The sequence below is a fragment of the Mucilaginibacter humi genome (assembly GCF_013087555.1).
Genome location: NZ_JABFCR010000012.1, coordinates 1 through 43513, shown reverse-complemented (window position 1 = coordinate 43513; position 43513 = coordinate 1). Strand labels below are relative to the sequence as shown.

Annotated in this window: 53 protein-coding genes and 8 pseudogenes; 35 read left to right on the top strand and 26 right to left on the bottom strand. The window is 43.8% G+C overall.

The genetic code is table 11. The features are described from left to right. Window positions 1-1047, top strand: a pseudogene (locus HK413_RS04010) (hypothetical protein); the annotation flags it as partial. Between the two features lie 23 nt (window positions 1048-1070). Continuing rightward, on the top strand, window positions 1071-1421 hold the full coding sequence (locus HK413_RS04005) for a hypothetical protein (protein ID WP_175269218.1): 351 nt from the start codon (window positions 1071-1073) through the stop codon (window positions 1419-1421). Between the two features lie 243 nt (window positions 1422-1664). On the opposite strand, the gene HK413_RS04000 is transcribed toward HK413_RS04005, so the two are convergent. Beyond that, window positions 1665-2045 (bottom strand): hypothetical protein, encoded by a 381-nt coding sequence (locus tag HK413_RS04000; protein WP_175269217.1) that lies wholly within the window; start codon window positions 2043-2045, stop codon window positions 1665-1667. 196 nt (window positions 2046-2241) lie between these two features. Here HK413_RS04000 and HK413_RS03995 point away from each other — a divergent pair, with 196 nt between their 5' ends. After that, complete coding sequence (locus HK413_RS03995; protein ID WP_175269216.1) at window positions 2242-2721, top strand: hypothetical protein; 480 nt, start codon at window positions 2242-2244, stop codon at window positions 2719-2721. A gap of 54 nt (window positions 2722-2775) precedes the next feature. Then, window positions 2776-3384, top strand: a pseudogene (locus tag HK413_RS03990) (glycoside hydrolase family 76 protein); the annotation flags it as partial. 34 nt (window positions 3385-3418) lie between these two features. Here the strand turns inward: HK413_RS03990 and HK413_RS03985 are convergent. Further along, window positions 3419-4168 (bottom strand): substrate-binding domain-containing protein, encoded by a 750-nt coding sequence (locus HK413_RS03985; protein WP_317169272.1) that lies wholly within the window; start codon window positions 4166-4168, stop codon window positions 3419-3421. A gap of 14 nt (window positions 4169-4182) precedes the next feature. Continuing rightward, window positions 4183-4425: a LacI family DNA-binding transcriptional regulator gene (locus HK413_RS20670; RefSeq protein ID WP_317169265.1), complete on the bottom strand. Its 243-nt coding sequence runs from the start codon at window positions 4423-4425 to the stop codon at window positions 4183-4185. 373 nt (window positions 4426-4798) lie between these two features. Here HK413_RS20670 and HK413_RS20665 point away from each other — a divergent pair, with 373 nt between their 5' ends. The 21 genes and pseudogenes from HK413_RS20665 (at window position 4799) to HK413_RS03920 (ending at window position 20523) form a co-directional block, all read left to right on the top strand. Continuing rightward, window positions 4799-5005, top strand: a complete 207-nt coding sequence (locus tag HK413_RS20665) for a hypothetical protein (protein WP_317169271.1) — start codon at window positions 4799-4801, stop codon at window positions 5003-5005. Next, window positions 4975-5958, top strand: coding sequence for a glucose/galactose MFS transporter (gene gluP / locus HK413_RS03980; RefSeq protein WP_317169270.1), 984 nt, complete (start codon window positions 4975-4977; stop codon window positions 5956-5958). Before HK413_RS20665 ends, gluP begins: the two co-directional genes overlap by 31 nt. Next, a pseudogene (locus tag HK413_RS03975) lies at window positions 5924-6255 on the top strand (L-rhamnose mutarotase). Before gluP ends, HK413_RS03975 begins: the two are co-directional and overlap by 35 nt. A 5-nt stretch (window positions 6256-6260) precedes the next feature. Then, complete coding sequence (locus HK413_RS03970; RefSeq protein WP_175269215.1) at window positions 6261-7025, top strand: SDR family NAD(P)-dependent oxidoreductase; 765 nt, start codon at window positions 6261-6263, stop codon at window positions 7023-7025. A gap of 233 nt (window positions 7026-7258) precedes the next feature. After that, window positions 7259-8115 (top strand): annotated as a pseudogene (locus tag HK413_RS03965) (fumarylacetoacetate hydrolase family protein). After that, on the top strand, window positions 8102-8932 hold the full coding sequence (locus HK413_RS03960; protein WP_175269214.1) for an amidohydrolase family protein: 831 nt from the start codon (window positions 8102-8104) through the stop codon (window positions 8930-8932). The pseudogene HK413_RS03965 and the gene HK413_RS03960 overlap by 14 nt, the downstream one beginning before the upstream one ends. A 146-nt stretch (window positions 8933-9078) precedes the next feature. Next, window positions 9079-9861: pseudogene (locus tag HK413_RS03955) on the top strand (SDR family oxidoreductase). 57 nt (window positions 9862-9918) lie between these two features. Next, window positions 9919-11409: pseudogene (locus HK413_RS21940) on the top strand (FAD-dependent oxidoreductase); the annotation flags it as partial. Window positions 11410-11430: 21 nt separating this feature from the next. Continuing rightward, window positions 11431-11919, top strand: a complete 489-nt coding sequence (locus HK413_RS22585; RefSeq protein WP_449406787.1) for a golvesin C-terminal-like domain-containing protein — start codon at window positions 11431-11433, stop codon at window positions 11917-11919. 77 nt (window positions 11920-11996) lie between these two features. Then, on the top strand, window positions 11997-12893 hold the full coding sequence (locus HK413_RS03945) for an AraC family transcriptional regulator (protein ID WP_175269213.1): 897 nt from the start codon (window positions 11997-11999) through the stop codon (window positions 12891-12893). Between the two features lie 178 nt (window positions 12894-13071). After that, a complete protein-coding gene (locus HK413_RS14785) occupies window positions 13072-13263 on the top strand; it encodes a hypothetical protein (protein ID WP_217452051.1) in 192 nt (63 codons plus the stop codon). Then, the gene (locus tag HK413_RS03940; RefSeq protein WP_217452050.1) at window positions 13248-14186 is read left to right on the top strand and encodes a glycoside hydrolase family 172 protein; all 939 of its coding nucleotides are present in this window, start codon (window positions 13248-13250) and stop codon (window positions 14184-14186) included. Before HK413_RS14785 ends, HK413_RS03940 begins: the two co-directional genes overlap by 16 nt. Before the next feature lie 82 nt (window positions 14187-14268). Then, the gene (locus HK413_RS14780) at window positions 14269-14619 is read left to right on the top strand and encodes a hypothetical protein (RefSeq protein WP_217452049.1); all 351 of its coding nucleotides are present in this window, start codon (window positions 14269-14271) and stop codon (window positions 14617-14619) included. A gap of 8 nt (window positions 14620-14627) precedes the next feature. Next, window positions 14628-15053 carry a GH116 family glycosyl-hydrolase gene (locus HK413_RS14775; RefSeq protein ID WP_317169263.1) on the top strand — a complete coding sequence of 142 codons (426 nt, stop codon included), beginning with the start codon at window positions 14628-14630 and terminating at the stop codon, window positions 15051-15053. Between the two features lie 129 nt (window positions 15054-15182). Continuing rightward, window positions 15183-15902: a non-lysosomal glucosylceramidase gene (locus tag HK413_RS19305; protein ID WP_262886780.1), complete on the top strand. Its 720-nt coding sequence runs from the start codon at window positions 15183-15185 to the stop codon at window positions 15900-15902. Beyond that, window positions 15841-16842, top strand: coding sequence for a GH116 family glycosyl hydrolase (locus HK413_RS19300; protein WP_317169268.1), 1002 nt, complete (start codon window positions 15841-15843; stop codon window positions 16840-16842). Before HK413_RS19305 ends, HK413_RS19300 begins: the two co-directional genes overlap by 62 nt. Window positions 16843-16858: 16 nt before the next feature. After that, entirely contained in the window at window positions 16859-17905 is a 1047-nt protein-coding gene (locus HK413_RS03930; protein ID WP_217452047.1) for an aldehyde dehydrogenase family protein, read from the top strand. After that, a complete protein-coding gene (locus HK413_RS14760; protein WP_217452046.1) occupies window positions 17884-18420 on the top strand; it encodes an aldehyde dehydrogenase family protein in 537 nt (178 codons plus the stop codon). Before HK413_RS03930 ends, HK413_RS14760 begins: the two co-directional genes overlap by 22 nt. A 3-nt stretch (window positions 18421-18423) precedes the next feature. Then, window positions 18424-18666 carry a hypothetical protein gene (locus HK413_RS14755; RefSeq protein ID WP_217452045.1) on the top strand — a complete coding sequence of 81 codons (243 nt, stop codon included), beginning with the start codon at window positions 18424-18426 and terminating at the stop codon, window positions 18664-18666. Between the two features lie 140 nt (window positions 18667-18806). After that, the gene (locus HK413_RS14750) at window positions 18807-19253 is read left to right on the top strand and encodes a fumarylacetoacetate hydrolase family protein (protein ID WP_217452044.1); all 447 of its coding nucleotides are present in this window, start codon (window positions 18807-18809) and stop codon (window positions 19251-19253) included. Window positions 19254-19281: 28 nt separating this feature from the next. Continuing rightward, window positions 19282-20523: a DUF6786 family protein gene (locus tag HK413_RS03920; protein WP_175269212.1), complete on the top strand. Its 1242-nt coding sequence runs from the start codon at window positions 19282-19284 to the stop codon at window positions 20521-20523. Here HK413_RS03920 and HK413_RS03915 read toward each other — a convergent pair. Both HK413_RS03915 and HK413_RS03910 read right to left on the bottom strand, forming a co-directional pair. Then, window positions 20418-21728 carry a hypothetical protein gene (locus HK413_RS03915; protein WP_175269211.1) on the bottom strand — a complete coding sequence of 437 codons (1311 nt, stop codon included), beginning with the start codon at window positions 21726-21728 and terminating at the stop codon, window positions 20418-20420. The genes HK413_RS03920 and HK413_RS03915 overlap by 106 nt on opposite strands. Window positions 21729-21742: 14 nt before the next feature. Then, window positions 21743-21988: a hypothetical protein gene (locus HK413_RS03910; RefSeq protein WP_175269210.1), complete on the bottom strand. Its 246-nt coding sequence runs from the start codon at window positions 21986-21988 to the stop codon at window positions 21743-21745. A 149-nt stretch (window positions 21989-22137) separates the two neighbouring features. On the opposite strand from HK413_RS03910, the gene HK413_RS16625 reads away from it, so the two are divergent. From HK413_RS16625 to HK413_RS03895, 4 genes are all read left to right on the top strand, one after another. Continuing rightward, window positions 22138-22353 carry a hypothetical protein gene (locus HK413_RS16625; protein WP_246229712.1) on the top strand — a complete coding sequence of 72 codons (216 nt, stop codon included), beginning with the start codon at window positions 22138-22140 and terminating at the stop codon, window positions 22351-22353. A 70-nt stretch (window positions 22354-22423) separates the two neighbouring features. Further along, complete coding sequence (locus HK413_RS03905) at window positions 22424-22987, top strand: metallophosphoesterase family protein (protein ID WP_246229720.1); 564 nt, start codon at window positions 22424-22426, stop codon at window positions 22985-22987. Window positions 22988-23125: 138 nt separating this feature from the next. Continuing rightward, window positions 23126-23938 carry a serine hydrolase domain-containing protein gene (locus HK413_RS03900; RefSeq protein ID WP_175269209.1) on the top strand — a complete coding sequence of 271 codons (813 nt, stop codon included), beginning with the start codon at window positions 23126-23128 and terminating at the stop codon, window positions 23936-23938. Next, window positions 23920-24414 carry a tetratricopeptide repeat protein gene (locus tag HK413_RS03895; protein WP_175269208.1) on the top strand — a complete coding sequence of 165 codons (495 nt, stop codon included), beginning with the start codon at window positions 23920-23922 and terminating at the stop codon, window positions 24412-24414. Before HK413_RS03900 ends, HK413_RS03895 begins: the two co-directional genes overlap by 19 nt. A 10-nt stretch (window positions 24415-24424) precedes the next feature. On the opposite strand, the gene HK413_RS16620 is transcribed toward HK413_RS03895, so the two are convergent. The 4 genes from HK413_RS16620 to HK413_RS03885 all read right to left on the bottom strand — a co-directional run bounded on the left by HK413_RS16620 (window position 24425) and on the right by HK413_RS03885 (window position 27208). Next, window positions 24425-24994: an ACT domain-containing protein gene (locus HK413_RS16620; RefSeq protein WP_394353127.1), complete on the bottom strand. Its 570-nt coding sequence runs from the start codon at window positions 24992-24994 to the stop codon at window positions 24425-24427. 44 nt (window positions 24995-25038) lie between these two features. Next, complete coding sequence (locus tag HK413_RS16615; protein ID WP_246229708.1) at window positions 25039-25395, bottom strand: amino acid kinase family protein; 357 nt, start codon at window positions 25393-25395, stop codon at window positions 25039-25041. Between the two features lie 50 nt (window positions 25396-25445). Next, a complete protein-coding gene (locus HK413_RS16610) occupies window positions 25446-25766 on the bottom strand; it encodes a hypothetical protein (RefSeq protein ID WP_246229706.1) in 321 nt (106 codons plus the stop codon). A gap of 200 nt (window positions 25767-25966) precedes the next feature. Further along, complete coding sequence (locus HK413_RS03885) at window positions 25967-27208, bottom strand: carboxypeptidase-like regulatory domain-containing protein (RefSeq protein ID WP_175269207.1); 1242 nt, start codon at window positions 27206-27208, stop codon at window positions 25967-25969. A 314-nt stretch (window positions 27209-27522) separates the two neighbouring features. Between HK413_RS03885 and HK413_RS03880 the strand changes: the two genes are divergently transcribed. The 5 genes from HK413_RS03880 to katG all read left to right on the top strand — a co-directional run bounded on the left by HK413_RS03880 (window position 27523) and on the right by katG (window position 30933). Further along, window positions 27523-28011 carry a peptidylprolyl isomerase gene (locus HK413_RS03880; RefSeq protein ID WP_175269206.1) on the top strand — a complete coding sequence of 163 codons (489 nt, stop codon included), beginning with the start codon at window positions 27523-27525 and terminating at the stop codon, window positions 28009-28011. Window positions 28012-28073: 62 nt separating this feature from the next. Beyond that, window positions 28074-28187: a hypothetical protein gene (locus HK413_RS21935; protein ID WP_394353126.1), complete on the top strand. Its 114-nt coding sequence runs from the start codon at window positions 28074-28076 to the stop codon at window positions 28185-28187. Between the two features lie 20 nt (window positions 28188-28207). Next, complete coding sequence (locus HK413_RS03870; protein WP_175269205.1) at window positions 28208-28549, top strand: HopJ type III effector protein; 342 nt, start codon at window positions 28208-28210, stop codon at window positions 28547-28549. A 120-nt stretch (window positions 28550-28669) separates the two neighbouring features. After that, window positions 28670-29518 (top strand): peroxidase family protein, encoded by an 849-nt coding sequence (locus HK413_RS22580; RefSeq protein WP_317169262.1) that lies wholly within the window; start codon window positions 28670-28672, stop codon window positions 29516-29518. Further along, window positions 29491-30933 (top strand): catalase/peroxidase HPI, encoded by a 1443-nt coding sequence (gene katG, locus HK413_RS22575; RefSeq protein ID WP_317169261.1) that lies wholly within the window; start codon window positions 29491-29493, stop codon window positions 30931-30933. The genes HK413_RS22580 and katG overlap by 28 nt, the downstream gene beginning before the upstream one ends. 78 nt (window positions 30934-31011) lie before the next feature. Here katG and hisD read toward each other — a convergent pair. From hisD to HK413_RS03810, 16 genes and pseudogenes are all read right to left on the bottom strand, one after another. Then, window positions 31012-32299: pseudogene (gene hisD, locus HK413_RS03860) on the bottom strand (histidinol dehydrogenase). Between the two features lie 31 nt (window positions 32300-32330). After that, window positions 32331-32567: a GH36 C-terminal domain-containing protein gene (locus tag HK413_RS03855; protein ID WP_246229719.1), complete on the bottom strand. Its 237-nt coding sequence runs from the start codon at window positions 32565-32567 to the stop codon at window positions 32331-32333. 19 nt (window positions 32568-32586) lie between these two features. Next, the gene (locus tag HK413_RS03850; protein ID WP_317169267.1) at window positions 32587-34224 is read right to left on the bottom strand and encodes an alpha-galactosidase; all 1638 of its coding nucleotides are present in this window, start codon (window positions 34222-34224) and stop codon (window positions 32587-32589) included. Between the two features lie 53 nt (window positions 34225-34277). Then, on the bottom strand, window positions 34278-34469 hold the full coding sequence (locus tag HK413_RS03845) for a hypothetical protein (protein ID WP_175269202.1): 192 nt from the start codon (window positions 34467-34469) through the stop codon (window positions 34278-34280). 244 nt (window positions 34470-34713) lie between these two features. Continuing rightward, window positions 34714-34890, bottom strand: a complete 177-nt coding sequence (locus HK413_RS16600) for a hypothetical protein (RefSeq protein WP_317169266.1) — start codon at window positions 34888-34890, stop codon at window positions 34714-34716. Next, window positions 34890-35408, bottom strand: coding sequence for an alanine racemase (locus HK413_RS19295; RefSeq protein WP_262886779.1), 519 nt, complete (start codon window positions 35406-35408; stop codon window positions 34890-34892). The genes HK413_RS16600 and HK413_RS19295 overlap by 1 nt, the downstream gene beginning before the upstream one ends. Next, window positions 35323-35838, bottom strand: coding sequence for an alanine racemase (locus tag HK413_RS19290; protein WP_262886778.1), 516 nt, complete (start codon window positions 35836-35838; stop codon window positions 35323-35325). The genes HK413_RS19295 and HK413_RS19290 overlap by 86 nt, the downstream gene beginning before the upstream one ends. A gap of 76 nt (window positions 35839-35914) precedes the next feature. Then, window positions 35915-36787: a hypothetical protein gene (locus HK413_RS14740; protein ID WP_217452040.1), complete on the bottom strand. Its 873-nt coding sequence runs from the start codon at window positions 36785-36787 to the stop codon at window positions 35915-35917. A gap of 575 nt (window positions 36788-37362) precedes the next feature. Continuing rightward, entirely contained in the window at window positions 37363-38322 is a 960-nt protein-coding gene (locus HK413_RS03830; protein ID WP_246229704.1) for a dipeptidase, read from the bottom strand. An 11-nt stretch (window positions 38323-38333) separates the two neighbouring features. Continuing rightward, entirely contained in the window at window positions 38334-39260 is a 927-nt protein-coding gene (locus HK413_RS03825; RefSeq protein ID WP_175269201.1) for a 3-hydroxyacyl-CoA dehydrogenase family protein, read from the bottom strand. Further along, window positions 39261-40049, bottom strand: coding sequence for an aminotransferase class III-fold pyridoxal phosphate-dependent enzyme (locus tag HK413_RS19280; RefSeq protein ID WP_217452039.1), 789 nt, complete (start codon window positions 40047-40049; stop codon window positions 39261-39263). It lies immediately after the preceding gene. Next, window positions 40004-40501: an aminotransferase class III-fold pyridoxal phosphate-dependent enzyme gene (locus HK413_RS19275; RefSeq protein ID WP_217452038.1), complete on the bottom strand. Its 498-nt coding sequence runs from the start codon at window positions 40499-40501 to the stop codon at window positions 40004-40006. Before HK413_RS19275 ends, HK413_RS19280 begins: the two co-directional genes overlap by 46 nt. A 70-nt stretch (window positions 40502-40571) precedes the next feature. After that, a complete protein-coding gene (locus HK413_RS14725) occupies window positions 40572-40916 on the bottom strand; it encodes a hypothetical protein (RefSeq protein WP_217452037.1) in 345 nt (114 codons plus the stop codon). Window positions 40917-40923: 7 nt separating this feature from the next. Further along, a complete protein-coding gene (locus tag HK413_RS14720; protein WP_217452036.1) occupies window positions 40924-41328 on the bottom strand; it encodes a 3-hydroxyacyl-CoA dehydrogenase family protein in 405 nt (134 codons plus the stop codon). Then, entirely contained in the window at window positions 41306-41566 is a 261-nt protein-coding gene (locus HK413_RS19270) for a 3-hydroxyacyl-CoA dehydrogenase NAD-binding domain-containing protein (RefSeq protein WP_217452035.1), read from the bottom strand. Before HK413_RS19270 ends, HK413_RS14720 begins: the two co-directional genes overlap by 23 nt. A 5-nt stretch (window positions 41567-41571) precedes the next feature. Continuing rightward, on the bottom strand, window positions 41572-41961 hold the full coding sequence (locus tag HK413_RS03810; RefSeq protein WP_175269200.1) for a RidA family protein: 390 nt from the start codon (window positions 41959-41961) through the stop codon (window positions 41572-41574). A 191-nt stretch (window positions 41962-42152) separates the two neighbouring features. On the opposite strand from HK413_RS03810, the gene HK413_RS03805 reads away from it, so the two are divergent. After that, complete coding sequence (locus HK413_RS03805) at window positions 42153-43016, top strand: AraC family transcriptional regulator (RefSeq protein ID WP_175269199.1); 864 nt, start codon at window positions 42153-42155, stop codon at window positions 43014-43016. Between the two features lie 75 nt (window positions 43017-43091). Here the strand turns inward: HK413_RS03805 and HK413_RS03800 are convergent. Continuing rightward, window positions 43092-43513, bottom strand: a pseudogene (locus HK413_RS03800) (SGNH/GDSL hydrolase family protein); the annotation flags it as partial.

Below are 43513 nucleotides of genomic sequence, written 5' to 3'. Positions count from 1 at the left end.
CGCCTGCCGACACATGATGATGGCAAAGCCTGGGCCGATCCCTATTACAGCAGCTTTTATGAAACATCGGGTATGTTTAACCGTGTACCATCAAACAACAAGCTGATGGACCCGCAGCTGTCCAATTTTTTTGGTGAGGCTTTACCTTTCCTGAAAAGAGGGGTGCCGGTTGATATTGTGCATATCGAGAATGTAGGTTATGCAAAAGCTTTGGCAGATACAAAGATCCTGTTGATGAGTTACTCGAACATGAAACCACCAACCGAAGCAGCCCACCAACAGCTGGCTAAATGGGTTAAAAATGGCGGTATCATCGTTTATTCAGGCCGTGATGATGACCCTTTTCAAACCGTACAGGAATGGTGGAACCAGGGCAGCAAAAAATACAAATGCCCTGCCGACGACCTGTTTGCCAAACTGGGATTACCTGCAAATCCAAAAGCCGGAACTTATACCGCGGGCAAAGGCAAGATCTGCATCATCCGCCGCGACCCTAAAGAGTTTGTTATGGAAAGCGACCGCGACGACGAGCTGCGTAGTAAAGTAGAAAGTTTGTACGCACAACTTACCAAACAAAAAGTGCAGTATAAAAACAGCCTGTATTTAAACCGCGGTCCGTACGAGATCGTATCTGTATTAGACGAAAACGTAAGCAAAGCGCCTTACACTATCAAAGGCAAACTGATAGACCTGTACGACCCAACGCTTCCCATCATCAGCCAAAAACAAATAAACCCCGGCGAGCAGGGCTATTTTTATAATGTAGACAAAGCACCCAACCCACAAACCCCGCAGGTATTGGCCACAGCTGCACGGGCCTATGATGAGCAGGTGGGTAAAAACTCCTACTCGTTTGTAGCTAAAAGTCCGCTCAATACTACCAATGCAATGCGGGTATTGCTGCCGGCACAGCCTAAAAAGGTTACGGTAACCGATGCCAGTGGTAAAACTATTGAAGCTAAGCAGCAATGGGATGCAGGTAGTAAGACGATATTGCTTGGTTTTGAAAATAGCCCGGATGGGGTGAAGGTTAGGTTAGAGTGGTAGAAGGTTAAAAAAATATAAAATACATGAATCAAGGAGATCAGTTTCTTTGGAAATGCAGAGAGAATTATTTTAAAGGCATAACGCCTGCGAATCCGGTTTTTTACGACACCGAAGATTATAATTATTTGATAAAAATTGGAAAAATGTTTATTGAAAATGGACAACCGAAAGAGTTTTCATATTTCTTGAGGGAGAGTCAATATTTTGTTTCATTATGGGCTGCACATATCCTTCTGGAGTGCGAGGTTAGTGATAAGAAAATTAAGCATGAGTGTATTGAAACTATTATGGAGTACGCAAATCATCCTATAAATGAAAAGATAGCTTTTGAAGAAAAACATTGGCTTGATTTGAACAAGTCAAAAATTTCCTGAACAGTCAAGAAAACTATATCGGTATGAACAAGTCATATAATAAAACTTCCCCCAATAATAGCATGGTGAATTTCCCGTCCCATCAGGGTCTCTTGAAAAAGACCCTGAGGAGCAGTGTGCCGGGGATGTACTTTGGCTAATCTCCTCTTGCATACAATTCGTCATACATTGTAACTTTTGAATCGGTAACAGTACCTGCCATGTGAAGTTTACCGTTTTCTATGGTTAGTCTATAATCCACTTTCATGGTTTCAAATCCCTTGTAGGATGCAAACTGCATCGATACCGGTATTTGCCATCTATGAGGGTGTAGTGCCCTCCGGCAACCGAAATTGCTAATTTTTTGTTGTCATAGTCCGGAATCTTCGCTTCACCAATTACAACACAAGTAGTAGGGGTAATTATTAAACGTTGGAATACATTAGTACTGTCGCCCAAAAAGATTTGGCCATTATCATACGTGATTTTTTGTGAGACGAGTTTCCATGTTCCTATATGGTCTGTATTGAGGGTTTTTGCCGCACCTTGTTTAAGCGGTTTTGAAGCTTTCTTTTGTGATTGTGCAACTACTGTTGTTGAGATAAGAATACAAAGTAGAATAGACAGCATTAATTTTGATTTCATAAAAGGTTTATTTGGTTAAGTAAATATAATTAATATTCTATAGGATACATTTATACCTGCCGCTGTCCGAGGTTTATAACTTCGGGCGACTATGTACGATTGAGCAATCGTTTGCGTATAAAATCAGTTACGTAAGCCGGCTATTCATAAAAAATTCGCAGCTTTAGCACCAAATAACCAATTAAACTAAATAACCATGATCATCAGTAAACGCGGCATACTGCCGGCTTTAATAGCACTATTCTTTGCTGCAACGGCTGTTGCACAGGTAAAGTCTGACGGGCATTACCGTAAGGAAATGAAAGCCTTGCAAGCGGTTATTCAAACCAACTTTTATGACAAGGCATCAGGCGAATACTTTGTGGTGGTTGATTCGGCCGAGCGCGAGCGTAAGAACGGCTACCTAAGGCAGTATACTTACTTATGGTCATACTGCGCCATGTACCGTGCGGCAAACGAAATAGAAAAGCTGGAGCCAAAAGCTAACCTGATGGCGCCTATGTTGAAGCTGATGTACGCTTATTACAACCCTGCTCCGCCGCATGGTGGTTTTACCGATTACATCATGAAGCTACAACCCGGCGAGCGTTACTATGATGATAACGAATGGATAGGCATAACCGCACTTGACGCCTACACCCGCACCAAAAAGAAAGCAGACTTTGACCTCGGGTAAGGATATGTACGACTTCATCATGACCGGCTACGACCAGGTTTTGGGTGGCGGTATCTACTGGAAAGAAGGCGACCTGAGTTCAAAAATACCTGCTCAAACGGACCGGGCGCACTGTTGGCCCTGCAAATGTACCAGGCTACCAAAAACAAAGCGTACCTTGATACAGCCATCAAGATTATAAAATGGACAGATGCTAAACTGCAAACCCCGGAGAAGCTGTATTGGGATAATATTCGTACCAAAGACGGCCGGGTTAACAAAGGCATACTGTCATATAATACCGGTACCCCGTTAGAGGCGTACGTTTATTTGTATGAGATAACCAAAGACAAGAAATACCTTGACGAAGCCAACGCTATTGCCGACGCGTCGCTTAAATTCTTTTACGGCGGCGAGAAGTTTAGGGATGATTACTGGTTCAACGCTGTGTTGTTAAGAGGCTACCAGCACCTGTTAAAGTTTAATAAAGACACTAAATACATCATGGGCTTTAAAAAATGCCCGGACGGTACCATAACGGCCGATAAAAACGAAAAAGGCCTGTATACCAGCAAGGATAGAAGGGGCAACATCAAAGTTAAAAACCTGGTTGATCATGGCGGACTGCTGGAGATACTGGCGCGCTATGCATGGTTAGAGACTAAGTATAATTTAAAAGGATAGATCAAAGCCGGCTGCCAAAGCCGGTTTTTTTATATTATTTGATCAGGTGCAACTCTGTATCCAACACCCTGGTTTCAAACTCGGTTATAGGGTATTTACTTTCTATCAGTTTTAAAAGCATTTCAACGGCTATCTGTCCCATCTCGAACGATTTTTGTTTCACGTAGGATAGGGAAGGCTGTAACAGGTCAACCACATCTGAGTTGGAGAAACCCGCTATAGCGATCTCTTTAGTATCGAAATTTAAATTCTTAAGCGCTCTTATGCAGGATATGCTGATGCGGTCGCTGCTGATGAAGATGGCATCGGGTTTATCATTTGCCAGCAGGTCTTTCACCGCGTCTTCAACTTCCTGGTAATCGTTACCGCCCTTACTGCAATTGCGGATCAGCTCGGTCCTGAAGGGAATATGGTAATCAACCAGTGCTTTCATATAGCCGGCCAAACGTTCGTTGGTTATGGATAACTGCGGCGCGTTTGATAACAAGGCTATCTTTTTACGCCCCGCTTTAATCAGCGATTCGGTTGCTTTATAAGCGCCGCCAAAATTATCCGATGTTACCTTAAATGTATTGATTTCATCAATTATGCGGTCGAAAAAAACAATAGGCAATCCATCTTCATGCAAGGTTTTCAGAAAGCTATAATCAGAGGTCCCGGCCGACATGGAGATCAGTAAGCCATCAACCGACCGTTGCGCCAGGTGATTAACATTGATCAGTTCCCGCTCAGATGAATCATGTGTTTGAGTGATAATAGTATGATAGCCCCGCTCATAAGCTATCGACTCAATACCGGCTATCGCCTGCGAAAAAAGCTGTTGGCCAACTTGGGTACCACAATACCAATGGAATAGCTACGCCTGTTTTTAAGGCTCAGCGCTATGGGGTTTGATTTGTAGTTAACCTGTTTGGCATAATCCATCACCAGTTTCTTGGTTTCGGTGCTTATTTCATAACCATCGCGCAATGCCCGCGACACCGTAGAGGGCGAAAGTTTAAGCGCTAATGCGATATCTTTTATGGTAGCCGGTTTATACATTTTTTGGCCGAATGGTTAACTAAGACAATTATACGGTTTATTAAAAACACTTTAACTATCAGGTTTAAATCGGCAACGATTGCATAAAAAATAGTTTATTAATTACCCGGTTAAACGCGTTTTTTAAATGATTTATGCCAAAATCTCTCAATATTTAGTTAATAAGTATTACTTTGTATGGAGTTTATCTGCTTTCTTTGCTATAACCAATAATAAACCAACTATACCTCATTATGTCGAAAAATAGATACCTGTTCCCATTAATTTTGGTGACTTCCTTGTTTTTTCTGTGGGCATTCCTGCATAACATTAACCCCATACTTATTCCCCATTTAAAAAAGCTTGCCAGTTAACAGATACCCAATCATCATTTATTGATTCGGCGGTTTACCCGGGATATTTTTTAATAGCTGTTCCGGCTGGTTTATTCGTTCATAAGTACAGTTACAAAAGTGGTATTATAGTAGGCTTAATATTATATGCTATTGGGGCATTGTTGTTTATTCCCGCGGCAAACGCGCATAGCTATACGTTCTTTTTGGTGGCGTTATTTATTATTGCCAGCGGGGCAACTTTTTAGAGACAATTGCTAATCCATATATAACCCTGTTGGGCGATAAAGAAACATCGGCACAACGCCTAAACTTTGCACAATCATTTAACGGTGTAGGCGCGTTTGTAGCGCCAATTATTGGCGGACAGGTTATCCTGTCAGGCATTGAGCATACTCCGGCCGAACTGAAAAATATGTTGCCAGACCAATTGGCAGCCTATCTGCAATCAGAAGCAAATACTGTAAAAATTCCTTACCCGGTAATTGGTGGCCTGGTTATTTTATTGATCCTGTTATTTGTTTTCACTAAACTTCCTGACGTTAAAGAGGACGATAGCGCGGTTGACAGCCACGCACCCGGCACAGAGTTTTCTGCAGCCGTATTAAAACACAAACACGTAGGCTGGGCCGTTGCAGCACAGTTTTTTTATGTTGGCGCACAGGTGGGTGTTGGTAGTTTCTTTATCCGTTATTCAAAATTTGTGGCAGATATTGCCGAGAAAGAAGCAGCCTTTTTATGGGGAACAATAGCCATGGTTGGTTTTATGGTTGGCCGTTTTGCCGGAACTTTCTTTATGCGGTATATTGACGCGGCGCGTTTGTTAAGTATCTATTCGGCTATCAGCATATTATTATTAGTTGTGGCTTTAACTACCAAAGGCAGTGTTGCTTTATACGCGGTTATGGCAGTGCCTTTCTTTATGTCTATCATGTTCCCAACTATATTTGCTTTAGGCATTAAAGGTTTGGGCGAGGAAACAAAAATTGCCTCATCATTCCCGGTTATGGCAATTATTGGTGGTGGTGTAGCACCGTTATTTATGGGTTTGATATCTGATAAAACAGGTAGTATCCAAATGGCTTATATCGTTCCATTGTTGTGTTTCGTGGTAGTGTTATACTATGGTTTAAAGGGACATAAGGTTATAAAAAAGCAGTTTAACTATGGCAAGATATTGTTTAGCATTAGACCTTGTTGACGACCCGCAACTAATTGCGGAGTACGAAAAGTACCACGAGAAGATCTGGCCGGAGATCCACGATAGTATTACGGGTGGCGGTATAACCGATATGGAGATCTACCGTTTCGGTAACCGGCTGTTTATGATCATGGAAACCGGCGCTGATTTTAGCTTCGATAAAAAAGGAGCTATGGATGCTGCCAATCCAAAAGTCCAGAATGGGAACAGCTGATGTGGAAATACCAGCAAGCTATCCCCGGTGCCAAGCTCGGCGAGAAATGGGTTTTAATGAATAAAATTTTTAGTCTGAAGTAAATACAATGTTTAGTTTAAAAGGAAAATCGGTAGTAATAACCGGTGGTGGCAGCGGGATAGGAAAAGCGATATCCGTACTATTTGGCACACAGGGCGCCTTTGTGCATATCATCGAACTAAATGCCGATGCAGCTAATGAAACCGTAGACCAGATAGTAAATAATGGCGGCAAAGCCATTAGCTATAGCTGTAACGTAAGCGATCAGCAACAAATAGTGAAAACCTACAACGAAATAGGTGTAATTGATATCCTGGTTAACAATGCCGGCATAGCTCATATTGGTGTTGCCGATACGACCAGCGAAGAAGATTTTACCCGCATATTTAATGTGAACGTAAAAGGCGTTTATAATTCACTTTTTGCTGCAATCCCGCTGATGAAACAAAAAGGCGGCGGTGTTATTTTAAATATGGCATCCATAGCCGCGGTGGTGGGTATTACCAGTAGGTTTGCTTATTCCATGAGTAAAGGCGCGGTTGCTGCCATGACGCTATCCGTAGCGCGCGATTATATGGCAGATAACATTCGTTGTAACAGCATATCCCCGGCAAGGGTACACACCCCGTTTGTGGATGGTTTTATAGCCAAAAACTATGCAGGGCAAGAGGAAGAAATGTTTGAGAAGCTATCAAAAAGCCAACCGATAGGCCGCATGGGTAAGCCGGAAGAAGTGGCTTCGCTGGCGCTGTATTTATGCAGCGATGAGGCTGGTTTTGTAACCGGCTGCGATTATTTACTGGATGGGGGATTTGTGAAATTGAATAATTAATGTCACCCCCGCCTGCTTCAAAGGAGAGGGAGTTGAATGAAATGATAATATAATACCATACATAAGTAAAACATAATTATTAATCCTGCATGAAGTCCTTCACCTTTGTACGAAGGACTCCTCCAAAAAGAGAGGGAGGTATACAGGAAAATAAACAGAATTAAATATAAATCCCTGCATCGAAGTTCCTCTCTTTTGAGAGGGATTTAGGGTGGGACGAAAACACAACTACAATGAAACTAATAAGATGGGGAAACCCGGGCGCAGAAAAAACAGGGGTAATTATTAACGGTACCAATTACGATACATCCGCCTTTGGCGAAGACTATAACGAACAGTTTTTTGAGACTGACGGATTAGCACGACTTGAAAAATTCCTAAGTGCTAACGAAGGCAAACTGCCAAAAGTGGCCGATAGCGAACGTTTGGGCAGCCCGTTTGCAAGGCCGTCAAAGATCCTGTGTATCGGGTTAAATTTTGCCGATCATGCTAAAGAAAGCGGTGCCACGCCACCTGCCGAGCCGGTGCTGTTCATGAAATCGACCACTGCTTTGGTTGGCCCTAATGATGATGTTGTCATTCCGCAGGATTCTGTTAAAACCGATTGGGAGGTTGAGCTGGCTGTGGTTATCGGCAAAAAAGCAAGCTATGTTAGCAAGGCTGAGGCCTTGGATTATGTTGCCGGCTATGTTTTACATAACGATGTGTCGGAACGCGAGTTTCAGTTGGAGCGCGGCGGTACCGGGACAAAGGCAAAGGCTGCGATACGTTTGCGCCAATGGGCCCGTTTATGGCAACTCCTGATGAACTGGGCGATATCAACAACCTGCGCCTTTGGCTAAAAGTAAACGGCCAGCTAATGCAGAATGGCAATACCAGCAATTTTATATTTGATGTGCCTACTGTTATAAGCTACGTAAGTAAATTCATGACGCTGTTACCCGGCGATATCATATCAACCGGTACGCCTGCGGGTGTTGGGTTGGGCTTTAAGCCACCTGTTTATTTAAAACCCGGCGATGTTATGGAGTTAGGTATTGATGGCTTGGGTGAGCAAAAACAAGTGTTAAAAGCATATGCCAAGAATTGATTCGCATCAACACTTTTGGAACTACGACCCGGTAGCACACAGCTGGATCAATGATGATATGGAGATCATCCGGCAGGATTTTTTGCCGGCAGATCTTGAGCCCATATTACACGAATACGGCTTTAACGGCTGTATTGCCGTACAGGCGGATCAAACCGAAACCGAAAATCATTTCCTGTTAGAGCAGGCTATGAACAATGACTTTGTTAAAGGTGTAGTAGGTTGGGTTGATTTTAAATCAGCAAACGTTGAAGACAGGTTGGCTTACTATAAGCAGTTTGATAAACTAAAAGGCTTCCGCCATATTTTGCAGGGCGAAGCCGATAGGGCCTATATGTTAAATGCTGATTTTAAAAACGGCATAGCTAAGTTGAAGCAGTTTGGCTATACCTATGATATCTTGATCTATACCGATCAGTTAGGTTTTACAAACGAGTTCGCGGCGGCATTTCCTGATCAACCTTTTGTGATAGATCATTTAGCAAAGCCAGATATAAAAAGTGGCGATATCGATCAATGGGCAAAGGATATGCAAGCCATCGCCCAAAATCAAAATGTGAGCTGCAAAGTATCAGGCATGGTTACCGAAGCCGACTGGAAGAAATGGAAATACGAAGATTTTGTGCCTTATATGGATGTGGTGTTTGAGGCATTTGGTACGGACAGGGTAATGTACGGGTCGGACTGGCCGGTATGCCGCGTTGCGGCAACTTATGGCGAGATGTTGAGTATCCCTGAAACCTACTTAGCTAAATTATCTGCTACAGAACAAAGTAAATTTTGGGGTGATAACGCGGCAAAGTTTTATGGATTGTAACAACAAACAATTTTGTCGGAGGCTCAACGCGGCTGTCATCCTGGGCCCGTCGAAGGATAGCGGGCAAAGGCCTTTTCGCACGACTCTTCGACGCGCTCAGAGTGACAGCGCTCTTTAATAATAACCAATTATAAAAATAGTATATCATGGATCTGCAGTTAAGAAATAAAGTAATAATAGTAACCGGCGGTGCCAAAGGTATTGGCGAGGGCATTGTAAAAGTATTGGCTAACGAGGGCGCTATCCCGGTGATAGTGGGCCGCAGTGCCGAAGATAATTTAAAGGTGGTTGATGAACTGGCGTCGCATGGATTTGAGTCGTTCCGGTAGTTGCCGAACTGACCAACCCTGATGATTGTAAGAAAGCCGTAGAAGCCGTTGTAGCCAAATTTGGCCGCATCGAAGGCCTGATTAACAACGCCGGGGTTAATGATGGCGTAGGACTTGAAAAAGGCAATTACGACGATTTTGTACGAAGCCTGCACCGCAACGTAACTCATTATTACCTGATGGCGCAAAACGCGTTGCCAGAACTAAAAAAAATCTAAAGGAAATATTGTAAATATTGGTTCGAAGGTGGCCGAGACAGGGCAGGGCAATACATCGGCTTACGCTGCTGCCAATGGTGGCCGTAACGCGCTTACCCGCGAATGGGCTGTGGAGCTTTTACCTTACGGAATAAGGGTAAATGCTGTGATTGTAGCCGAGTGCTGGACACCGCTTTATGAAGCCTATATAGCCGGCATGCCAAATCCTGAAGAAAAACTAAAAGACATTGTAAAAAATATCCCGCTTGAACACCGCATGACGACGGCCGAAGAGATTGCCAATATGGTGGTGTTCCTGTTATCATCAGCATCAAGCCATACAACCGGTCAGTTAATTCATGTAGATGGCGGCTATACGCATTTGGATAGGGTGATACAGTAGTTGTTGCGGTTGTAATTATTTATAGCATTTTTGTAGTACCAATTATTCCTGCAAAAAATGTACAGATACATAACTTCGACATTTATCGCGTTAACTTTATGGTTAGGTTTAGCCAATGCACAAACAAAACCTAATCCCGCATCATCAATAGCTATCTGCGTTTATGGTGGAACATCCGCAGGCGTTATTGCCGCGTATACGGCTGCTAAAATGAATAAGAGCGTTGTACTGATCGAACCTGGCAACCGCCTTGGCGGCCTGTCAACGGGGGATTAGGTTATACTGATATCGGCAATAAATATGTGGTTACAGGTTTGGCGCGCGATTTTTACCGCCGCATAGGCCAACACTACGGCAGATTTGAACAATGGACGTTTGAGCCTAAAGTTGCAGAGGCTATTTTCCTTGATTATATCAAGCGGGGTAACGTCAAGGTGATCTATAACACCGGTTACGAAAAGTAATAAAGACAGGTAAACACATTACGGCCATCGAGTTAGAGAATTCCTTAAACCCATCGTCAAAAACACAAACCATAGCGGCCAGCCAGTTTATTGATTGTACGTACGAGGGCGACCTGATGGCGAAGGCAGGCGTAAGCTATACCACCGGCCGCGAAGCAAACAGCGTTTATAACGAAACAGTTAATGGCGTGCAAATCAGGGAAGGGCACCAGTTTCCGGATGGAATCGACCCTTATAAAATTCCGGGTAAGCCGGAAAGCGGCTTGCTTTGGGGGATAAGCCCTAAAACGATGGCGCCAATTGGCAGCGGCGATAAAAAGATCCAGTCGTATAATTTCAGGTTATGTTTAACTAATGATCCGGCCAATAAGGTTGAAATAACCCGGCCTGAAGGTTACGACTCTACCCATTACGAATTATTGTTAAGATATCTTGCTGCCAAACCCGCAAAGGATTGGAGCACGTTCCTGAAGCCGGATATGATGCCAAATCATAAAACGGATATCAATAACAACGGTCCGTTTAGTACGGATATGATAGGCATGAACTATGCTTACCCCGATGGCGATTACGCGACCCGCGCGGCCATAACTAAGGCGCACGAAGTTTATACCAAAGGTTTTCTTTACTTTATTGGTCATGATCCGCGCATGCCTGAGCACCTGCGTAACCAGATGCTGAAATGGGGATACCCTAAAGACGAATATACCAACAACGGCAACTTCAGCCCGCAAATGTATGTACGCGAAGCCGGAGAATGGTTGGTGCCTACGTAATGACCGAGGCCAATTGCCTGCGCAAAGAAGTGGTTGAAGATGGCGTAGGCATGGGCGCTTATAACATGGACAGCCACAACGCCGAACGTATTGTGTTAAACGGTATGGTAAAAAATGAGGGCGATGTGCAATTGCGTGGTATTAGTCCGTACCCGGTGGCTTACCGTTCTATCATCCCTAAAAAAGCGGAGTGCGATAACTTATTGGTTCCCGTTTGTTTATCGGCCAGCCATATGGCTTACGGGTCTATACGGATGGAGCCGGTGTTTATGGTGTTAGCTCAATCGGCAGCGGTAGCGGCCAGCCAGGCTATTGATAAAAAGACCGGTGTGCAGCAAGTAGATATTAAACAACTGCAGGCCGAACTGAAAAATAACCCTTTAGTTGACCACAGCACTGCCGAAATATTGGTTGATAATGATGATGCCGAACATATAACCAAAACAGGCCCATGGCGACGCGAAACCGCCGGCGGTTATGGCCCGTCGTTTTACCCGGATACGGCTAAGTCTACCCCATCAGCAATTAAGTTCACCCCGGAAGTTAAACATGCCGGTAAGTACCATGTTTACATTTATATTCCAAAAGTATCCCGTGCCTCACTGCTGACGCAGATCCAGATCTCAGACGGGCAAAACGTCATCACCAAAACCATAAATAAAAACGATGTACAGGTAGTTGGCCAAACGCAGGGTGAATGGGTGTCATTAGGTGTGAACCAATTTCCTGCAGGAAAAAATGCCTATGTACAGGTAACCAACAAAGGGGCTGATGGTGCAATTGTAGCTGATGCTGTTTTGCTCGTTGCCGAAAATTGATAACTGTTAGTAAGTTATTTTACCATCACTATTGCTAATTAGGTTTATTATATGAATATTTGGTGTAATAAACCAAAATGAAACCCCAGTTACTAAAAGTTACCAGCGAAATTGTACACTCGTTTAATGCGCGGCGTGATATGTCGCCAAATGTTAATAACCGTTGGCATTATCATCCTGAGCTGGAATTGGTATACTTTCACCGCGGATCGGGTACGCAGTTTGTAGGCGATAATATTAAGATCTTCGGCCCCGGCGATATGGTACTTGTTGGCAAGAACCTGCCGCATTACTGGAAGTATGATGAAGCGGAATTAGAATCGGACGGCTCACAACCCTTCGCCACCGTAATGCATTTTTACGATAACTTCTTAGGTGACAGCTTTCTTAACCTGCCTGAAAACAAAACCATAAAAGCCACGCTTGACAGCGCCACCCGCGGTCTGCAAATTCTTGGTCCTGCCAAAAAGAAGATAGCTGCCTACATGCAGGAAATCCTGACCACCGAGGGCCCCCGCCGTATATTACTGTTACTGGAAACCCTGCTTGCCATAAGTGAGTGCCCCGAAAAGAAAGTGCTGGCATCGTTAGGGTTCCGCCAAAATTTTGAGGAGGCTGATAAGGACCGTATCAACTCGATCTGCGAATACTCGTTCGCTAACTTTAAAAGCAAGATCCTATTAGAAGAAATTGCAGGGATAGCCAATCTTAGCCCCAACTCTTTCTGCCGCTATTTTAAGCTTAAGACGCAAAAAACATACTCGCAATTTATCAACGAGATCCGCATAGGCCATGCCTGTAAATTGCTGATAGAAGATAGTGTAAACGTTAAACAGATCTGTTACGAGAGCGGGTTTAACAACTTCTCCAGCTTCCACTCCGCATTTAAAAGTGTAACCGGCAAAACCCCGCTGGGTTATCAAAGTAAGTTCCCGGTAAATAATAACGGAGCAAAACAAAGCATAGCAGGCTAATAACTGTATTTAACTTGTATAAACAAGATGTTTAAAACGTTTCCCGTTTTGAAATGGAAAAATTGTGATTTTTTTCTTTACTTCATGTTAAATTCCAATATTGGAGGCTGATAACCAACTATCCGGGCTTTAAACCACCCCGTAAACTATTATACCAATTATTAAAACCTGCTAAACAATGAAAAAGTTAACCCTTAGTCTTGCCTGCTTTTTGCTTATTTTTAAATGCTTTGGGCAGCAAAACGAAAAATTTAACGGCCTTGACATGAACCTTGGTACATTATCAAGATTATCAGATGCCAAAACCCGATCTATCAGCCCTGAAAACTTTACCGGTGAAAAGGTAAAGGCGGCATGGCCGATCCGGTAAAAGATAAAGGCAAACGTAACGTTGCCAATGCCACCAATGCCGCACGAGATCTGGGTATAGGCTGGAAGGTTAACCCATATATTTTAATTAACGCCGGCGAAACCATCACTATTGCCGAAATGACCGGCCCCGGTGCTGTACAACATATCTGGATGACACCTACGGGTAACTGGCGCTTATCCATCCTGCGTTTTTATTGGGACGACGAAACCGAACCCTCTATTGAATGCCCTGTCGGTGCTTTCTTCGGTATGGGTTGGAACGCTTATTCGCCGTTAAATTCATTACCTGTAACGGTTAACCCGGGCAGCGCATTTAACTGCTATTGGAAAATGCCTTTCCGCAAAAAATGTCGTATCACCATGCAAAATCTGGATGACAGACAAATGAGCCTTTATTACCGGGTTGACTATACTTTAACCAAAGTTGGCGCCGACGAGGGCTACCTGCATGCACAATTCCGTAAATCAAAACATGGTGATAGCGGTCTTTATACTATAGTTGACGGTATAAAAGGTAAGGGCCAATATGTAGGCACTTATATGGGGCTTGATGTAAATAACAACGGCTGGTGGGGCGAAGGCGAGATAAAATTCTTTATGGATGGCGATACCGATTTTGCTACTATAGTTGGTACAGGTACCGAGGATTATTTCTGCGGATCATATGATTTTGATACACGTAAAAAGAATGCGGCCGGTGTAGAAGAAGTTAATTATACCGAGTTCTCCACGCCATACACCGGGATGCCACAGGTAATAAAAGGCGATGGCCATTACCAGATACGGCAGCGCTTTGGCATGTACAGGTGGCATATCCAGGACCCTATCCGTTTTGATAAGGACCTGAAAGTTACCATCCGAGATTTGGGCTGGAAATCGGGCGGAAGGTACCGGCACAGCACTCAGACATCATATCCGTAGCATTTTGGTACCAGGACGGTGCTCATACACCTTATCCAAAATTACCGGCCAAAGACGATTTAGAGATCAATTAACTGTCTTTATGAAAGATCAATCGGGACGGCGTGTATTTCTCAGGAATATCGGGGTTGGGGGTGTGGCTGCATTTTTACCTGTTGGAAGCGTAAAAGCGTTTAACAGGAAGGAGGCGGAAGTTGGGACTGAGAGTAAAGTTGCCGATACAGGTAAGCGCAAGTACAATGCGCCTTATACCGGTAAGTACAACAACCGGGTAGCTTTCCCTATAGGTGGCATAGGCGCGGGTATGTTTTGTTTGGAGGGTACCGGCGCTATCTCGCACATGTCAGTACGTCACAACCCCGAGATGTTTCATGAACCTGCCATGTTTGCTGCTATCAGCATAAAAGGTATAAAAACGGGGCTAAAGTTTTAGAGAGTAAAGTGCCGGCACGGAAAAAGTTTGGACAGCACGATTCAGCCCTTGGTGGGCCGGGTGCTACCCGGGGCCTACCGCGTTTTGAAACTGCTGATTTTTCGGCACGTTTCCCTTTCGCTGATATCACCTTGAAGGACAAGGACGTGCCTTTAGCTATACAGATCAAAGGCTGGAGCCCATTTATCCCTACGGATGAAGATAACTCCAGTTTACCGGTTGGCGGCTTAGAATATCATTTTAAGAACAACAGTACAAAGACAGAAGAATGTGTTTTCTCTTATAGCAGCCGGCATTTTTTAAATCAACCGGCTACAAAAACACAGTTAAAGCAATTAAGAACGGTTTTGTTATTTCTGTTGATGGTACTGAAGCCGATCCGCAGAAACAAGCCGATTTTGCCATATATACTGACGATGATGCTACAGTGGTAGATCATTGTTGGTTTAGGGGTGGCTGGTTCGATGGGTTGACCATGGCATGGAAAACAATCCAGATGCCGGGGTGAAAAGTACCCCCCGGTTGCAGATGCGCAGGGTGCGTCCTTATTTGTTCCGTTTACCCTGAAGCCGGGGCAGGAAAAAACAGTTAGATTGATGATGGCCTGGTATGTACCCAATACCAAGATGCACCCGGGCGATCTTGATCCATCCGAAAAGGAAAGGGTTGATAAAGATCCGCTCTTAAAATATCATAAGCCCCGGTACAGTAGCAGGTTTAAAAACATAGCAGAGGTTGCAGCTTATTGGGATGGTAATTATACCGATCTGCGAAAGAAAACCAAACTATTTACCGATTCGTTTTATAAAAGCACACTACCTACCGAAGTTGTGGAGGCGGTAGCGGCTAATCTCACTATATTAAAATCACCCACAGTATTGCGTCAGTATGATGGCCGGTTTTGGTGTTGGGAAGGTTGTGGCGATTACTTCGGCAGCTGTCATGGCTCATGTACGCACGTTTGGAACTACGCACAGGCGGTATCGCATTTGTTCCCAAATTTAGAGCGCAGCTTACGCGATACCGAATTTAATGAAAGTCAAAATGCCGACGGACACCAGATGTTTCGCTCTAATTTGCCAATTACGCGGGTAGTGCACAATTTCCATGCAGCGTCTGACGGCCAGTTGGGCGGCATCATGAAAGTGTACCGCGAGTGGCGCGTTAGTGGCGATAACGAATGGTTAAAAAGTATCTACCCCAAAGTGCAAGCCAGTTTAGATTACTGTATCAAAACCTCGGGATCCGACAGGCACCGGTGTTATACAGGAGCCGCATCATAATACCTACGATATCGAATTTTGGGGGCCTACGGGTTTTGCCACCAGTTTTTACCCGGGTGCATTAAATTCGTTAATAACTATGGGTAAGTATTTGGGTAAGGATATGCAGCGATATGAAACGCTATATTCCAAAGGTCGTTCCTATATGGAAAACAACCTCTACAACGGCCAGTACTTTATGCAGAAAATTAAATGGAAAGGCCTGCAAGCCCCCGATCCGACTAAAGTACAATCGTTCGGATTGCAATATACGCCTGAAGCATTGGCCTTATTAGAGAAAGAAGGGCCAAAATACCAGTATGGTACGGGTGTGCTATCAGATGGCGTAATGGGTGGCTGGCTATCGCGGATGTGTGGTTTGCCTGATCCGTTTGATGCCGCTAAAATCAGGAATCATTTAAAAGCTGTTCATCAGCATAATTTTAAAACCAACCTGCACGAACATTCTAACCCGCAACGACCAACGTTTGCCATAGGTAATGAGGCTGGTTTATTGCTATGCTCATGGCCGCAGGGCGGCATGCTGTCGCTGCCATTTGTTTACAGTAACGAGGTTTGGACAGGGATAGAGTACCGGGTAGCATCGCACCTGATGTTAATGGGCGAGGTGCAAAAAGGGCTGGACATTGTACGCGCTTGCCGCGACAGGTATGATGGTGAGGTACGTAACCCGTTTAACGAATACGAATGCGGCCACTGGTATGCCCGCGCAATGGCGAGTTATGGAATGTTGGAAGGGCTAACCGGCGTACGTTATGATGCGGTAAGCAAAGAACTGCATATAGATTCGAAGGTTGGCGATTTTACCAGCTTTCTGTCTACCGCAAGCGGATTTGGAACCGTGACGCTTAAAGCAGGTCTGCCGTCGTTAAATATTGCATACGGTACTATCCCGGTTAATAAAGTGATCGTTTCGGGGGCGATAAAGAAATTGGGTTAACATCCGCAAACTACTTATGGAAATTACAGGAAAACAAATTATAGGCTACACAAAGGCCGACAGTAATGCCGGTTCATTCACATCAGGCCAACACACGTTTGAAGAAGCATCGGCAGCTAATGTCGATCAGGCTGCGAAGAAAGCTACCTCAGCATTCAAAGCTTATAAACTATTACCAACGGCAGACCGGATTAAGTTTTTAGAGGCTATCGCGACAGAGATCAATAACATCCGCGAGGTGCTGATAGAAAGTGGTATGCAGGAAACCCATTTACCGCAGGCCCGGTTGAATGGCGAGATAGACCGCACCGTTAATCAAATAAAACTATTTGCCGATTTGCTAAAAGAGGGCTCATGGGTAAACGCCATAATTGATACCGCGAAGCCCGACAGGCAGCCATTACCTAAACCCCATATTTGCCAGATGGCGAGGCCGCTGGGCGTTACAGCAGTATTTGGCGCAAGCAATTTTCCGTTCGCGTTTTCTGTTGCCGGTGGCGATACTATTTCGGCCCTTGCAGCTGGATGCCCGGTTATTTTCAAGGCGCATTTCGGCCACCCGGTAACATCAGAGCTGGTGGCCAACTGCATTGTAGAGGCGGCAAGGAAAACCGGAATGCCTGATGGAGTTTTCTCCCTGATCCATGGAAAAACCACCGAATCGGGCAAGGCATTGGTAACGCATCCGTTAGTTAAAGCTGTTGGCTTTACCGGCTCATTAGCAGGTGGCAGGGCGTTGTTTGATTTGGCTGCCAAACGCGATGAACCTATTCCAGTATATGCCGAAATGGGCAGTGTAAACCCTGTGTTTTTATTGCCCGGCAAACTAAAGGAGGATTCAATAGGCCTTGCTAAGGCATTAGTTACCTCAAATACAATGGGTGTCGGCCAGTTTTGTACTAACCCGGGTATTGTGCTGCTGATAAAAGGTACGGAAACCGAACACTTTTTATCTCAATACAGCTTATCGTTAGCCGAGGCCACTGGTGGCTCGATGCTTACGGATGCTATTTTTAATTCGTATTGTAAGGGTATTACCAGTTGTCAGACCATCCGGCGTTAAAGTCGATTGGTGTTGGTGTTAATGGGGATGAAGGTAAAGCTGTTCCGCAGGCATTTACCATATCAGGTGCAGACTTTTTAAAAGATGAAGCTTTGTTCGAGGAACATTTTGGTCCGGTAGCGATACATGTAATTGCCGAAGATGTTGCTGAACTATTAAAAATTGCCGAACAGATCCCCGGGCAATTAACCACCAGTATCTGGGCGAATAAAGCTGATGTGGCTGAGTTCGGCGGCTTATTTAATATCCTGGAAGAAAAAGCCGGGCGGTTAATGATAAACAATATGCCAACAGGGGTAGAAGTTACGCACGCTATGCTGCATGGCGGCCCGTACCCGGCAACAACAGACAGCCGTTCCACATCGGTTGGCTCGCAGGCTATATACAGGTATACAAGGCCTGTTTGTTTCCAGAATTTCCCGCAAGAGCTATTACCACCCGAATTGCAAAATGATAACCCGCTGCAAATTTGGCGCAAAGTGGATGGTGAATTATCTAAAGATAAAATTGCTTAATCAATGAAGCTATATAAAACAATAAAGGGCGTTTTTTTACAGGATGAGGCTTCGGTTTATAAACTTAACCAGCAATGGGATGAGGTGATAAACCGGGACGGATTGTATAACTATCTATTAACCCAAACTAAAACCGCCGAACAAATTACCGGCGATACCGGCAGGATGAATTGCAGCCGCCTATTGCAAACCGGGAAGTTTGGGCGGCAGGTGTTACTTACCTGCAAAGCCGGGACGCACGGGTAGAAGAGTCGCAAACTTCGGGCGGGTCCGACCTTTACAAAAGGGTGTATGATGCCGAGCGGCCGGAAATTTTTTTAAGTCGGCACCTGGCGCGTGGTTGGCCATGGGCAGGAGGTTGCTATTCGTAAAGATTCCGCCGGAACGTGCCCGAACCTGAGTTAACGCTTTTTATCAACTCGAAAGGAAGTATTCAGGGTTATACCATTGGTAATGATATGAGTTCGCGCAGCATTGAAGGCGAAAATGCCCTTTATCTGCCACAGGCGAAAACTTATGATAAGAGCGCGGCTATTGGTCCATGTTTGTATGTTATTGACGCGCCGATAAGTCAGGAAACCAATATCAGCATAGCCATAAAACGCGGAGAGAAAGCGCTTTACGAGGGTACAACTCCTTTGTCCAGAATGAAACGATCGTTAGATGAATTGGCTGGGTTCCTGTTTCGCGAACTAAGTTTTCCATACGGATGCTACCTGATGACGGGTACCTGCCTGGTTCCGCCAAACGATTTTACGTTAGAACCCGGCGATGTTGTTGAAATTGCTATTGATGGGATAGGAACTTTGACCAACACCGTTGCTTACAATTGATTAAGTAATAACCAATATAAACCTAAATATGAGCCATAAATTGAAATTAATACAGGCAGTAATTGGTATTGCTGCAATGATATCATCCTGCCAGATGCAGGGGAAAAAGGATGCAGGAACCGCTGATTCGGCAACTTATGCAAAAGGTACTTATGGGTACGATCTTGATTTCCTAAAGAAGAACGACAGCGTATTGGTATTAAAAAATGAAGATGGGCTGGCGCAAATCATTGTATCGGCAAAATACCGTGGTAAGGTTTTTACATCTACGGCTGATGGTTTAAAAGGACGCAGCTTTGGCTGGATCAATTATAAAACGTTTGCTGCGGACACTGATTCGCACATGAATGCTTATGGCAGCGAGGATCGCTTGTGGTTAGGGCCTGAGGGTGGCAAATTCTCATTATTTTTTAAGCCCGGCACAAAAATGGAGTTCCCGTATTGGCATACCCCAAAAGCATTTGATACCGAGGCGTGGAAGGTGGTTTCGTCGGATACTAAAAAGGTATCGTTAACAAAAGATATGGACCTGATTAACTATGCCGGTACGCAACTTAAAATTAAAGTAGACCGCGATATAGCCATTTTAGACAATGCTACAATTGAAAACGACCTTGGTGTTAAGCTAGCACCCGAAACTAAAGCAGTGGGCTTTAAAACTGATAATAGCCTTACTAATGCCGGTACTATCGAGTGGACACAAAACACCGGCGCGCCTTGCATGTGGAACCCGGATATGTTTACGCCATCGCCAAAGGTGGTGATCATAATTCCGTATAATAATGCAAAGACAGCTAAGATCGCTACTACCGATTACTTCGGCCAGATACCCGCCGATAGGATCAGCTATAAAAACAATGTATTGTATTTTAAGGCTGATGGTAAATCGCGCGGTAAACTGGGTATTACCCCAAAACGTGCCATGCCGGTAATTGGCAGTTATGATGCTGAGAACAATGTGCTTACCATTGCCAAATTTGATATTGATAATAACGGCCTGTACCTGAACCAGGAATGGCGCACCGATCGCGAGCCACTAAGCGGCGATGCGGTAAACTCCTACAACGACGGGCCTTTAGCAAATGGCAGCCAGATGGGGCCGTTTTACGAAATTGAAAGTGTATCGCCGGCCGCGTTTTTAAAACCGGGCGGTAAGCTGCAGCATCAGCATAAAGTATTCCACTTTACAGGAGATAAGGCAGCGTTGAACAGTATTGCCCAAAAGGTATTAGGTGTTTCGTTAGCTGATGTGGAAGGAGTGTTTAAATAATTAATTGATCTTAACAATAATGGCAGACGAAGCCGGTACCTGTATAATGCAGTTGCCGGCTTTTTTGTTTTTAGCGGTGTCCATTTTCCTTGCCATTGTTCGCTGTTACTGATAGCGGAACCACCTAATGTTACGCCTGTTAGTGCGGTAACGTCATTGCCCGCTGCGTTAAGGGACATAGTTGCTATCCTATTACCGGCGCGTAATGCTTTGATAGTAACCTTTGCATCTTTTGCGCCCTCGCCATAGGACTTATTAATAATGGTGATGTATAAGGCGTTGGCAGCTCTTACTGCATAAGCTGTTAAGTTTATTCCTTCGGGATTGGTAACAATAACAGGCTGTACGGTACCATGCCCGCCTATATTAAATGCTTTTATCCCGTAGCCAATAGGGTAGGTATTGAAACTACCATCAGCGTCTTTATATATTGGCGCGTTTTTGACCCACTGTTTATTATGGAAATTTACACCTGAGGCATTATGTGCCGCCCACCAATGCATATAATCTAAAGCAAACAAAGCAGCCGCAAAACTATTACTGCCGCCCGCAACATCACCACTAAAACTATTTGATTCTGTTATCCGATAGTCAAAACCGGCTTTTAGTACAGGAATAATATCTGCCTCATACAAAGCCGGGAAATTGGCGTTAGCCATATTTGGCGACAACATTTTTTCTACCAGGCTTTCAACGCTATTACCCGGTGCGTCCTGTGCCGCATAATTATGAAGCGAGGCATAATTTATCAGTTTCGACCCTTTTTCATCATCAGCAAAATTTACCGTCCACGACTTATTATTATAATTAGTGTTTTTTGCACCAGCAACCGGGTAATTACTGCCGGTTTCGGGCCCGGTAAAGGTTGCAGCCGGCACAGAATCCAGTATGGCTTTTTGAAACCGTTTCCATTTTTTGTAATAGGATGGATAATCTGTTATTTCGGGATCGGTTTGATGGTATGAACGCCAATCGGGTTCATTGCCAATGGAGAAGCAATCTATATACGAAGCATACTTACTCCAGATATATTTGGCTATACCTGCATTTACAATGGCATTGCCATTAAGCAAACGGAAAGAGTAAAGTACTTTAACACCAGCAGCTTTTACGAAGCCAAAAAAATGATCGATATCTGTCTTCGTAGGCTCAATAGTTTTAATATCAACTGAGCCGCCACCTACGCGCAGGTGTTTAATGCCCATTTCTTTAAATAGCGTTAAAACCTGCTTATTACCGGCATCAAAAAATATCCCTTTACACCTGCGTTGCCAATGCGTTCGCTGCCGGTTTCAAAACTTAAACCTGTAAAGTCGTTAGGTATTTGTGGGCCTTTTTGTTTCAGATCGATAGTTATAGTAACAACGCCAGGTTGTTGTTGGGCATGTATATTAGTTGGCGACATCAAGAAAATTATCGCCCCAAAAAATGTTAATACGCGGGTATAGTAAGAGTGATTTTTCAAGCTATAAATAATTGGTAAAGTAAATTTATATCATCCGCACTCAATTAAGCACAGGTCGCTCAATTGTTACATCTTTTATTTTTTTGCCCGACTTAAAACTAATTTAATATATAAAAGATATTTTTACCTTGATAATCAATTAATCAAACATGAGCAACAGACGTAATTTTATAAAAACAGGAGTTATAGGCGCAGTGAGCCTTAATTTATTGCCGGCTATCAATTCGTTCGCTAACGAAGCCCGGCCCGTAAGACATGCTAACGCCGAAAAATTTAAATTACGTTTTGCTATAGCGTCTGATGGGCATTATGCACAGCCCGATACAGATTCGGATAAGTTTTATGGTGACCGGTTAAATGGTTAAATAAAGAGCATGCCGATAATCATTTAGATATGGTAATTATCAACGGCGACCGGTACATAACCGCCCTGATCTGCTTAAAAAAGTAAAGGAAACCTACCTTGATAAACTTCCTGCGCCATATTATACGATACCAGGCAATCACGATTTTGCTGACGCTGCCGTATGGAAAGGTGTGTTTGGCTATGAGGATAAACATGTGGTTGATAAAGGTGATATCGGTTTTGTATTTGCCAATACGGCCGACACCAAAGGCGGCTATGTATGCCCTGATTATAATTTCATGAAGGCATCGTTAGATGCCTATAAAGATAAAAAGATGGTATTCGTTATCCTGCACATCGCGCCGCATATATGGAACCCTGAAGAGAAAGGAACGTTTGTTGATTGCCCGGAAATAGTTGCATTGTTACATAGCTATGCCAATATTAAAGCGGTATTTCATGGACATGATCATAGCCTGGATGGCATCCGTTATACCGGCAAATTGCCACACCTTTTCGACTCGCATTTTGGCGGCAGTTGGGGTACAGATTATAAAGGTTACCGCATAGTAGAGGTAACACCTGATAATAAAATAACTACCTACCAGGTTAACGCCAGCCAAAACCCAATATTGAATACGAATAAGTTGTAACCATTTTTGATTATAGGTGTCTTTTAGTACATCTTAGCACCCTATAATGAATAAAAAATTACGAATAGTTATTCTGCTTACACTTTTTCGGTGTGCACCTACGCACAAAAAGAAGTTAAAAGCAAACTTGATTCCATCATGCAACTGGCGAATTCGCGCGGCATATTTAATGGTAATATTTTGGTGGCCCAAAAAGGGAAGATCATCTATGAAAACTCCCCGGGTTATGCGGATGGCAGCAAAAACAAGATGCTTACACCGGCTTTTAAATTTGATATCGGATCAGTTAGTAAAGAGTTTAACGGCGCGGCAATTATGTTGTTGCAACAACGCGGACAGCTTAGTCTGGACGACCCCATAAATAAATATTTGCCTGACCTGCCGCCGTGGGCCGCAAAAGTAAAGATCCGGCACCTGCTCACTTACACCAGCGGGATCCCCATCTTTGCGCCCTTAGCTACCGAAGGCGACAGCTTGATCAATGCTAACCTACACTCGCTTAAAGCCTTGCAGTTTGAACCGGGTACGGCCTATATCTATAACCATTACAATGTTTACCTGCAAATGCGCATAGTAGAAAAGGTAAGCGGTAAAACCTACAAGGAGTATATCACCCAAAACATATTTAAACCATTAGGGATGGATGGAGCTGTAGTAGATTTATCGCCCGATGATCCCCAAATGGCCATGGCCTTCGATCAGAATTTTAAAAACTCGCCGTACATCCAAAATATGACAGGGTGGGTGAGGCTGACTGCAAGGGATCTTTACAAATGGTCGGTAGCCCTTAATCAGAACAAATTGCTCAACAAAGCTTCATTTACTCAGCTGGCCTACAACTTCCCTAACGGTGAAAGCAGCATAGGTACGGTTGGATTTAGTAATGATATGGCGTGGCACCGGCACCGGGGTCAAACAGCAATTACGAGGCCTTGCTTTACAGTGACCTGAAACGCGACCTGACTGTAGTGATGATGACCAACAATCAGCAAATGAAGGTAGACGGAATTAAAAACGCTATTTTTTCCGCACTCGCAAATCAGCCGGTTAGTGTTCCCAAAAAGTCGGTCTATCTCGAGATTCGTGACAAGGTACTGGCCAATGCAGACAAGGGGCTGGCATATTACCGGGATTTAAAAGCCAATCACCAGGATAGCTATGATTTTACGTTTGAGATAGGTGATCTGATAAGTACAGGTAAATATATTTTGCGCCGTAATAAGTTTGACGATGCTATAAAAGTGTTTCAAATGGCGGTAGCGCTTAAAGCAAAGCCAGCAGACATAGCCTATGGCTACGAATTGATAGGCGAAGCTTATCTAAAAAAACAGGATAAGCCAAATGCGCAGCTCAACTATAAGCAAGCGGTTGCCATCGACCCAAACAATAAAAATGCCGTAGGTATATTACAGCAATTGGCTAAATAAACTGTTTAGTTTAAGCGGCAGACAGGGCTTTATTTAAAGCTTTTACAGCCGGGTTAAAATCCTCGCGTGCTACCAAAAACTGGATGTTTACCTTACGCAGTGCAACGCCTGCGCTTTTGATATTCACGCCGGCTTCTGTTAACGCGGTGGTTGCCCCGGCTAACAAACCTGGTTGATCCATATTGGTGCCTAACAGGCAAACCATAGCCATTTTTTCGACAGTTATTTTTTCAAAATGCGCATCAAGGGCTTTGATAAGTTTCTTATTGAACTGCTTTTCCCATATCAGTATGGATATACTGTTGGCGCTGGTTACTTTAAAAATATAGCTTAAATTAAAATCAGCAAAGATCTGCATTATCTGCAAGTCAGATCCTGCATTACCCACCATTAGCGGGTCAAAAACATCAATCATAACCACCTTATCCGTGCCTGTAATCACTTCAACGCGCTTGTGTGGGCAAATATAGTTGGTGGTTATTAAAGTGCCGTGGTGGGCCGGATCGAACGTATTTTTAATACGCAGGTTAATGCCATGTATCTCCAGCGGTTTTGATGCTTTTGGATGGATGGCTTCCATGCCCACATCAGCCAGTTGGTCGGCAATATCATAATTGGTATTACCTACCGGGATACAATTCTCCGGCCAACAATCCCCGGATCGGCCGAAGATAAATGGTACTCTTTATGAATAATTGCCTCGGCAGGTTTTAGTTCAACTGCTATCTTACTGAAAGTAACCTCAGAATAACCGCGATCAAACTCGCGCATAATGCCTTCGGTGCCTTTAGTATAGCCTGTAACTATACAAATGGTTTTTTTAAGTTCGATCTCTTTAAACGTGTGGCGAATGCGCTGATCAATCGTGTATGATTTCGTGTCATGCCAGCCGCTCAGGTCGACAAAGGTGGCGTTATAGCCTTTGTTTTGCAAGATATTAGTCAATACAAAGGCCGAGTGACTTTCGCCGATGGATGCCAATATCTCTCTGGCTGCTTGTAATATACTGTCCTGGTTTACATAGCCCGATCCTAATATGCTTGCGAAATTTTCCAGTAGTGCTGCGCATCATTAATGCGCTTTTCTATAAACTCATCCGCCGCCGCCACATCCAGCCCTAAGCTTTGGTAGCGCTTGTTAATCTCCTTTAAGTTATGGGTAAGATCATTCAAATGGCCGTGGAAGTTTTGTTGCCCGGCAATTTTATGGTATACCCCCGGCGCGCCGGTCTTTTTATTTTCGAGTAATAAGTTGGTAACACCTGCGAAAGCCGATACTACAAACACACGGTTGTAAATATGATCGGCGTTATAAAGGATAATATTAGACAGTACTTCTTTTAAGGCGGTCATGGATGTGCCGCCAATTTTTTCGACAGTTAGCATTTACTAAATTATATTGAATTGGGGCCGATACTATGGTTTGTAAAAACCATAGCAGGTTCGGCATAATTACTTAAGATATCAGTTAATTAAACGCCGGGTCGTTTTGATAGCCTGCGTTTTTTATGGCAAAGTTAAAAGAAAAAATCAGACCGTAAATTGCTTAAGCTTTACTTTGACTTATTGATCGTTTTTATCTTTTTAAAGATAGCTGCCGCGTCATAATCTGATAAGATGATATTATAATCCTTCCAGAACTTTTCATCGCCATTGCTTTTATAGGCGTTGATATTATCGTTGCGGCCAATTTTAGCGGTGAATGATTCCTGTTGCGTCGTATCAATCGCGGTGATCTGGTAATTGTATTTAACCCGGGCCTTATAGTCGTACTTTAACTGCGGGTTTTTAACAGATAGAGAATCATCGCCTTCTACACCAGATAGCACCCATTTATTACCTACTTCCCGGTAGCTTACCCGGGTATGGTCAAACTGCAGGCCAACTTCTGTAGCGCCTGTACGCATTAAGGAACGATATATGAAAGTACCCGGCACAACCTCGCTTAATGCCTCCGGGCTTAGTCCGAAATCAAAATATATAAAAGCGTAGGTTTTGGTATCGATATAGAATTTACCCCGGTAGGTACCTTCTACTACACCATAGTTCTCTTTAAACTCAACTTCGTAGGCTTTGTAGCCTTTCATATCAACAATGCCATTTACGGTAAACTGGTGCCTTTTTAGCCCGGTTTCATTTAAAAAACCACAGGCGTGCAGGTGGTTAATAATATCCTGCTCAAATATTGAATTAGGTCGCTGCCCAACCTCCAAAGTGTTAAAATCGTGCTCGTTTTTCTCGTTTCGTGCTTTCACCAGGCGAAACAGGTCGGCATGCGTATCGCCATAACCAAAATTATAAACGTCAAAAACAGCTTCTGATAATTGCAGGGGAATGCTATCTGTAGAAGTGTACATCCGGTAAAAGCCGCGCAGGATATGCCGGTAGTTGATATAATTCTCGGGGATCCGGCTTATTGCTTTTTGGATGATCTTACCGGCATCATAATAAGCTATGGTTACTTCTTTAAGTTCGGTGTTGCTTTTTGTAAGGGCAACATTAAGTGCTTCGTTGTTTTTTACTTTTGCTATCGCGATATATTGGGTGGTATAACCTACGCATGATATTTTTAGGCTATCCTTAATGTTGCCGGCAGGTATTATCAAAGTAAATAACCCCCGGCTATTGGTAGCCGTACCAACGCCCTTATGGTTAATGCTGATACTGGCCTGCCTAACCGCGCGGCCGCTTGCTGCATTGGTTACTTTCCCGCTGATACTGATCTGGGCACGAATAGGGGAGGTACCTAACCATAGTAATAACGATAAAGCGCAAGCAAAGGATGTTTTATACATAACTTATTTAATACACCGCAAGATGCCAATATGTTAGCCGGATAAAAAATAAAGTAGACGATGACGGTTAATAAAGAGATGAGCAGGGGAAATGTTGCGACATGATTTTTGTTTAAATCTTGTAAATTCAATTTCTTTATTAATAAAGAAATTGAATTTTTATAAATTATATATAATTTATAATCAGGTTTTTGAGTTGATTATTTATATGTGACTTTAGGTATGGACTTGAATGTTTTAATTTGTCGTAACTATATCAGTTAATTGCTATTTCCCTTTTTTATTTAATTTAGAGAACTCAAAATCACCGCGAATTGAAAAAATCAGCGCTTATTTTAATGGTTTTATTGGGCCTGTGTTCAGTAACATTTGGTCAGCATAAAACCCAATATATAAAATTAGAAACACCGCAGGGTTGGTGTATTATTGGTTTGTATGATGAGACACCGCACCATCGGGATAACTTTATCAAGCTGGTAAAGAGCAAGTATTTTAATGCAACAACCTTTAACCGCATCCTGAAAGGATTTGTAATTCAAGGCGGCGACCCCGACTCATTATATGGAAAAGGTCACAAGCTAAAACCCGAACAAAAATGGTTAGATGCCGAGTTTGTACCCGCCCTGTATCATCGCAGAGGGATAGTAGCAATGGGCCGCGATGTTAACCCTGCCGAAGCCTCATTCACCACGCAGATCTATATTGTGGATGGTAAAACCCGGACAAACGAACAGTTAGATGCCATTGAAAAAAGTATAAACTGCACTTCACAGAAACACAGCGCGAGGCTTACCGAACGGTAGGCGGTACACCGTTCCTTGATCAGCATTATACCATTTTTGGCGAAATTGTAAAAGGAATAGGTTTGATTGACAAGATAACCGCCGTTAAGGTTGATAAGGAAGGTAACCCCGATACGCCTGTCTGGATGAAGCTGACCCTGTTAACCCCAAAACAAGCCACAGAGGCTTTAAAATAAAGTACTAATAATCATTGATAATGAATACCCAACTTACAACATTACTTGAGGGCTTAAAAGCTAACACAATTTCATTTGCAGCTGTTATTGAATTTATAGAGACTTACTACACGCATCAGCCAACAGCGTTTAAAAATGGTGATGCTTATAACGAAGCTACGCAGAACCAGGGCAGTGCCAAAGTTTTTGCCTTTGCGCAAATAAATAACCTGAGTAAAGAAGATACGCTGCAGTTATTTGCAGAACACTATCAATCGGTGCTAAATACCCCCGCTGGTACAGATCACCAAAATATAAGGCAGTTTATGGCGCATGGCTGGCCGGGGATAGCTTTTGAGGGTGAAGCATTAATTGCCAAATAGTTTTACGTCATATAGCATTTAACTATCAGCTATAGAATTAATTGATTGGGATTGTTCAACTCAATGTTATAATTTTATAAAAGCACAACCAAGGTGCTAATTCAATATAAACTTATAGCTATGGAAAGAGATTCAAACGACATCAGCAAGTGCCCGTTTCATAACGGCAGTATGAAACATAATACCGGCGGCGGTGGTACCAGGAACCACAACTGGTGGCCAAATCAATTAAAATTGGGTATTCTGCGTCAAAATTCACCGGTATCAAACCCGATGGATGAAGCATTTGATTATGCCGAAGCATTCAATAGCCTCGACCTTGAAGCGGTGAAAAGAGACCTGCATGCGTTAATGACCGACTCGCAGGATTGGTGGCCGGCAGATTTTGGCCATTACGGAGGCTTGTTTATCCGTATGGCCTGGCACAGTGCAGGAACTTATAGAGTAGGTGATGGCCGCGGTGGCGCCGGGGCCGGTATGCAGCGTTTTGCACCGCTAAACAGTTGGCCCGATAACGTAAGTTTAGATAAGGCCCGCAGGCTGCTTTGGCCCATTAAACAAAAATATGGCCGCAACATTTCATGGGCAGATTTAATGATACTTACCGGCAACGTTGCTTTGGAATCAATGGGTTTTAAAACCTTTGGCTTTGCAGGTGGGCGTGCCGATGTTTGGGAACCTGATGAATCTGTTTATTGGGGTGAAGAAACTACCTGGCTGGGCGGCGATGTGCGTTATAGTCACGGTTCCCCGTGTGTAGAGGGACGTGGCGTATTGGTGTCGGAGGATGATGCCGACGGCGATATCCATACCCGGGATTTAGAGAAACCACTTGCCGCCGTACAGATGGGGCTGATCTATGTAAATCCCGAAGGGCCCGATGGTAACCCCGACCCGATAATGGCTGCCGGGATATCCGTGATACTTTTGGCCGCATGGCTATGGATGATGAAGAAACAGTTGCCCTAATAGCCGGTGGTCATAGTTTTGGTAAAACCCACGGTGCAGCCTCAGCAGATAACGTAGGGAAAGAGCCAGAAGCCGTAGACCTGGAGATGCAGGGCTTTGGCTGGAAAAATAAATATGGTAGCGGCAAAGGCCCTGATACGATTACCAGCGGACTGGAAGTGACCTGGAGCAAGACGCCGACCCAATGGAGCAATAGTTTCTTTGAAAACCTTTTTGGGTTTGAATGGGAATTAACCAAAAGCCCGGCCGGCGCCCACCAATGGGTTGCAAAAAATGCGGATAACATTATCCCGGATGCTTATGATAGCTCTAAAAAGCACCGTCCGACTATGCTTACAACAGATCTGGCTTTAAGGTTCGATCCGGCTTACGGGAAAATATCACAACGCTTTTTAGAAAATCCCGATCAGTTCGCTGATGCTTTTGCGCGTGCCTGGTTCAAACTAACCCATCGCGATATGGGGCCGAAAGCGCGTTACCTTGGCCCGGATGTACCACAAGAGGAACTGCTTTGGCAGGATCCTATCCCCGCAGTTGACCATGAGCTAATAAATGATGCCGATATATCAGCATTGAAATCAAAGGTGTTATTAGCCGGTTTAAGCGTTTCTGAGCTGGTTTCTACCGCCTGGGCATCCGCTTCTACCTTCCGTGGATCAGATAAACGTGGTGGCGCTAATGGCGGCCGTATCCGTTTGGCTCCGCAAAGATACTGGCAGGCTAATAATCCGTCTCAGTTACAAAAGGTATTAGGCGTATTGGAAGGTATCCAAAAAGAATTTAATAATACCGGAAAGAAAGTTTCGCTGGCTGATCTGATAGTGCTGGCAGGTTGCGCCGGTGTTGAAAAAGCAGCTAACGATGCAGGAAATAGCGTCACTGTTCCGTTTACACCGGGCCGGATGGATGCTTCGCAGGAACAAACTGACGTGGAATCATTCGGTTACCTTGAGCCTATTGCTGACGGGTTCCGCAATTATCGCAAAGGAAAAACCGCTGCAGCTACCGAAGAATTGCTAATAGATAAAGCACAATTGCTTACCCTTACTGCTCCCGAATTAACAGTTTTAGTAGGTGGCCTCCGTGCCCTTAATACTAATTTTGATGGATCTGCAAACGGTGTCTTCACATCCCGCCCCGGCCAGCTTACCAACGATTTCTTTGTGAACCTATTGGATATGGGTACAGAGTGGAAGGCAGCCACGCAAGACAGGGAGCTTTATGAAGGCAGAGATCGCAGAACCGGTGAAGTAAAATGGACAGGCACCCGCGCCGACCTGGTATTCGGCTCAAACTCAGAACTAAGAGCAGTTGCCGAAGTATACGCAAGTTCAGACGCTAAAGACAAATTTGTAAAAGACTTTGTAGCTGCACGGAATAAAGTGATGAACCCGGACAGGTTTGATCTAAAATAAGCATAATTAGCTATCCATAAAAAAACCGAACCTAAAAGGTTCGGTTTTTTTTATGGATATAATGGATTAGGAAGTATACTAAACAGTTTGTTTCTTCTTGCCATACCGGCGTACCCTAAGTTCCGCCTGTTCTTTATGGCCCATAAAGCCCTCGATCTCGCATAAGCGCGCGGCATATTCGCCTATAAAAGCACCTGCTTCGGGTGTGCAACGTTGGTAGGTGCAATTTTTAAGGAACTTGCCTACCCATAAGCCGCCGGTATACCCGGCTGCTTTATTGGTTGGAAGGGTATGGTTGGTGCCTATTACTTTATCGCCATAAGCCACGTTGGTTTCGGGGCCTAAAAACAGGGCGCCATAGTTGGTCATGTTGTTAAGGAAGTAGTTAGGATCCTTCGTTAAGACTTCCACATGTTCATAAGCTAATTTATCGGCTACTTCTACCGCTTCTTTTTCGTCGGCCACTACAATTATTGAACCGTTATCGCGCCAGGCAATACCGGCGATATCGGCTGTAGGTAATACCAAAAGTTGTTTTTCAATTTCTACCGGGGTTTCGTGAGCTAACTTTTCAGAAGTAGTTATTAACGCCGCCGGCGATGTAGGGCCGTGCTCTGCCTGTCCTAAGAGGTCTGTGGCAACTATTTCGGCGTCTGATGTTTCATCAGCAATGACCAATACTTCGGTAGGGCCGGCAAAAAGGTCGATACCTACACGTCCGTACAGTTGTTTTTTGGCCTCGGCTACATACGCATTGCCCGGGCCTACAATAATATCAACCGGTTGTATAGTTTCTGTGCCTATAGCCATAGCGCAAACGGCTTGTACGCCGCCTAATAAGTAGATCTCATCGGCACCTGCCAAATACATAGCGCATATGGTAGCCGCGGGTACTTTACCATTAATAGGCGGGGTGCAGGCGATAACCCGTTTTACACCGGCAACTTTAGCCGTAAGGATGCTCATGTGCGCAGATGCCACCATTGGGTATCTGCCACGGGATATAACAGCCTGCGCTGTTGATAGGGATGTTTTTATGCCCTAAAAATACACCCGGAAGTGTTTCGTATTCAATATCACGGATTGAAGCGCGTTGCTTCGTGGCAAAGTTCCTGATCTGCGTTTGCGCGAATTTAATGTCATTCACCACCTGCTCAGGTACCGAAACTACGATCTCGGCTATCTGTGCGTCAGTTAAACGGAAACTCTCAGGCGACCACTTATCAAATTTTTCTGATAAGCTTTTTACGGCCGCGTCGCCATTGGTTTCTATATCTTTTATTATTCCGCTTACAATTTCTTTAACCTTTGCATCCGCTTCTTTAAGCTCGGTATCACTTTTGCCTTGTTTAATAAATCTTGCCATTTATTTTGTTGATGTTATATGTATGATAATTTTATTTACCCTTGGGATTTACCAGTAAGATCTGCCCTTTGTTAGCCCCCTTCACGGGCCAGGCTATACCAATATTCATCAGGTAATCGCCTTTATAAGTTGTGCCGGGTTTATTGCGATCCTCGATGTTTTGCACGCTGTACGATTCATCTGCTTTTAGCCCTTTAAGTTTAAGTGTATTTGCTGAACGCGAGCCGTATTGGCTGCCTGGCAGATACTCGGCCATATTATAGCACATCACAACGGACTTTGTACTTTCATCCACGGTATTGCAATGCCGACCTGTTTTCCTCGAAAGGCGATACCAAATGGTAAACTTTACCCTGCTGGATCAACGGCCTGATCACTTTGTATTCTGCAACCTTTTTGGCTGCGATGGTCATATCTTCCGGCGTCCATTTACGCAGGTCATCTCCTACGGCTAATACGCCGGCCATAGATACATCAAACTTATAATCAAGCGATGTAGGTTGGTGAAACGTATTACCTGTTACCCATGATACCATGGTATTTGCCGGCAAGGCCCGGGTGTAACCGTATTGCATGTAAATTCTATCAAGCGGGCTGGTATTATCACTCACCCATGCCTGGTCCATGCGGGAAAGCATGCCCAGATCCACCCGTCCGCCACCACTGGCGCACGACTCGAATAACACATCAGGAAACTTCTTCCTTAATTCTTCAACTAAACGATATACGTTTTTCATAAACCTTATCCGTACCTCGCGCTGGATCTCGACCGGGGCGTTTTTCCAGCCGGTTTCAGATAAGTAACTGTTCTGGTCCCACTTAATAAATTTGATATTGTTCTCGGCCAGCAACTTTGATAGCACTGCCAGCAAATGCTGATATACTTCTTCTTTAGCCAGGTTTAAATAGCGCCTGGTGATGGGTAAAGTACGATTAGGTGGCATGTCGAACACCCAATCCGGATGCGCTTTATATACATCGCTGGCCGGTACCAGACTTTCAGGCTCAACCCAGATCCCGAAATCCATGCCCATATCATTTATTTTTTTGATCATCGAGCTCAATCCGTTCGGGAACTTTGTTTTATCAACCTCCCAATCGCCTAAGCCGGTGGTAGAGCTGGTACGGCCCTTAAACCAGCCATCGTCAACCACAAATAACTCAATGCCAATATCTTTTGCTCTTTTTGCCAGTTCCAGTTGCTGTTCCTCGTTCACTGCATAAAATGTAGCTTCCCAACTATTATATAATACCGGACGCATTTGTTTGCGATGTTTCTCGGGTAATACGGTTTCGCGGGCATAAGCTGTCATGCTTTGCGCGGCACCATCAGGGCCATCGTTGGTATAGCCAACCGATAATTTGGGTGTTTCAAAACTCTCTCCCGGTGTTAGCAACCATGATGAATCCCAGAAATTAATACCGCCAAGTATTTGCACATTTCCTTCAATTGATTTATCAAAAGCCAGCTGCCAGTTGCCGCTGTAATGTAATGAGCCAAACCACGCCGGCCCGGTTTCTTTAGCCGCGTTTTGCGGGCGCACCATAAACCATGGCGGGTTAAAGTTTGCCTTAAATGCTTTGTTTTGGATAACCTTTAAACCGGGTGTGAGCAACGTTTGTTGCTGCTGAAACTCGTTCATTTGTTTGCCGGCCAAATGCGTCAATAGATATTCGTCCGCAGGTAATACAATGCTTCCTGACTGCGCGTTCTCAATTTTTATATCGCCCTTTGTACCGGTGTTTTTTACGACCATCCATTTTTCAAGGATATCATATTCCGGAAGTACACGGATAAAAGAGGTAACCTCCAAAGGATAAAATTTATCTTTTTGTGTGATCTTTAAGGTTTGGCGTCCTTCAACGGTAATCACTTCGCCCTTTATATATACAAGCTCGGCGTCCCTGACATTATCGTTAAAGATTACTTCTAATGCAGGCGTTTTAAACGGGAAACTTCCCCTAACCGGAACTTCTTCTATCCCTTCAAACCATTGTGAGTTGTTCTGGCCGCCTGCTCTGCCTGCTCGCGCGAGCCATAATAAACCGGCCTGATGCTGTTTACCGAACTAACATATAATTGATAGGCAGATGACTTGGTTTGAATGATCCAACCCTTAGGATTAGTAAGCTGAGTGATAACTTCGCCCTTTTTGCACCCTGTCCCCAAGCCGTGAAACTAAACAAGACCAGAAAGGCAATAGCAGTTTTTATAAAATTATTCATTATGGTTGGTTTAATAGTACAGTACACACCCACAAAGCATACCCCTGCACCTAACAAATTTAAACTACCTTTAAGGATAAGCCTTTATATAAATTAGCTATTTATGATACTATTTTACAGAGATATAGGCAAAAAAACGGTTTCGGTAAACGATCGGCGGTGAAATTTTATCAAATATAGAAGAATGTTTAATTGTCAACTGGTTTCAATTCTCTTCCACGCGCATCGATTGACCACTTTTGGGTATGGCTGCCTTTTTCAATGATATGTGCCTCATCATACATCGCAACAGTAGGGCAAATGTGCATAGGCAGTACATAAAATTCGTCGCCTATTTTGTACTCATGACCCTGCCCGGCTTCTATTACCGGTGTTCTTCGCTTTGGCTGTAGGGTTTCAGGTGAGGTGCATTTAAAAAGTAAAACCTGTTTTGCAGGGGTTTTTCTGACGATATGGATTTATAACCCGGGTCGATACAGATCTTTGTTTCATCGGGCAAAGAAACAACCCGTGCTAATACAATGGCTGCAAATAAAAATGATTGCTCAGGGATATGTTCCTGGTAACCTTTATCCCAAAAAACAAACGTACCCGGGCTGCATTCTGTATTAGCCCTTTTAGTATGCATAGCAAATGTTGGCGAACCACCCGCAATGAGCAGCGGTAAAGGATAACCTAAGCCCTGTATGTTTTTACGGAGTTTTTCTACCGGTTCAAATTCTTTTTCGCAGTGTGCTGTCCTGTCGGCTAAATTCAGGTCTTCAATATGACCGTCATAAGCATGTAGCCCCTTAAATTTAATCCCCGGTAGGGTGGTTAGGTAATAAAATAGTTTTAAAGCTTTTTCGGGGATGATGCCTGTACGGTTCATACCTACATTCAAATCGATACAAACCGGTATAACCAAAGTTGTTAGCTGTGGCCGTAACGGAAATCATGTCGGCTGTTGTTTCATTATCAACCGTGCATGAATATGTGGTTTTGGGATAAGTCAATATCAGCTGTACAAACCTTTTTAATTTGGTTTGTGTAGGCTGATAAGCCAGCAAGACATCAGGTGCCCCGGCACGGCCCAGCATTTCGGCTTCGGCAATAGTGGCACATTTAAATTTGGTGATGCCTGCATCCATCATTAACCTGCTTACTTTAACCGATTTATTGGTTTTAACGTGCGGGCGCAGTAACGATGGTGATGAAACCATTTTCTTTAGCCTGTTGATATTGCTCATTACACGCTCAGGATAAATAAGCAACGCCGGGGTGTCTATTTTTTCCGGGTTATTAAATTGGTACCAATCAGGCTGATCTTTCATATGGCTTAATGTGATCTAAAACGTCTAAGCTGTAAATTTATTAATTAACGATAACAATTCCGTTCTGATAATAGCCTCAGCATCCGTTTGCAATTTGCTGGTGCGGCCGCGCCAGTTTCATAACCACCATTATCAAATTCATGCTGTGGTGGTATATAGCCGGCGTTACCATTAGCCAGGCAAATGGTAAAATAGTTTTTACAGGCGAGTTTTGTTTGAGCCATAACCCGGTTTCGGCAAACATTTCGGCACCCAAACTGCTCATAACTCCATTACCAATTTTTATTGCCTGGATAGGAAATATTAAGCTGTCCGGCAAATCATTCAATAAAACTTGTTCGCGTGCATAAAGCTGCTTTAAGGTTTCGTCGTTGATTTGCATTTGCTCGTAATTGCTTGCAGCTACTACACGTTCCGCGGATTGCAGCTCACTTGGGGTTGGTTTACGGGTATTTAATTCGGGTTCGCTGTATTGAATAGCTAAAGATGGGGAGTTATCCCAATCTATATGTTTTAGCTCATTAAAAACTTTTTCGGCAATATCGTCGCCAATGAGTTTGCTTTTTTCAAATTGTTGGGTTGGGTATCTCTCGGGATTTAAAAAATCCCAGATATTAATATTACCGCTGGTGCCATTGCTCATTATACCAACAAAGTCGGCACCGGCGTTTAATTTAGCCTGCAACTGCTTTGAAAACTCGCCGAAGTAATCAGGCGAAATTGTACCGTTCTCCCAATCGCCAACATAATGTAACGAGTAATTGGCTAATACACTTATCCATTTATTATCAATCCCTTTTACAGCGAAGAACCCAACTTGCGGGTCTGTTTCTGCATTCGGCTGATCAATAAAATCTTCACCACCAAAGGGGTTGGTTTTAACATTGTCGGCTCCGCCGGTAACCGGGTTCCCGGCAACATAGCCGGTTTCATTTTGTAGCGACGGCAAAGCACATGCTCTGGCACATTAACGCTACCCCAGCCAATTTTTGCAGGGCGCAGGTTTTGTTTTGCAAGCGTTACAGATTGTATAATCAATGGGGGTAATGCCTTCGAGTATGCTTCATCAGCTTTGCTTAAATATACAGCATCTACTGATCCGGCAGCATGCGTATGGGTACTTGAAATAAGGAGGTTTGCCGGCGCGATGCCTGTTTGTTTGTAGATATCAGCTTTCATCTCATCCACAAATTCTTTACGCATTACACAGATATCAACCACAACAATTGCCGCGATGGTATCTCCGCTTTGCAAAACCAATGCGCGGGCATGCATGCGGTCGTGAATGTATTTGGCAGTGTGTGCTACAAAATCGCCATTAATAAAAGTACCCAACGGGGGGTGATATCTACATTTGCCGCACCGGCTAAGAACTGTTGAGCGCCCATATACTACTAATATTTTATGACCAGGCCTTACGGATAAAACGAAGCCAATTTTGACTGAATATATTTTCGATATCCTGTGCGGTATATCCGCGTTTGGAAAGGATAGCTTCAAATTTTTGCAGATCGGCAATCGAGTTCATATCCCGGGAGATTGCTCGGTACCGAAGATCCCGTCGAGATCGCTGCCTATGGCGATATGATTGGCATTGCCGGCCAGCTGGCAAATATGGTCCCAATGATCAACCAAATGCTCCAGCCTGATATCCAGTTGCCACGGGTCGGACACTGTATCAATAAAGCGGATATCCATTGCCCAGCAATCCAGCATACCGCCTATAACCGCACCGCGTTGTATCAATTGCTTGATCTGCTCATCGGTTAACTGGCGTTGATTAGGTACTATTTTACGTACATTATGATGGCTTGCCCAAACCGGGCCGTTATAAAGATCAAGCGCCTGGGTAAATCCCTCATCAGTTAAATGGGTTACATCTAATATCATATTAAAGGAGTTCATCTCCTTTAATAATCCTACACCTTTTGCGGTTAACGGGCCCTCCATTTTTGTACCCGGCGCGTAACGTCCCGGTCCAAAGTGTGACAGGCCCAACGCGCGCAAACCATAACCGTAAGCGGTATGCAGGTAATCAATATCAACTAAAGAATCTGCACCTTCCGTGCTAAGGATATAGCCTATAGGTTTCTTTTCATCATCAATAGCAGTATCGTCCCATAAAGCTAAATGTTTATCCAGTTGTTCAAGGTTGATAATCTGCACCATTTCACCGGCTTTCTCCATTTCGCGGTACCAGCATAGCTGCGCCTGTGTCATTGCCCATGCCTGTTGCGGCGAGTTCCAGCCATGTAGCGCGCTACCGGGAGGGGTGTAACGGGCCAACTGTGTCGCAACTACCAAACCTATGCGCCCTTTGCGTAATTCGGGCAGGCAGACGGTGCCTTTGCCGCGATCGGGCTTATCTTTCATAAACATTTCGCGCTGCCTTATTTCGGTTAACGGGCGGGAAAGATCCCGGTTCCATTCCAGCGCATTCATGGCAAGATCAAGGTGTGCGTCGACTATAAAGGGCCTTTGCATATAGCTGCGTATTACTTGTTATAGTTAAATGGATATTTTTCTATTATGACCTGTATCTGATAGCCGAATTTTTCTGTCACCTCTTTCCACTTCGCCATCTCATCATCGGTGTAATTATAAAAACCTTTATTGTTTTGCATGCCCATGCCACCGTCTGCAAGTACCTGCTTCATAAATTGGGGCAATTGGGTATCTTTTGACAGATCAGAATTAAGGTCTTTCATCACCATGCCATAAGCATAGGTTCCCATCAGATCCATATACCTGCAATTACCGCAAAATGGTAAATAATAACCGGCATCATTACGACAGGCACGGTCAATATCTTCTACGGATGCGTAACCGTTATCTACAAGGTAAGAGGCCTCGCGCGCCATAGCGCTTATTAAACGGCTACGGATACCATCATTTTTAACAATATAAGCATCTTTCCCCCAATAGTTGTTGGCCAGCGCAACTATTTCTGTTGCCGTATCATTACTAATATCGGTTGAAATAACTTCCAGAAAAAGAGATGTATGTACAGGCTCTGTCCAGTTCAACCCAATTAACCTTGCAGGATTATCAAACCCTGCCTGTAAGGTATCAAGCGGAATGCTTTCGGTGTTAATGGCAACAACTGCATCGGGGGCTATAAGCGGTGCCAAACTATTTAACAGTTGTTGCTTATCGCCTGTATTTTCATGTGTAATTGCTATAACTAACTTGCAATCGTGATAGGTAGTTAGTGTACTGCTAACTGCCAATTGGTTTTGATAAAAACCGGCTTTACCTTGTGCTTTTAAATGTTTATCTAAAAACTCATTAAACTTTGCGGCATTGGGTGTACCTACATTTAGATAATGCCCTGCCGTAAGCAAACAAACCGCAGTGCTGGCAATTAAACCGGCATCGCCTATAAGTAAAACAGGGTCGGTATTTTTGATAGCGCTATTCACTTAAATGTCTAAGGTTTTTAATACTTGTTTTGTCTTGGTGATAGCCAGGTCGATATCTGCATCGGTGTGCACCGCACTAATATACCAAAGCCCACGGCCAATAATGCGTATGCCTTCGTTATGCATGGCTGCTATGAATTTGCCCAGCTTGGATTTATCAGCAACTAAAGTATCACGGTAATCATATACGGCTTCAGCATCGGTAAACGCGATGTTAAACATTGGGCCGGGGCCTTGTACCAATAGTTTATGACCTGTTTCGGCAGCGGCATCTTTAATTCCCCGGATCAATTTTTGACCCAGTTTGAACATGCGCTCGTAAGGTTGTTCTTTCTCAAGTACCCGGATAGTTGCCAGTGCGGCAGCTACCGTAGCGTTGCTTGAATTCATGGTACCTGCATGGATAACTTTTGCCGATTCAATCAGCTCCATCCATTCGCGGGTGCCAACTATTGCGCTTATAGGGTACCCGCTGGCAATAGCTTTTGCGAAGATTGCCATATCAGGCTTAATATTAAAATATTGCTGCGCCCCACCTAATGATAGTCTGAACCCTGTAATAACTTCATCCAATATAAAGGCCATGTTAAATTCGGTACACAAATCGAGTATGGTTTGCAAAAAGCCGTCTTTAGGCAGGATACAGCCATTATTACACATAACCGGTTCGGTTATTATGGCGGCTAATTCATGATGGTGTTTTTTGATGGTCGCTTTTAATAGCTCGGCATCATTCCATGGTATTACGATAAACTCATCGCGTGTTTTTCGGGCAGACCTGCAGTCCATGGATAAACTTGTGGTTCTTCGCGACTGCCTAAGGCTTCTACGGATGGCGTGGAGATCGCCCAGCAAACATTATCCATCCAACCATGGTAATGCCCTTCAAACCGCAGGAATTTTGATTTGCCGGTCTTAGCTCTTGCCACTCTGAAAGCGGTTTGTACAGCCTCTGATCCGTCCAAACAAAAACGCATTAATTCGGCTGTTGGAATAAGCTGGCTGATCTTTTCTGCCAGTTCAATTTCCTGAATATGTTGCCCGGCAAATAGTTGTCCGGTTGCCGAATAATCTGTTACTGCTTTTATAACTTCGGGGTGGGAGTGGCCCGGGATCAATGGTCCCCGGCTTAATGTAAAATCAAGATATTCGTTACCGTCCACATCATAAATGCGGCTGCCCTTGCCATGTGTATAGAATAAGGCATGCGGATGGTTGTATTTCCTGAACTCGGAAGACACACCGCTTGCCAAAACTTTTTTGCCCGTTCAAGCAGCCGGGCAGATTTATCATAACTCTTAACTTCCATTATCAGGTTAAATTTATAATCGGTTCTTTTTCAAATATATTGGCCGGGTACATTGCGGCCAGTTTGAAGATGTCTTCATTAAATGCAGCGAAAGCTTTTTCCCAATCTGCAGCTTCCTGCGGTGTATAGTTATACAGGCCGTTAAGGTTTTGTATGCCGCGCCCGTTTTCTTTAACAATTTGCTTCATTACAGCAGGCACCTCATCGGTATTCGATAATTGCGGAAATATGTTTTTAAAGATCTCTGCATAATCGGTCAGCCCGATATAATCCATTCGCCTGAATAATCCCATTAATGTAATCCAAGATCCCGCATCGTATCTAAAAGCCTTATCAGCATCCTCCATGGTTGTTTTACCCCGGGTCTATTAAATGGAAGATCTCGCGGTAAACAGCATACATCAGCCTGTTGGTAATAAAACCTTTAATATCCTTACGTAATAAGGTTGGTTCTTTGGCCCAATGGCGGGCAAGGTTAAATACCCAGTCGGCATAAGCTGCATCGGTAAGCTCGCCGCAGGTTATTTCTAAAAAGCGGGTGGCATACGCAGGCTCCGCAAAGTGTACGCCTATAAACCGCTGGGGGTTAGGTACCAGCTTTTGCAAAGTGGTTATGGCTATAGCCGATGTATTACTGGCAACTACGGTACTGGTAGATACTACGTCGGTAATTTTTTTATAAACCTGGGCTTTAATGTCGATATCCTCAATTACACACTCCATAACCAGACTGCAATTAGCCGGGGCGTAATAGTCCATGGTTATTTCCGTTTATTAAGGTAGTAGGCAGCCTCTTTTTTAACAAACCCGCTTGCAGGCAATTATTAAGCTGTTCGCCTATTCTATTATCAGCAGAAGAAAAATCCGCGTTTATTGGCGCTATTGCTTTTACCCGGTGGCCTGATGCCAGCAGCGAAACAATAATACTGCTACCCATCAATCCAATGCCGACAACACCAACCTCTATCTCTGCGGGATTTGTTTTTGTTATATTCATTGTACTTACGCCGGCATTTTTACAATGCAATCAATCTCTACCTTCAAATTTTCAGCAAGTACGGATTGTACAGTGGTACGTGCGGGTTTAATACCGGTGAAATAGGTTGAATATACTTTGTTATAGCGATCAAAATCATTAATATCAGCTAAATGCGCGGTGCATTTTACCACATCATTCATGGTAGCGCCGGCGGCTTCTATTATGGCTTTCAGGTTATCTAATGTACGTGTGGTCTCTTCCTCTATGGTGCCCAAAACAAACTCAGACGTTTTAAAATCAACAGCTGCCTGGCCGCTTAAAAACAGAAAGCCGTTAACCAACACACCGTCAGAGTAAGCGCCGGTATCAAAGCCTGCCTGACGATCGGGGTGGGCAATTTTTTGTTTATCCATAAGTTATTGTTTGTTAAGGTTAAAGTTAGTAAATGGACTAATAATCTTCTTTAATCAAAAGTAAAGGCAGGCCATTTAGTTTACTATTACTTTCGTATGTAATAATGGTATTATTTTTCACAAATGTTGGCCCATAATAGATAATTTAGGATAAATACATTAATGTTGTATTAATAACTAGTTAATTAAGGATGAAAGCAATAGAACAACGCTTGCCACAGGATTTTGATAAATCGTTTGTTGTGTTCCGCGAGACAGGAAAGTATTTTCCTTGTCCCCGGCATTTCCACCCAGAGTTTGAGTTGGTGTTGATTTTAAAGTCGACCGGCCGTAGAATGGTGGGCGACCATATTGGCTATTTTGACGAAGATGACCTGGTTTTCATGGGCTCAGGCATACCCCATGTCTGGATAAACGATGCGCAGTTTATGAACGGCGAAGCCGGCTATCCTGCTGATGCTATTGTGATCCATTTTATGGATAGCTTTTTGGGAGATAAGTTTTTAAGTATCCCCGAAATGGAGAACTTTAAGAATATTCTGAGGACATCATCCCGGGGCCTGGCTTATCATGGCGAAACCCGTACCAGGATTAACAACCTGATGAAAAGCATGCTAACAATGAGCGGGCTTAAGCGGCTATCAGCCTTGTTCGAGATCTTTGACATATTAGCTACATCTGCCGAGTATGAAGTATTGGCTAGCCCCGGCTATACCCAGGTTGAGCTAAAGGCATCCGACCGGTTTGGTAAAGTAACAGAATATATCATGCGGAACTTTGATAAGGAGATCACCCTGCCCGAAGTAGCATCGATAGCTAACATGGCGGTAACTACCTTTTGTAATTTCTTTAAAGACCACTTCAGGGTAACGTTTGTGGAGTATTTAAATACCGTGCGCATAGGCTATGCCTGCAAACTGCTGGCTGATGATGACCATAACATTGTTGAAATTGCCTACGAAAGCGGTTTCAAGAACCTGGCTAACTTTAACCGCCAATTTAAACGGTTTAAGAATATGACGCCTACCGAATACCGTAAAACTATAGGTGCGTAATTCGCTGTTGTGTTTTTACTTAAAAATGAAAAACTCTTTGATGTAGCGGACACCTGAGTGAAACAGTTAAACTGATTACTGGTTATTAAAAATACTGTTTAATACTGCCGGGTAGCAGTCGCCGGTTATTGTGCCCTGGCCCTTCATTTTATAACCAAAGGTAATACTATCACCAAAACATAAAATGTTAGTTGCTTTGGGTTCGGTATTAACAATTGCCTGGTATACAGCTGTACCAATAACTTTATAGCCATTAGCTGTAGGATGTACGCCGTCGTTTACATTAAAATTAGCAACGTTCTGAAACAGTGATTCTTTATCCCCGGTTGAGCCACCGCAGGCTAATAATATTTTATTCAGGTCTATTAAATGGCACTTGTTTTTAATGGCTAACTCCTTTATAACAGCGTTGGCAGAGTCTACCCGAGCTTGCGGACCGCCGGGCGCATAATTTTTAGCATCGATTCTTTGCAATACATACTCAGCATTTATAGGCG

Excerpts from the sequence above, each read along its gene's own strand:
- HK413_RS16620 (WP_394353127.1), bottom strand. The coding sequence starts at position 24,994 with ATGGAAGCCATCCATCCAAAAGCATCAAAACCGCTGGAGATACATGGC.
- HK413_RS03920 (WP_175269212.1), top strand. The coding sequence starts at position 19,282 with ATGAGCCATAAATTGAAATTAATACAGGCAGTAATTGGTATTGCTGCA.
- HK413_RS04005 (WP_175269218.1), top strand. The coding sequence starts at position 1,071 with ATGAATCAAGGAGATCAGTTTCTTTGGAAATGCAGAGAGAATTATTTT.
- HK413_RS03940 (WP_217452050.1), top strand. The coding sequence starts at position 13,248 with ATGGCCGATCCGGTAAAAGATAAAGGCAAACGTAACGTTGCCAATGCC.
- HK413_RS03870 (WP_175269205.1), top strand. The coding sequence starts at position 28,208 with ATGAATACCCAACTTACAACATTACTTGAGGGCTTAAAAGCTAACACA.
- HK413_RS03970 (WP_175269215.1), top strand. The coding sequence starts at position 6,261 with ATGTTTAGTTTAAAAGGAAAATCGGTAGTAATAACCGGTGGTGGCAGC.
- HK413_RS03855 (WP_246229719.1), bottom strand. The coding sequence starts at position 32,567 with ATGTGCTATAATATGGCCGAGTATCTGCCAGGCAGCCAATACGGCTCG.
- HK413_RS19270 (WP_217452035.1), bottom strand. The coding sequence starts at position 41,566 with ATGAATATAACAAAAACAAATCCCGCAGAGATAGAGGTTGGTGTTGTC.
- HK413_RS19290 (WP_262886778.1), bottom strand. The coding sequence starts at position 35,838 with ATGAAAGATCAGCCTGATTGGTACCAATTTAATAACCCGGAAAAAATA.
- HK413_RS03915 (WP_175269211.1), bottom strand. The coding sequence starts at position 21,728 with ATGGGCATTAAACACCTGCGCGTAGGTGGCGGCTCAGTTGATATTAAA.
- HK413_RS04000 (WP_175269217.1), bottom strand. The coding sequence starts at position 2,045 with ATGAAATCAAAATTAATGCTGTCTATTCTACTTTGTATTCTTATCTCA.
- HK413_RS03810 (WP_175269200.1), bottom strand. The coding sequence starts at position 41,961 with ATGGATAAACAAAAAATTGCCCACCCCGATCGTCAGGCAGGCTTTGAT.
- HK413_RS20670 (WP_317169265.1), bottom strand. The coding sequence starts at position 4,425 with ATGTATAAACCGGCTACCATAAAAGATATCGCATTAGCGCTTAAACTT.
- HK413_RS03995 (WP_175269216.1), top strand. The coding sequence starts at position 2,242 with ATGATCATCAGTAAACGCGGCATACTGCCGGCTTTAATAGCACTATTC.
- HK413_RS14785 (WP_217452051.1), top strand. The coding sequence starts at position 13,072 with ATGAAAAAGTTAACCCTTAGTCTTGCCTGCTTTTTGCTTATTTTTAAA.
- HK413_RS16625 (WP_246229712.1), top strand. The coding sequence starts at position 22,138 with ATGAGCAACAGACGTAATTTTATAAAAACAGGAGTTATAGGCGCAGTG.
- katG (WP_317169261.1), top strand. The coding sequence starts at position 29,491 with ATGGATGATGAAGAAACAGTTGCCCTAATAGCCGGTGGTCATAGTTTT.
- HK413_RS14755 (WP_217452045.1), top strand. The coding sequence starts at position 18,424 with ATGAAGCTATATAAAACAATAAAGGGCGTTTTTTTACAGGATGAGGCT.
- HK413_RS19280 (WP_217452039.1), bottom strand. The coding sequence starts at position 40,049 with ATGGACTGCAGGTCTGCCCGAAAAACACGCGATGAGTTTATCGTAATA.
- HK413_RS03960 (WP_175269214.1), top strand. The coding sequence starts at position 8,102 with ATGCCAAGAATTGATTCGCATCAACACTTTTGGAACTACGACCCGGTA.
- HK413_RS14725 (WP_217452037.1), bottom strand. The coding sequence starts at position 40,916 with ATGGAGGATGCTGATAAGGCTTTTAGATACGATGCGGGATCTTGGATT.
- HK413_RS03805 (WP_175269199.1), top strand. The coding sequence starts at position 42,153 with ATGAAAGCAATAGAACAACGCTTGCCACAGGATTTTGATAAATCGTTT.
- HK413_RS03885 (WP_175269207.1), bottom strand. The coding sequence starts at position 27,208 with ATGTATAAAACATCCTTTGCTTGCGCTTTATCGTTATTACTATGGTTA.
- HK413_RS03930 (WP_217452047.1), top strand. The coding sequence starts at position 16,859 with ATGGAAATTACAGGAAAACAAATTATAGGCTACACAAAGGCCGACAGT.
- HK413_RS22580 (WP_317169262.1), top strand. The coding sequence starts at position 28,670 with ATGGAAAGAGATTCAAACGACATCAGCAAGTGCCCGTTTCATAACGGC.
- HK413_RS03945 (WP_175269213.1), top strand. The coding sequence starts at position 11,997 with ATGAAACCCCAGTTACTAAAAGTTACCAGCGAAATTGTACACTCGTTT.
- HK413_RS14720 (WP_217452036.1), bottom strand. The coding sequence starts at position 41,328 with ATGGACTATTACGCCCCGGCTAATTGCAGTCTGGTTATGGAGTGTGTA.
- HK413_RS03830 (WP_246229704.1), bottom strand. The coding sequence starts at position 38,322 with ATGCAAAGGCCCTTTATAGTCGACGCACACCTTGATCTTGCCATGAAT.
- HK413_RS16610 (WP_246229706.1), bottom strand. The coding sequence starts at position 25,766 with ATGACCGCCTTAAAAGAAGTACTGTCTAATATTATCCTTTATAACGCC.
- HK413_RS03900 (WP_175269209.1), top strand. The coding sequence starts at position 23,126 with ATGCAACTGGCGAATTCGCGCGGCATATTTAATGGTAATATTTTGGTG.
- HK413_RS14780 (WP_217452049.1), top strand. The coding sequence starts at position 14,269 with ATGAAAGATCAATCGGGACGGCGTGTATTTCTCAGGAATATCGGGGTT.